The sequence below is a fragment of the Faecalibacterium sp. Marseille-Q4164 genome, from assembly GCF_017377545.1.
Taxonomy (GTDB): domain Bacteria; phylum Bacillota; class Clostridia; order Oscillospirales; family Ruminococcaceae; genus Faecalibacterium; species Faecalibacterium duncaniae.
The window spans coordinates 115344-171203 of sequence record NZ_JAFREJ010000001.1; the positions used below are offsets into that span (position 1 = coordinate 115344).

The 55860-nt window shown below is 55.4% G+C and carries 61 protein-coding genes and 2 pseudogenes (1 of these 63 cut by a window edge); 47 read left to right on the forward strand and 16 right to left on the reverse strand.

Going from position 1 to position 55860, the window contains the following annotated elements; translation table 11 throughout:
* The first annotated feature begins 187 nt into the window (after positions 1-187).
* Positions 188-1264 (forward strand): hypothetical protein, encoded by a 1077-nt coding sequence (locus J3352_RS00570; protein WP_347562991.1) that lies wholly within the window; start codon positions 188-190, stop codon positions 1262-1264.
* Between the two features lie 122 nt (positions 1265-1386).
* Here J3352_RS00570 and J3352_RS00575 read toward each other — a convergent pair whose 3' ends face one another.
* Positions 1387-1866, reverse strand: coding sequence for a helix-turn-helix transcriptional regulator (locus J3352_RS00575; RefSeq protein ID WP_242651645.1), 480 nt, complete (start codon positions 1864-1866; stop codon positions 1387-1389).
* A 189-nt stretch (positions 1867-2055) separates the two neighbouring features.
* Here J3352_RS00575 and J3352_RS00580 point away from each other — a divergent pair, with 189 nt between their 5' ends.
* The 14 genes and pseudogenes from J3352_RS00580 to J3352_RS14455 all read left to right on the forward strand — a co-directional run bounded on the left by J3352_RS00580 (position 2056) and on the right by J3352_RS14455 (position 15421).
* The gene (locus J3352_RS00580) at positions 2056-2412 is read left to right on the forward strand and encodes a sigma-70 family RNA polymerase sigma factor (protein WP_005934110.1); all 357 of its coding nucleotides are present in this window, start codon (positions 2056-2058) and stop codon (positions 2410-2412) included.
* Positions 2413-2513: 101 nt separating this feature from the next.
* Positions 2514-2810, forward strand: a complete 297-nt coding sequence (locus J3352_RS14445; RefSeq protein ID WP_342589585.1) for a hypothetical protein — start codon at positions 2514-2516, stop codon at positions 2808-2810.
* 12 nt (positions 2811-2822) lie between these two features.
* A pseudogene (locus J3352_RS14450) lies at positions 2823-2984 on the forward strand (GNAT family N-acetyltransferase); the annotation flags it as partial.
* A gap of 464 nt (positions 2985-3448) precedes the next feature.
* Positions 3449-6661 (forward strand): PAS domain-containing hybrid sensor histidine kinase/response regulator, encoded by a 3213-nt coding sequence (locus tag J3352_RS00590; RefSeq protein ID WP_005934101.1) that lies wholly within the window; start codon positions 3449-3451, stop codon positions 6659-6661.
* Between the two features lie 461 nt (positions 6662-7122).
* Positions 7123-8223 carry a glycoside hydrolase family 172 protein gene (locus J3352_RS00595; protein WP_005934096.1) on the forward strand — a complete coding sequence of 367 codons (1101 nt, stop codon included), beginning with the start codon at positions 7123-7125 and terminating at the stop codon, positions 8221-8223.
* A 31-nt stretch (positions 8224-8254) separates the two neighbouring features.
* Complete coding sequence (locus tag J3352_RS00600) at positions 8255-8491, forward strand: hypothetical protein (RefSeq protein WP_242699827.1); 237 nt, start codon at positions 8255-8257, stop codon at positions 8489-8491.
* A 150-nt stretch (positions 8492-8641) separates the two neighbouring features.
* The gene (locus J3352_RS00605) at positions 8642-10696 is read left to right on the forward strand and encodes a TIM-barrel domain-containing protein (RefSeq protein WP_005934091.1); all 2055 of its coding nucleotides are present in this window, start codon (positions 8642-8644) and stop codon (positions 10694-10696) included.
* A gap of 170 nt (positions 10697-10866) precedes the next feature.
* Complete coding sequence (locus J3352_RS00610; RefSeq protein ID WP_005934086.1) at positions 10867-12372, forward strand: DNA methylase; 1506 nt, start codon at positions 10867-10869, stop codon at positions 12370-12372.
* A complete protein-coding gene (locus J3352_RS00615; RefSeq protein WP_097772316.1) occupies positions 12353-12850 on the forward strand; it encodes a hypothetical protein in 498 nt (165 codons plus the stop codon). The genes J3352_RS00610 and J3352_RS00615 overlap by 20 nt, the downstream gene beginning before the upstream one ends.
* A 98-nt stretch (positions 12851-12948) precedes the next feature.
* Entirely contained in the window at positions 12949-13158 is a 210-nt protein-coding gene (locus tag J3352_RS00620; RefSeq protein WP_097772315.1) for an HFLK protein, read from the forward strand.
* A gap of 114 nt (positions 13159-13272) precedes the next feature.
* The gene (locus J3352_RS00625; protein WP_097772314.1) at positions 13273-13800 is read left to right on the forward strand and encodes an isochorismatase family protein; all 528 of its coding nucleotides are present in this window, start codon (positions 13273-13275) and stop codon (positions 13798-13800) included.
* Position 13801: 1 nt separating this feature from the next.
* Complete coding sequence (locus J3352_RS00630; RefSeq protein ID WP_097772313.1) at positions 13802-14332, forward strand: O-acetyl-ADP-ribose deacetylase; 531 nt, start codon at positions 13802-13804, stop codon at positions 14330-14332.
* Positions 14333-14335: 3 nt separating this feature from the next.
* Positions 14336-15001 carry a DNA/RNA nuclease SfsA gene (gene sfsA / locus J3352_RS00635; protein WP_097772312.1) on the forward strand — a complete coding sequence of 222 codons (666 nt, stop codon included), beginning with the start codon at positions 14336-14338 and terminating at the stop codon, positions 14999-15001.
* 213 nt (positions 15002-15214) lie between these two features.
* On the forward strand, positions 15215-15421 hold the full coding sequence (locus tag J3352_RS14455; RefSeq protein WP_347562990.1) for an ADP-ribosylglycohydrolase family protein: 207 nt from the start codon (positions 15215-15217) through the stop codon (positions 15419-15421).
* Positions 15422-15562: 141 nt separating this feature from the next.
* Here the strand turns inward: J3352_RS14455 and J3352_RS00645 are convergent, their stop codons facing one another.
* The 5 genes from J3352_RS00645 to J3352_RS00665 form a co-directional block, all read right to left on the reverse strand.
* Positions 15563-17164: a glycoside hydrolase family 36 protein gene (locus tag J3352_RS00645; protein ID WP_097772311.1), complete on the reverse strand. Its 1602-nt coding sequence runs from the start codon at positions 17162-17164 to the stop codon at positions 15563-15565.
* On the reverse strand, positions 17157-18542 hold the full coding sequence (locus J3352_RS00650; protein ID WP_097772310.1) for a glycoside-pentoside-hexuronide (GPH):cation symporter: 1386 nt from the start codon (positions 18540-18542) through the stop codon (positions 17157-17159). Before J3352_RS00650 ends, J3352_RS00645 begins: the two co-directional genes overlap by 8 nt.
* On the reverse strand, positions 18533-20914 hold the full coding sequence (locus tag J3352_RS00655; RefSeq protein ID WP_156066218.1) for a glycoside hydrolase family 2 TIM barrel-domain containing protein: 2382 nt from the start codon (positions 20912-20914) through the stop codon (positions 18533-18535). Before J3352_RS00655 ends, J3352_RS00650 begins: the two co-directional genes overlap by 10 nt.
* Complete coding sequence (locus tag J3352_RS00660; RefSeq protein ID WP_156066216.1) at positions 20911-21474, reverse strand: TetR/AcrR family transcriptional regulator; 564 nt, start codon at positions 21472-21474, stop codon at positions 20911-20913. The genes J3352_RS00655 and J3352_RS00660 overlap by 4 nt, the downstream gene beginning before the upstream one ends.
* Positions 21475-21682: 208 nt before the next feature.
* Positions 21683-22336 carry an NAD(P)H-hydrate epimerase gene (locus J3352_RS00665; protein ID WP_156066214.1) on the reverse strand — a complete coding sequence of 218 codons (654 nt, stop codon included), beginning with the start codon at positions 22334-22336 and terminating at the stop codon, positions 21683-21685.
* Between the two features lie 287 nt (positions 22337-22623).
* Here J3352_RS00665 and J3352_RS00670 point away from each other — a divergent pair, with 287 nt between their 5' ends.
* The 6 genes and pseudogenes from J3352_RS00670 to J3352_RS14210 all read left to right on the forward strand — a co-directional run.
* The gene (locus J3352_RS00670; RefSeq protein ID WP_156066212.1) at positions 22624-23607 is read left to right on the forward strand and encodes a Gfo/Idh/MocA family protein; all 984 of its coding nucleotides are present in this window, start codon (positions 22624-22626) and stop codon (positions 23605-23607) included.
* A 95-nt stretch (positions 23608-23702) separates the two neighbouring features.
* Entirely contained in the window at positions 23703-23912 is a 210-nt protein-coding gene (locus J3352_RS00675) for a hypothetical protein (protein WP_097772305.1), read from the forward strand.
* 278 nt (positions 23913-24190) lie between these two features.
* Positions 24191-24961 carry an EFR1 family ferrodoxin gene (locus tag J3352_RS00680; protein WP_156066210.1) on the forward strand — a complete coding sequence of 257 codons (771 nt, stop codon included), beginning with the start codon at positions 24191-24193 and terminating at the stop codon, positions 24959-24961.
* Between the two features lie 17 nt (positions 24962-24978).
* Positions 24979-25605, forward strand: coding sequence for an alpha/beta fold hydrolase (locus J3352_RS00685; protein ID WP_156066208.1), 627 nt, complete (start codon positions 24979-24981; stop codon positions 25603-25605).
* A gap of 32 nt (positions 25606-25637) precedes the next feature.
* Positions 25638-26027 (forward strand): C-GCAxxG-C-C family protein, encoded by a 390-nt coding sequence (locus J3352_RS00690; protein ID WP_156066206.1) that lies wholly within the window; start codon positions 25638-25640, stop codon positions 26025-26027.
* A gap of 1 nt (position 26028) precedes the next feature.
* Positions 26029-26163: pseudogene (locus J3352_RS14210) on the forward strand (low molecular weight phosphotyrosine protein phosphatase); the annotation flags it as partial.
* A gap of 162 nt (positions 26164-26325) precedes the next feature.
* Here the strand turns inward: J3352_RS14210 and J3352_RS00700 are convergent.
* From J3352_RS00700 to J3352_RS00715, 4 genes are all read right to left on the reverse strand, one after another.
* The gene (locus J3352_RS00700; RefSeq protein ID WP_156066202.1) at positions 26326-27225 is read right to left on the reverse strand and encodes a 4Fe-4S binding protein; all 900 of its coding nucleotides are present in this window, start codon (positions 27223-27225) and stop codon (positions 26326-26328) included.
* Positions 27222-27680 carry an FMN-binding protein gene (locus J3352_RS00705; RefSeq protein ID WP_156066200.1) on the reverse strand — a complete coding sequence of 153 codons (459 nt, stop codon included), beginning with the start codon at positions 27678-27680 and terminating at the stop codon, positions 27222-27224. The genes J3352_RS00700 and J3352_RS00705 overlap by 4 nt, the downstream gene beginning before the upstream one ends.
* A complete protein-coding gene (locus J3352_RS00710) occupies positions 27677-28786 on the reverse strand; it encodes an FMN-binding protein (protein WP_156066198.1) in 1110 nt (369 codons plus the stop codon). The genes J3352_RS00705 and J3352_RS00710 overlap by 4 nt, the downstream gene beginning before the upstream one ends.
* A gap of 97 nt (positions 28787-28883) precedes the next feature.
* On the reverse strand, positions 28884-29720 hold the full coding sequence (locus J3352_RS00715) for a hypothetical protein (protein WP_156066195.1): 837 nt from the start codon (positions 29718-29720) through the stop codon (positions 28884-28886).
* Between the two features lie 290 nt (positions 29721-30010).
* On the opposite strand from J3352_RS00715, the gene J3352_RS00720 reads away from it, so the two are divergent.
* From J3352_RS00720 to J3352_RS00770, 11 genes are all read left to right on the forward strand, one after another.
* Entirely contained in the window at positions 30011-30793 is a 783-nt protein-coding gene (locus J3352_RS00720; protein ID WP_005934033.1) for a ZIP family metal transporter, read from the forward strand.
* Between the two features lie 246 nt (positions 30794-31039).
* Positions 31040-31648 (forward strand): class I SAM-dependent methyltransferase, encoded by a 609-nt coding sequence (locus J3352_RS00725; RefSeq protein ID WP_156066193.1) that lies wholly within the window; start codon positions 31040-31042, stop codon positions 31646-31648.
* A gap of 9 nt (positions 31649-31657) precedes the next feature.
* Positions 31658-32521, forward strand: coding sequence for an MBL fold metallo-hydrolase (locus J3352_RS00730; RefSeq protein ID WP_005934029.1), 864 nt, complete (start codon positions 31658-31660; stop codon positions 32519-32521).
* Positions 32518-33234 (forward strand): L-2-amino-thiazoline-4-carboxylic acid hydrolase, encoded by a 717-nt coding sequence (locus tag J3352_RS00735; protein WP_005934026.1) that lies wholly within the window; start codon positions 32518-32520, stop codon positions 33232-33234. The genes J3352_RS00730 and J3352_RS00735 overlap by 4 nt, the downstream gene beginning before the upstream one ends.
* Positions 33219-33710: a hypothetical protein gene (locus tag J3352_RS00740; protein ID WP_005934022.1), complete on the forward strand. Its 492-nt coding sequence runs from the start codon at positions 33219-33221 to the stop codon at positions 33708-33710. Before J3352_RS00735 ends, J3352_RS00740 begins: the two co-directional genes overlap by 16 nt.
* 14 nt (positions 33711-33724) lie before the next feature.
* Entirely contained in the window at positions 33725-34498 is a 774-nt protein-coding gene (locus J3352_RS00745; RefSeq protein ID WP_005934018.1) for an alpha/beta fold hydrolase, read from the forward strand.
* A gap of 11 nt (positions 34499-34509) precedes the next feature.
* Positions 34510-35352 (forward strand): class I SAM-dependent methyltransferase, encoded by an 843-nt coding sequence (locus J3352_RS00750; protein ID WP_097772299.1) that lies wholly within the window; start codon positions 34510-34512, stop codon positions 35350-35352.
* Positions 35349-36275: a ketopantoate reductase family protein gene (locus J3352_RS00755; protein WP_097772298.1), complete on the forward strand. Its 927-nt coding sequence runs from the start codon at positions 35349-35351 to the stop codon at positions 36273-36275. The genes J3352_RS00750 and J3352_RS00755 overlap by 4 nt, the downstream gene beginning before the upstream one ends.
* On the forward strand, positions 36272-36904 hold the full coding sequence (locus tag J3352_RS00760) for an L-2-amino-thiazoline-4-carboxylic acid hydrolase (protein ID WP_097772297.1): 633 nt from the start codon (positions 36272-36274) through the stop codon (positions 36902-36904). The genes J3352_RS00755 and J3352_RS00760 overlap by 4 nt, the downstream gene beginning before the upstream one ends.
* Positions 36905-36910: 6 nt before the next feature.
* Complete coding sequence (locus tag J3352_RS00765; protein ID WP_097772296.1) at positions 36911-37513, forward strand: L-2-amino-thiazoline-4-carboxylic acid hydrolase; 603 nt, start codon at positions 36911-36913, stop codon at positions 37511-37513.
* Between the two features lie 58 nt (positions 37514-37571).
* Entirely contained in the window at positions 37572-38279 is a 708-nt protein-coding gene (locus J3352_RS00770) for an alpha/beta fold hydrolase (RefSeq protein WP_242699829.1), read from the forward strand.
* Between the two features lie 157 nt (positions 38280-38436).
* Here J3352_RS00770 and J3352_RS00775 read toward each other — a convergent pair whose 3' ends face one another.
* The 3 genes from J3352_RS00775 to J3352_RS00785 all read right to left on the reverse strand — a co-directional run bounded on the left by J3352_RS00775 (position 38437) and on the right by J3352_RS00785 (position 42227).
* Entirely contained in the window at positions 38437-39570 is a 1134-nt protein-coding gene (locus tag J3352_RS00775) for an SLC13 family permease (RefSeq protein WP_005934005.1), read from the reverse strand.
* A gap of 65 nt (positions 39571-39635) precedes the next feature.
* A complete protein-coding gene (locus J3352_RS00780; RefSeq protein WP_035394413.1) occupies positions 39636-40568 on the reverse strand; it encodes an AEC family transporter in 933 nt (310 codons plus the stop codon).
* 267 nt (positions 40569-40835) lie between these two features.
* The gene (locus J3352_RS00785) at positions 40836-42227 is read right to left on the reverse strand and encodes a sodium-dependent transporter (protein ID WP_156066190.1); all 1392 of its coding nucleotides are present in this window, start codon (positions 42225-42227) and stop codon (positions 40836-40838) included.
* 116 nt (positions 42228-42343) lie between these two features.
* Here J3352_RS00785 and J3352_RS00790 point away from each other — a divergent pair, with 116 nt between their 5' ends.
* Both J3352_RS00790 and J3352_RS14370 read left to right on the forward strand, forming a co-directional pair.
* Positions 42344-43240 carry a LysR family transcriptional regulator gene (locus J3352_RS00790; RefSeq protein WP_156066188.1) on the forward strand — a complete coding sequence of 299 codons (897 nt, stop codon included), beginning with the start codon at positions 42344-42346 and terminating at the stop codon, positions 43238-43240.
* A gap of 129 nt (positions 43241-43369) precedes the next feature.
* Positions 43370-43558: a sigma factor-like helix-turn-helix DNA-binding protein gene (locus tag J3352_RS14370; RefSeq protein ID WP_279237274.1), complete on the forward strand. Its 189-nt coding sequence runs from the start codon at positions 43370-43372 to the stop codon at positions 43556-43558.
* A gap of 32 nt (positions 43559-43590) precedes the next feature.
* Here the strand turns inward: J3352_RS14370 and J3352_RS00800 are convergent, their stop codons facing one another.
* A complete protein-coding gene (locus J3352_RS00800; protein WP_156066187.1) occupies positions 43591-44256 on the reverse strand; it encodes a Crp/Fnr family transcriptional regulator in 666 nt (221 codons plus the stop codon).
* A 99-nt stretch (positions 44257-44355) separates the two neighbouring features.
* On the opposite strand from J3352_RS00800, the gene J3352_RS00805 reads away from it, so the two are divergent.
* Entirely contained in the window at positions 44356-45075 is a 720-nt protein-coding gene (locus tag J3352_RS00805) for an ATP-binding protein (protein WP_156061399.1), read from the forward strand.
* A gap of 40 nt (positions 45076-45115) precedes the next feature.
* Here the strand turns inward: J3352_RS00805 and J3352_RS00810 are convergent, their stop codons facing one another.
* Entirely contained in the window at positions 45116-46072 is a 957-nt protein-coding gene (locus J3352_RS00810) for a pyruvate kinase (RefSeq protein ID WP_156066185.1), read from the reverse strand.
* 328 nt (positions 46073-46400) lie between these two features.
* Here J3352_RS00810 and J3352_RS00815 point away from each other — a divergent pair, with 328 nt between their 5' ends.
* The 11 genes from J3352_RS00815 to J3352_RS00865 all read left to right on the forward strand — a co-directional run bounded on the left by J3352_RS00815 (position 46401) and on the right by J3352_RS00865 (position 55113).
* A complete protein-coding gene (locus tag J3352_RS00815) occupies positions 46401-46865 on the forward strand; it encodes an Hsp20/alpha crystallin family protein (protein ID WP_156066183.1) in 465 nt (154 codons plus the stop codon).
* Positions 46866-47035: 170 nt separating this feature from the next.
* Positions 47036-47227, forward strand: coding sequence for a DUF6019 family protein (locus J3352_RS00820; RefSeq protein WP_097772334.1), 192 nt, complete (start codon positions 47036-47038; stop codon positions 47225-47227).
* A gap of 41 nt (positions 47228-47268) precedes the next feature.
* A complete protein-coding gene (locus J3352_RS00825; protein ID WP_238077813.1) occupies positions 47269-47478 on the forward strand; it encodes a pentapeptide repeat-containing protein in 210 nt (69 codons plus the stop codon).
* Between the two features lie 263 nt (positions 47479-47741).
* On the forward strand, positions 47742-48554 hold the full coding sequence (locus J3352_RS00830) for a D-alanyl-D-alanine carboxypeptidase family protein (protein ID WP_156066181.1): 813 nt from the start codon (positions 47742-47744) through the stop codon (positions 48552-48554).
* An 18-nt stretch (positions 48555-48572) separates the two neighbouring features.
* Positions 48573-49856, forward strand: a complete 1284-nt coding sequence (locus tag J3352_RS00835; RefSeq protein ID WP_156066179.1) for a pitrilysin family protein — start codon at positions 48573-48575, stop codon at positions 49854-49856.
* Positions 49849-51168 (forward strand): EF-P 5-aminopentanol modification-associated protein YfmH, encoded by a 1320-nt coding sequence (yfmH, locus tag J3352_RS00840; protein WP_097772286.1) that lies wholly within the window; start codon positions 49849-49851, stop codon positions 51166-51168. Before J3352_RS00835 ends, yfmH begins: the two co-directional genes overlap by 8 nt.
* A complete protein-coding gene (gene lgt, locus J3352_RS00845; RefSeq protein WP_097772285.1) occupies positions 51165-52223 on the forward strand; it encodes a prolipoprotein diacylglyceryl transferase in 1059 nt (352 codons plus the stop codon). Before yfmH ends, lgt begins: the two co-directional genes overlap by 4 nt.
* 131 nt (positions 52224-52354) lie before the next feature.
* Complete coding sequence (rplU, locus tag J3352_RS00850) at positions 52355-52666, forward strand: 50S ribosomal protein L21 (RefSeq protein WP_035394408.1); 312 nt, start codon at positions 52355-52357, stop codon at positions 52664-52666.
* Positions 52667-52680: 14 nt separating this feature from the next.
* A complete protein-coding gene (gene rpmA / locus J3352_RS00855; protein WP_005923362.1) occupies positions 52681-52932 on the forward strand; it encodes a 50S ribosomal protein L27 in 252 nt (83 codons plus the stop codon).
* 181 nt (positions 52933-53113) lie between these two features.
* Positions 53114-54397 carry a GTPase ObgE gene (obgE, locus tag J3352_RS00860; RefSeq protein WP_097772284.1) on the forward strand — a complete coding sequence of 428 codons (1284 nt, stop codon included), beginning with the start codon at positions 53114-53116 and terminating at the stop codon, positions 54395-54397.
* A 311-nt stretch (positions 54398-54708) separates the two neighbouring features.
* Positions 54709-55113: a Mini-ribonuclease 3 gene (locus tag J3352_RS00865; RefSeq protein WP_035394406.1), complete on the forward strand. Its 405-nt coding sequence runs from the start codon at positions 54709-54711 to the stop codon at positions 55111-55113.
* A gap of 70 nt (positions 55114-55183) precedes the next feature.
* On the opposite strand, the gene J3352_RS00870 is transcribed toward J3352_RS00865, so the two are convergent.
* A complete protein-coding gene (locus J3352_RS00870; protein ID WP_005933941.1) occupies positions 55184-55339 on the reverse strand; it encodes a hypothetical protein in 156 nt (51 codons plus the stop codon).
* An 89-nt stretch (positions 55340-55428) separates the two neighbouring features.
* On the opposite strand from J3352_RS00870, the gene J3352_RS00875 reads away from it, so the two are divergent.
* A protein-coding gene (locus tag J3352_RS00875; RefSeq protein ID WP_097772283.1) for an RsmB/NOP family class I SAM-dependent RNA methyltransferase crosses the window boundary here: on the forward strand, positions 55429-55860 show its 5' portion. 1113 nt of this gene lie beyond the right edge of the window; the window shows 432 of its 1545 coding nt (coding positions 1-432); its start codon is at positions 55429-55431; its stop codon lies beyond the right edge, outside the window.

Sequence of the window (55860 nt, forward strand, 5' to 3'; positions counted from 1 at the left end):
ATATGGTATCCTGTGACATTGCGTAACACGCAAAACAGTTCCGCTTTTTGCTGAAAGAGCGTATCGAAACCGTCCTGATGGAGCAGCAGAAAAAGCTTTTTGAAAAGTAAAAGCTCTTGCGTCCCGTGAAAAAAGAAGGTAATATAAATACAGAGCAAGACACAGAACGCAGGGAGGGATGAAAACCATGTTTTACGAGATCATGCACCGGGAAAGCTGTGTGGCACAACTCAGCACGACAGGGGAATGCAGGGTCTGCCTCGAGGATTTCATGCCCTATGATCTGGTTCTGGTGGAATCGGATGATTTTGACGAGCGCATCAATAATGTAACGAACTTTTACTATTGGTGTGCCTCCCGGATGTTGACGTTGGATCGCACCTACGCCAAGGAAATCCTGAACAGTATCGGTGCATCTCAGAGTGTTACGGACAGGGAACGAGCACAGATTGCATTATCCTACCATTGTCTGTCTTTGCTGGATGTGTTCTGGGTGAAAGAAGAAAACGAGAAGATTCGATTCGAGGATATCAACCTTTTTGCACACTCCTTAAGCAATGCGCTTGTGGATATTGCGCTGCGGGGGCACCAAATGACGGTGACAAACGCCCATCTTCTGGCAAATGACCTGTCTACGGGCGGCTTGTACCCCAAGGCGTGGGTGCGAAAAGAGGATGGCTTCTATCTTTACAAGGATGGTGGCAGGGAAGCGGTGGAACGTGAAGTGCTGGCAAGCAAAATCTGCCGGTGCTTTGACTGCCATCAGGTACTGTATGAGCAGGGGATGTTTGAAAATGAGCCGGTTTCTATCAGCAAAATCATGACATCTCAGCGATACAGTCTTGTGACCTATGCAGCCTATGACGTCTACTGCACGAACCATGATTGGAACACGCTGGATAAGATCTTAGAGTTGGATGCTCCCAGCTACTATATGATGAACATTCTGGATTATCTGGTGGGCAATACCGACCGTCATTGGGAAAATTGGGGTCTGCTGGTAGATAACGAAACCAATCAGCCCATCCGTCTGCATGACCTGATGGACTTCAACCGGGCGTTTCAGCAGTACGACACGCCAGAAGGCGCAAACTGTCTGACCGTGGGAAAACGCCATCTGAGCCAAAAAGATGCTGCAGTGGAAGCGGTGCGGAACATCGGACTGAACCAAGTCCGTCAGGTGGAGCACACCGTATTCTCCGAGCATCCGGCATGGAAAGCAACGTTTGAAGAACGACTGTGTGTTTTACGGAACGCCATGTAAGTCAGAGCGAATATCAGAATAATTGAAACAGAATGATTCCATAACGAAAGCCCGTCTGCGCTGCCACATATCGTGGCTTGCAGACGAGCTTTTTCGTTTGGCCGGAGAAAAATTACCATACCTCACATGCGAAGCATAGATGGAAAATCGGAACCAAGGTTTTCCATCAGATGGCAAAAGCACTTCTGACTGATGGTCTTTTGTCCGCTTTCCCAGCAGCGGATGCTTGTCCGGCTGACCTTTGCGTGGCCGGCAAGCTGCTGACGGCTCCAGCCTTTTGCCTCCCGGTATCTGCGGAGGAAGGCTCTTCCGCCCCGGTGCAGAAACAGGGTGTAGTCGTCCAGAATATCCTCCACCGGGATGCCGTAAAGGGCGGCGAGCTTGTCCGCAAGTTCCGGCGTAAAGCTGCGGTGAAATATGCCGCTTTCCAGATCCCGATAGAGCCATTCCTCCATGCCAACCATGGCAGCAACCTCTTTTTGCAGCAGGTCAAGACCATAGCGGCACCAACGCAGACGGTCCCATGGGTTCGGGATGTCGGCGTAAGAGTGGTACATACGGTAGAACGCCTGCGCCTCTACGGTGGTGCGGGGGCCTGCCAAACTTACCTGTAAGATGTATAGAGGGGTTAGACCACAACCCTCACATGACACCCTCTGAAGCAGAAAAAAGGAACCGCTCTCTCGGCTCCCAAAAATCCATTTTGACGTAGATACGTCATTGCGTGAAAGAGGTGGATTCTCTTTTCCATCCCAAAGTGCGCTGGGGAGAGGATAGCAAATGAGCTGCGGATGCATTTTCGCAGGGAGCGCAGAAATGGTGTGGTCGTTTCCCTGCAGGAAACACTGGAAGCGGGAAAGGAGGACAGCGCACTGACCCTTTCCGATGTACTGCAGGACGGTTTCTGCATGGAGGATGCCTGTGAGCGGCAGGACGAGGCCCGGCGGCTGCGCAGGCTGATCGAGGGCCTGCCCGCCCGGGAGCGCAAGCTGATTCTGCTGCGGTACGGGCTGGCGGGTCAGCCGCCCCTGACCCAACTGGAAACGGCACAGCTGCTCCAGATCAGCAGAAGTTATGTCTCAAGGCTCGAGACCCACGCACTGAATCAGCTGCGCAAAGGTTGGCTTCAAGAATCACCGGGAGAATAAAGGGTGCCGCCTGCGGGCGGCGTACATATCCTCTTTTACAATGGGATTGGGTGTGGTATACTGAATTCGTAAAATTGAAAACAGGGAAGGAGCAAAATGAAATGAAGATCCGTAAGGCAGAGGAAAAAGATATTCCCAGACTTCTTGCGCTGCTGGGGCAGGTATTGCAGATCCACGCTGAGATCCGACCGGATGTTTTTATTCCCGGCACCACCAAATACACTGTCTGCGAACTGGCTGAACTTATGAAGCAGGAAGATAAACCCATCTACGTTGCCGTGAACGAAGATGATGTGTGTATGGGATATGCCTTCTGTCAAATGCAGGAACAGCCATTTTCTACGAATATGGTGCCCTTTAAGTCACTGTTTATCGACGATTTGTGCGTCGATCAGTAGGCACGGGGACAGCACATCGGGGAAAGCCTGTTTGAATATGTGAAGCAGCAGGCAAAAGAGCAGGGGTGCTATGAGGTGACGCTGAACGTCTGGGCAGGAAACACCTCGGCAGAGCACTTTTACGAAAAAATGGGCATGAGGACAAAGGAACGGCAGATGGAATATATCCTGTGAACCGGGTGGCTTATCTGGTGGGGCACCACCATAGCCCGGAGCAGATCAACGAATACCGCCGAGGAGCTTTCCCAGTTGGGAGGCATCCTCGGCGGATTTTTTAGTTTATATAGCAGCATTGCGGAGCAATGCGCCTGTTACCCGTATATTTTCCCCACGATCTTTCCGCGTGCTGCGGCGGGAATGTTGATCTGGTTCGAGTATACCGCATCGCAAGGCGACTGTCTATACTGATAGCCGGATTGTGGAAAAGTACAGGGATCAACTTGCGCAAATTTTTACGCAGGTTGGCCTCTCTTTTTTACACAGCCAATGCCAATTAGCGCTTGAAATCGAAATGCTGCGCAAGTATACTATACTAGCTATACTGTACAAGCTTGATCAAAAATCAGTATGCCAGTTGACCATAAAAGACATACCAGAATTGAAATGCGCGGCAGAATCAAAACCCTACGAGGATGAAAATGAAATTCGATAGAAGACTTACAGATGAAATCTATACTTCCGATACGGTAAGGCTGGGAAAAAATGCATTTCAGGCCATGCGGGAGACGGTCTATCATAATGGCGGTGTCGGAACCATTACCGGGTACTATGATGCCGAATTGTCGATCCTGTCGGTCAGTGATCTGTTGCTGCATAATCTGAACCACAGCTATGCATCCCTGATGGAGCAGACAAAGGGTTCGTTGAAGAATCTTTTCTATAAGAAAGATGCCGCATTCCTTGACAATGCACGCTTTCGTCAGCTCCAAGGCGAAGGGGAAGGCCGGATCCTTACAGCAGATGGCTCTCCCGTCTATGTGCGTCTCTACAAAAAAGATGCAGTCGATACGGATGGAACGCCGATCTGGATCATGTCAGTACAGATGAACTGGGCGTATGAGAACCTTGCGCTGGTTAATGAATCCATCCATTCTGCACTATGGTATTTTGAGTGTAATGAAAACGGTGAGATCGTTCATGTGAACTGGAGCCATGCGTTCCGGCAGATCCTTGGATATCACGACATTCTGGATTTTCCGAACAAACTGGATTCGTGGTCAAACCTTCTGCACCCGGAGGACTATGACCGGGTAATGCAGCTGCTTTTGGAAACGATTGCGGACAAAACCAATACTACAAAGTATAATGTAGAGTACCGGCTGAAAATGCAGGATGGCCAGTACCAGTGGTTCCGGGCATCAGCGGAGGTGATACGTCGTCTGGATGGTTCGGCCAATCGAATTGCTGGAATCATCAGCAATATTGACGCGGAAAAAAGAAGCCGGATGCAGGCGCAGCGGGCGGCGGCATTTCACCGTGCATTTACCAGCGCAAACCTCTGCGAATACTATGTAAATCTGGAAAAGAATACCTTTGATACGTTCAAAGTGGAGCCCTCTTTGATGACGGCCTTTGAGCAGAACTACACATGGGATGGACTGGTCAGATTCTTTGTGGATAACTATGTGGTGGAAGAGGACAAAAAGACCGTAACGAATTTCTATAATCGCGCCTACATCACGGAAAAATTAAAGGGGCTGGAGACGGAGCTACGTCAGGAGTGCCGCATCGTTCTGGATGGGGAGGAACGATGGGTCAGCAACGTGGTCATGCGCGGCGAGATCGAAGATTCCGAATATGCGATGATTTTTCTGCGGGACATCACAGAGTCCAAAGCAGAGACGGCACGGCGGATGCAGATGGCCTCAGATAACGCATCGATGGATCTTTTGATCCAGAGCATGGTGCGTCTGCTGGACCGCTTTGTCGTCTGCGATTTGGAGAATGACCGGTATCGGTTCTATAACCTGCAAGGCGACATGATCTATGCGCCGACGGGGGCTTACCATGATTTTGTGGAGCAGGTGGCTGTAAGGTATAAGACGTTGGAGCCATTGGCGGCGATGGACGCATTGTTCTCACCGGAAAATATCCGAAAGAATCTGCAGGGCGAGAACGACATCTACAAATTTGAATACTGCTCCATAGATGAGAACACCTATAAGATCGGTTCCTTCATTCCGCTGGAGTGGGATGGCACAAAGCTGGTCAAAGCACTGTTGGCATCTATGGATGTGTCACAGGAGAAAAAAGCCGAGATCGAATCCCATAAGGCACTGAAGGAAGCGTACCGGGCAGCGGAAAACGCAAGCCGCGCCAAGACAGAATTTCTCTCCAATATGTCCCATGATATCCGTACACCGATGAATGCAATCGTTGGCTTGACCGCCATTGCGGGTGCGAATATCGAGAGTCAGGACAAGGTGGTCGAGTGCCTTGGCAAGATCACAAAATCGAGTCGTCATCTGTTGGGACTGATCAATGAAGTGCTGGATATGGCCAGAATCGAGAGCGGGCGAATGAGCCTTGCGGAGGAGGATTTCAGCCTGCCGGAGCTGGTCGATAACCTGCTCACCCTCACAAAACCGGTAATCGACGAGCACCACCATCAGCTCGAAGTCCACATTGAGCACATCGAGCACGAAGCGGTCTGCGGCGACAGCCTGCGCATCCAGCAGGTCTTTGTGAATTTGATGAGCAACGCCGTCAAGTACACCCCGGATGGAGGAAATATCACCCTTACGATCAAGGAAAAACCGAACGGCTTTTCGGAGCTTGGCTGCTACGAGTTTTCCATCGAGGACAACGGCATCGGTATGACGCCGGAATTCCAGAAGATCATGTTCGAGCCGTTCAGCCGGGCAGACGATCACCGGACGACCAAGGTGCAGGGCACCGGTCTTGGCATGGCCATTGCAAGAAACATCGTCAACCTGATGAATGGTGACATTCAGGTCGAAAGCGCTCCCAACAAGGGAACGAAGATCACGGTCACGGTCTATCTGAAGCTTCAGGAGAACGAGAAGGAACAGGAAAAAGAACTGCTCGATCTGCCGGTACTGGTCGTGGACGATGACAAGACCTGCTGCGAAAGCACCGTTGCAACCCTTCAGGAGATCGGCATAGCGGGCGAATGGGTCCTGACCGGCAAGGAAGCCGTGGAACGCTGCGCGGCGCGGCACAAGACCGGCCGCGACTATTTTGCGGTGATCCTGGACTGGAAGATGCCGGAAATAGACGGTATTGCAGCCGCCAGAAAAATCCGGGAACGGGTAGGAGAAGATGTCACGATCATCATCCTGACTTCCTTTGATTTCAGCGAGATCGAAGAAGAAGCCAGAGCAGCGGGCGTGAATGCGTTTATGGCAAAACCACTGTTCCGTTCCCGTCTTACGGCAACTCTGCGGCAGTTTACATCCGGGAAGAAGGAGAAAAACGCCCGGAACTATCTGGAAGACTTTGCGAAGGAAAACTATGCGGGTAAGCGGATCCTTCTTGTGGAAGATAACGAGCTGAACCGTGAGATCGCAACCGAGATCATAGGAATGACGGGCGTGACCATCGACAGCGCCGAAAACGGAAAAATTGCAGTCGAAAAGGTGATGGAAGCGCCAGAAAAGTGGTACGATCTCATTTTTATGGACATCCAGATGCCCATCATGAATGGTTACGAAGCCACTGCTGCGATCCGTGCGCTTGCCGGCAGCCGGGGCAAAGTGCCCATCATTGCCATGACGGCAAATGCCTTTGCCGAGGACGTGCAACTGGCAAAGAACACCGGCATGAATGAGCATATCGCCAAACCGCTTGATTTGAATAAGCTGAACGATGTGCTGAAACAGTGGCTGTGATCCGTGCATTGCAGTAAGGCGCGTGATACTGTTGACCGGGCAATCAAAAAGCATGAAATGAAGAACGCCGAGGAATCCCTTCCCATGTGGGAGGAACCCTCGGCGTTCTTTAGTTTATTTATATAGCAGCGGTCCTGTTTTATAAGCCAATCTTCACACAGCCGCTGGGCTTCGTCCTTTGTGCAGCAGGTGCGGTTGAAAAGTTTGCTACGGATGGAGCAGTAAGTGTAGTGTACTTTCGGGACACCATTATGCATTCATGAGTGTGGTGCTAAAGATTTATGGCAGTAGCACATTGCTTTTATACAAATAAAAGTGTACAATAATAACAACTTTGCAAGCAATCCCCTTCAAGGAATCAACTGGAACATGGGTGGAGACTGTACCTGTTAAGCGGAATTGTTTGAATGAATTCAATTCAACATAAAAGACAGTTGCTCATTTGTGAGTAGGAGGAATATATGATGTTTGATTGTGGTTTACAGAATATTTTCCGGCTGAAAAACGGACAGTCCCGTTCCATCAACTGGGAAAACCGGAACGGAGAAAAAGGAAAAGGCGGCATGGCATCCAGCGATCTTGGTCCGTCCAGAAAAGGTTCCCCGTGTATCCCGAAAATAGAAGCAGGAGAGACCGTAACACTTGGTGAGATCCAGGGAGAAGGCATGATTCAGCACATCTGGATCACCGTTACAGACCGTACCAGTGAACGTAACCGTTATGTTCTGCGGGATCTTGTTCTGCGCATGTACTGGGACGATGAAGAATTCCCATCCGTTGAATGCCCGCTTGGCGATTTCTTCTGCTGCGGCTTCGGTGTTTCCTACCAGGTAAACTCAGTCCCGATTGCTGTCAATCCGACCCGTGGTTTCAACAGCTATTTCCCGATGCCGTTCCGTAAAAACGCACGTATTACCATTGAAAATCAGTGTGATGAGCCGATTCCGGCCTTCTTTTATCAGATCGACTATTGCCTGACAACGGTTCCGGAGGATGCTGCCTATTTCCATGCCCAGTGGCGTCGTCAGCGCATAACGGAAAAGGCAAAAGACTACGTTGTCCTCGACAACATCAAAGGGAAAGGCCAGTACGTTGGAACTTATCTTGCGCTTACCAGCCTCGAACGCTACTGGTACGGAGAAGGTGAGATGAAATTCTACATCGATGGAGACAAGGATTATCCAACCATTTGCGGAACTGGAACAGAAGATTACTTCGGCGGTGCCTGGAGCTTTGCAACACAGCAAAATGGCCAAACCGTTGAAAATCAGTACTGTACTCCGTATCTTGGCTATCCTTACTACTCTAGCCACGATACCTTCCTTCATAATGATTACCACAATGATGATCAGATGCCACAACGCAGCTTCTACCGCTGGCACCTTCTTGATCCTATCCTTTTTGAGAAGGACCTTAAGGTAACTCTGCAGCAGATTGGTGTCAGCCACGGAGGTCTTTTTGAACGTCAGGATGATGTCGCTACCACAGCTTACTGGTACCAGACGCATCCTCATGTACCATTCGCGCCACTCATGTCCAGAAAAGAGCGCTGGCCAAGATGATTTTTGACGCTTTTCCTATTTTATATGTTTTATGACTTTGCATATCCATGCAGACGTGACCCTGCCGCCTGACAGGGAGCAGGGAAGCGAGACAGCAGAGCAGCAGCTGCACATTCTGCTGTACCAGACCGATGTGCCGGAGGCGGAACTGAACGCCGCCCTGTCTGACTATTGCAAAGAGGACCTCTGCAACACCGAAAACGGACGAATGATCGTGGGGCTGTATCTGGGCAAACAGGAACATCACGTTTCAAGGATCTTGTATTGAAATAGCTGCACAACCGCAGCTATTGGGTTGAAAATAAGGCTGAAGCCCCAATTGCTCCAGCCAATGTCAGAGTTTCTTAATTGTCCATCAAAAATATGTTGGTACGTTTTACACTGTGACGATTCAAAAACAGAGGAGAGATATTTTACTATGATCTACAAAAAGCAATACGGTCAACCGTTTGATACCGAAAGTGTAGTGGGTTCTTTTTTGCCCATGATGGAAACGATACCCTATCTGACCAAGGAGCCGGATGGTTTCTCCTATGCCATGGAACCGCAGGATATTCTGTATGGTCTTGGCGAAAACGTCCGTGGTATCAACAAGCGCGGGTGGGTGTACGAAAGCAAGTGCTCCGATGACGGCAACCATACCGAGGGCAAATCCTCGCTGTACGGTGCTTATAATTTTATGATCGTGTCCGGCAAGGATACATTTGGCTTTTTTATCGACTACCCGGGCAAGGTCACCTTTGACTGCGGCTACACCGACCTGGATACCTTACGCATCACGGTGGCCGAGGAAAATTACGATCTCTACATCATTGAGGGCGAGAGCCTGACCGATATTGTGCACCAGTTCCGCCAGTTGGTGGGGCGCAGTTATATTCCGCCCAAATGGGCTTTTGGCAACGCCCAGAGCCGCTGGAGCTACATGAACGAGGACGAGGTCCGCGAGGTGGTGGCAAATTACCGTGCCAATCATATGCCGCTGGACGCTGTGGTTTTGGATATCGATTACATGGAGCGTTACAAGGACTTTACGGTGGATGCGCAGCGCTTCCCGCGTTTTGCAGACTTTGCCGCTGAGATGAAAGCGCAGGGCATCCATCTTGTCCCCATCATCGATGCAGCAGTCAAGGTCGAAGAGGGATATGATGTGTACGAGGAGGGCGTGAAAAACGGCTACTTCTGCACGAATCAGGATGGCACCCCCTTTGTAGCCGGTGTGTGGCCGGGACGGGTACACTTCCCCGATATGCTCAACCCGGAAGCCCGTGCTTGGTTTGGCAGTCAATATAAAGTTCTGCTGGATCAGGGGATCGAGGGCTTCTGGAATGATATGAACGAGCCTGCTATCTTCTACGCAGAAGAAAGACTGAAAAAGACTTTTGCTCAAATTGAGAAATACAGCAAGCAAAACCTGGATATTTCCAGCTTTGGTGCTTTTACCGGCATGGTGGCAGGGCTTTCCAACAACGAAAACGATTATAAGCTGTTCTACCACAACACCAAACAGGGGCGTATGCGGCACGACAAGGTACATAATCTTTTTGGTTATAACATGACCCGTGCGGCAGGCGAGGCTTTTGAGCGGCTGGAGCCGGACAAGCGCATTTTGATATACTCCCGTTCTGCCTGCATCGGGATGCACCGGTATGGCGGCATCTGGACCGGCGACAACCATTCTTGGTGGAGCCACATTCTGCTTGCGCTGCACATGATGCCCTCCCTGAATATGTGCGGCTTCCTGTACGAAGGCCCCGACATTGGCGGCTTTGGCAGCAATACCACGGAGGATCTGGTGCTGCGCTGGTACGGCTTGGGCATCTTCTCTCCGCTGCTGCGGAACCACTCTGCCAACGGCACCCGCCGGCAGGAACCCTACCGCTTTAAGAACAAGGCTGCCTTTGCCGGGATTTTACAGCTGCGCTACCTGCTGCTGCCCTACATTTACAGCGAGTACATGAAGGCTGCTCTGCACAACGGCATGTACTGTATGCCGTTGGCGTTCGCATTCCCGGGGGACGACTTTGCCCGCCGGGTGGAGGATGAGGTGATGATCGGTGAAAGCTTGTTGATTGCCCCGGTATATGAGCAAAATGCCCGCGGTCGGTATGTTTATCTGCCGGAGGAGATGCTGCAGGTGCGGGTAAAGTGCAGCGAAAGCAACCGCATCGAAACCAGCGTGTTGCCAGCAGGCCATCATTACATTCCGGTGGAGCTGGATGAAGTGGTGTTCTTTATGCGCAAGGGACACCTTCTGCCCCTTGCCAAGGACGGCAAAAAAATCCAGAGCGTTGCCGATGTGGATTTTGCAGACCTGCGCCTGCTTGCCTATGCTCCCGATGGTGCATCCTATGAATACTATACCGATGACGGCGAGACAAAGGATTATGATAAGCCGGAACATTTTGTGCATATCACGCTGGATGCAGATGGAAATACAAAGAGTGATCGTGCTACGGTCAAAGTAGAAGGATAATCGTCAGTCATTACGCAGTTCCTACAGAGTGGCAGCGTTTCAGCTTGAAATGCTGCCACTCTTTTTTGTTGTCTATATCACAGATAAAATAGCGTTCCATCTTGAAAACAGTGCAACTATTTATTATAATAAAATAAATAGTTGTGACTTTTGCAAAGGAGGGCTGAAGTATGGCAGCGCAGCGCACCTATCTGGCAATCGACCTGAAAAGTTTCTATGCCTCGGTGGAGTGCGTAGACCGCCATCTGGACCCCCTGACCACCAATCTGGTGGTGGCAGATGCTTCCCGCACCGAAAAGACCATCTGCCTTGCGGTATCGCCCTCCCTGAAAGCTTACAAGATCCCCGGCAGAGCACGGCTGTTTGAAGCCGTTCAGCGGGTGAAAGAGGTCAACGCTCAGCGGCTGCAAACTGCCATCCGGCAGAAAAAGGCGGTGCGTGGGGAAGATGGCAAATATCACTTTGCCAGCACCTCTTTTGATGCCAATGCCCTGAACGCAGACCCTGCACTGGGGTTGAGTTACATTGTTGCGCCGCCCCGGATGCAGCGGTATCTGGACGTTTCCACCCAAATCTACAAGACCTACCTCAAATATGTGTCCCCGGCGGATATCTACCCCTACTCCATCGACGAGGTTTTCATTGATGTGACGGGCTATCTGCCCTATTACCACATGAGCGCCCACGAGCTTGCCATGACCATGGTGCGGGAGGTGCTGTACAACACTGGAATCACCGCAACGGCAGGCATCGGCACCAACCTCTACCTTGCAAAGCTGGCCATGGACATTGTGGCAAAACACATCCCGGCGGACAAAGATGGTGTCCGCATTGCGGAGCTGGACGAGCAGTCCTACCGGTATCTGCTGTGGAATCATCGCCCTCTGACGGATTTCTGGATGACAGGCCCAGGCACCGTGAAAAAGCTGGAAGCCCACGGCATTTATACGATGGGGGACTTGGCACGGTTTTCTATCTACGGAGAAGATCGTCTGTATGAAATTTTTGGCGTGGATGCAGAAATTCTCATCGACCACGCATGGGGCTATGAGCCCTGCGGTATGGCTGAGATCAAAAGCTACAAGCCCAGCACCAACAGTATCAGCGAGGGGCAGGTGCTGACCTGCCCCTACCCCAACGATAAGGCAAAGCTCATCGTCCGAGAGATGGCAGAGATTCTGATGTTCCGGCTCACCGAAAAGAAGCTGGTGACGGAATCCATCACCTTGGAGATAGGCTACGACCGGGAGAACGTGGACAAGGGCGGCTACCGTGGTCTGACCCAGACCGACCGCTACGGCAGAGTTATCCCCAAGGCAGCCCACGGCACCGTTCGGTTTGATGCCCCTACCAATCTGGGCAGCACCCTCATCAACGAAAGCGCAAAGCTGTTTGAGCGCATCACCGACCCGGCGCTGACGGTGCGGCGCATTACCATCAACGCCAACAAGGTCACGCCGGACGAGGGCTTCTATCAGGTGGACTTTTTCACCGACACGAAGAAGCTGGAAAAGGAGAAAAAACTCCAGCAAGCCATGCTGGGCATCAAGAACAAGTACGGCAAAAACGCCGTGCTGAAAGCCAGCAGCTACGAAGAAGGTGCCACCATGCGCCAGCGCAACGCACAGATCGGCGGGCACAGTGCAGGAGGTTCAGATGGAAAACTACAAAAATAGCAAGGCCGGGCAGGAGACCGCCCAAAAGTACGGGGACATCATAGAGATGGAACGCCCCCAGAACGAAGAATCCCTCCGCAAGCACCTTCGCATGACCCTTCAGAACCGTGCCAAAATTTTCTCGCCCTTCTCTCCGCTACGAGGCTATGACGAGCAGCTTGCCGCAGAAAAGCAGCGCACGGAGCGTGTGACCAAGCGCATTCTGACCGAGGAGGAAATGTCCGCCCTGTCCGATCGGCTGATGCAGGTCACCAAGGGCATGACCATCACAGTGCAGTACTTCAAAGAGGATACCGCCCACCCGGAGGTTCCGGCGGTGGGCAACTACATCACGCTGACCGGAAAAGCAGACCGCATCGACCCGGTGTTCCGCACCTTGCAGGTGGGCGACACCGTGGTGCCCTTTGAAGATCTGGTGGAGGTCAGCGGGGAAGGCATCATGGATATTGATACATATCTGGGAATCCGGGAAGAATGACATTGCAAAGAAATTCTGAAAGAGAGCTTTATGGGATATCATCTTTGGTAAAATGACCTCAGAAGAAGCAAAACACACTTCAGACGGAGGAAAATACAATGGCAAACGGTGATTACGGCTATTTCGGCAAAGGCGACACGGGCTATGCCCAGTACATGACGGCTTTCAACCGCAACTTCGGCGGTTCGTCTGGCGGCGGTGGTGGTGGCCACAACAATGGCGGCGGCGGGGGAGATGGCAGCGGTTGCGGTTGCCTGATCGCTATTGCAGTGGTCGCGGTGCTGATCCTGATCGTCTTGGGTGGCTGAATCAATCCCTGCAGGTGAAACACAGGTTTTCCCTGTGGGGATTTTTTGAATCCGCTTGTAGAAAGAAACGGTCTATGGTAGAATGAAACCAAAGAAAAACAGGAGGGCTTACACATGGTTTTACTGGTTGTGGATACACAGAAAGGTATCGTGGATGAACGCCTGTATGCGTTTGAAAAGTTTGTCAGCAACATCAGGGAATTGATCCGGACTGCCCGCGAACAGGGAATCGAGGTCGTCTATGTCCAGCATGATGATGGGCCCGGCACCGGTTTCTCCATCGGGGACGATGAATTTGAGGTCTATTCCGGGTTTGCTCCGCTGCCGACTGAAAGACGGTTCGTCAAGACTGTATGCAACGCTTTCAAGAAAGAGAGCGGATTGCTGGAATATCTGACCGCAAAGGGCGAAAAAGATGTGATGGTCTGCGGCATCATGACCGACTTCTGCATCAATGCAACGATAGAAGCAGGCTTTGAGCACGATTTTCATATGATCGTCCCTGCCTATGCAAATTCCACGCAGGACAACGAATACATGACAGGAGAGCAGAGCTATCGCTATTACAATGAATTCCTCTGGTCAGATTGTTATGCCGATTGCGTGCCTATGGATAAGGCACTGGAACTGCTCAAAAAGTGAGGTGTCTGCAACGATTCCCCCAAAAATCAAGAATCAGATTCAAGTAGTGCAGGGAGACATTACCAAGCTGGACTGTGACTGCATCGTGAATGCGGCCAACCGCAGTCTGTTGGGCGGCGGTGGCGTGGATGGAGCCATTCACCGGGCAGCAGGGCCGGAGCTGCTTGCCGAGTGCCGCACCCTGCACGGCTGCCGCACCGGCGAAGCGAAAATCACCAAGGGATACCGGCTGAAGGCAAAGTACATCATCCATACGGTGGGTCCCATCTACTCCGGCACCCCGGAGGACACTGTGCAGTTGGCAGACTGCTACCGCAATTCGCTGGAGCTGGCAAAGACCTACAACATCCACAGCATTGCCTTCCCGGCAATCTCTGCCGGGGCTTATGGCTATCCGCTGGATGCTGCCACCCAAATTGCGGTGGATACAGTGGCTGATTGGCTGCAAAGCCACGCCGACTATGATATGAGGGTCATCTTCTGCTGCTTTGATGCCCGGACGGCGCAGGCGTATCAGACAAAAATGGAGTAAACATTGAAATACAGAGAGATTGCGGACGGCATTTTTCTTGACCGCCCCAACCGTTTTATTGCCCATGTAGATGTGAACGGCACGGTGGAAACCGTCCATGTCAAAAACACCGGACGGTGCAAGGAACTGCTGCTGCCCGGTGCGGCGGTGCATCTGGAAGTGTCGGACAACCCGAAGCGCAAGACAAAATACGACCTTGTGGCGGTACACAAGCAGGAACTTGGCTGGGTCAACATGGACAGTCAGGCACCCAACAAGGTGGTAGGAGAATGGCTTTCAAAGCAGGAGTTTGACCTTGTCAGGCCGGAGTTTGCTTATGGCAGATCCCGTATCGACTTTTACATGGAAAAGGGCGAACAGAAATACCTGCTGGAAGTCAAAGGCTGCACACTGGAAGTGGGCGGCATCGGTTATTTCCCGGATGCACCCACCGAACGGGGCGTGAAGCACTTGCATGAGTTAGCGCAGGCGCAGCGGGCAGGGTATCGGTGCACAGTAGCCTTTGTGATCCAGATGGAAGGCATCACCGAGGTGATGCCGAATGTTGGCACGCAGCCGGAGTTTGGCACAGCGCTGGCCGAAGCGAAAGCCGCAGGTGTGAGGGTGCTGTTTCTGCTTTGCCATGTCGGGCGGGACAGTCTGGAAATCGTGGAGCAGCGGGAAATGTGAAAAAACACATGAGGGAGAAACCAGCATGCCTTTTTTGATGATCCGCAACGACATCACCAAGGTAACAGCGGATGCCATCGTCAACCCAGCGAACCGGCAGTATGTGGAGCAGACCTTCGGCTACGATTTGAGCCGCACCTGCGATGAAATTTGCCCGTACTATTGCCATGTGGAGACCTGTCAACAGACCGTGCCGGAGGCCATCGTCGCCTTTTGGAAAGCACCGGCTTTGAAGATGCGCTCCGCAATGCAGTCTCTCTGGGCGGCGACAGCGACACCCTTGCCTGCATCACCGGCGGCATTGCCGAAGCCTTTTACGGGATGCCACAGGAACTGCGGGCAGAGACCTTGAAACGTCTGCCGGAGGATCTGCGGGCGGCGTACGAGCTGTTCCGGCAGAACCTTGAGCGCAGGATGTGACCCTATCGGTGCTGCACAGACCCAAGCTGTATTTAAAAAACTGAGGATCGTACCGGAAGAACAGCAAAACACCCGCCTGCGTATTGTGTGCAAAGCACAGTACATGGGCGGGTGTGGTTTTGTTATGGTTTGTTCGCACTGTCAGAACAGGTCGAAACATAATTTTTGTGGAGTTCCGTCCAGCAGATACCGGATATAGAGACGGTCGTTTTCCGCTTCTGCCTGCACCTGCGTGGCGTGCTCAAAGAGGGTGCGCAGACGGCGGTACTCTGCCCGCTGCGCCTCTGTATAGCGGGACGGCATATCCGAGGTGAGGAACACATTGCCCAGCAGGGCATTGACCGTGGCAAGGGTGCGTTTTTGCTTTGCCGTCAGCTTGCAGTTTTCTTCCCGGAGAAAGAACACATCCGGGTCGCTGCCATAGGCACGGCCATTGAGCTGCCGCCGGAATAGCGTGTTGTTGATGGCCTGCTTTGTGGACACCCGCTCCCGGTGGAACAGGCGCATATACCACACATCGTCCCAGTCCAGCCCTACGTCACAGCTGACACGGCAGTAATCCACCAGCCCGAAAGCCGGCATCACCGGTACGCCGCAGCCGAGAATCTGCTTTTGACCGCACCATGTGCGCAGCAGCTCCATAGCACGGGACATCCGGGCTGCCCGGCTCTCGCGGGCGTTGCCAAAGGGGGCAGCGCCGTACAGAAAATCCAGCTTGACAAGGTCGAAGCCCCAGTCGTTCAGCACCAGGTCAAACACCCGGCGCAGATAGTCCAGCACGGCCGGGTTGTCGAGATCCAGCGCATAAAAGCTGCTCCAGTTGCAGCCGCAGCACCACGGTTTGCCGTCCACTTTCAGCAGCCAGTCCGGGTGCTGCCGGAAAAGGGCAGAGTCCTTTTCGCACACAAAGGGCGCAAGCCATAGCCCAGCCTGAAATCCGGCGGCGTGAATTTCCTCCACCATGCCTTTCAGCCCGTGGGGGAATTTCTGTGCATCTGTTTCCAGCCAGTCGCCCACCTTCGGCTCCCAGCCATCGTCGATCTGGAACAGGTCTCCCAGACAAAGCAGGCTGCGGCATCCGGTCAGGTCCTCCCGAATGGTATCCTCGGTGATGTCCTGATAGCGGTTGTACCAACTGGAATAGCCTGCCAGCTTCTTTTCAGTCCGGGGCTTGATGCCCATAGCCTGAAACCAGCCGTCGAACACCTCGGTCTCGCCGCCCTCGGCAAAAAACAGGTCAAGGAGTGGGAAACTGCCGCCGGGATGTTCCACCCCGGCGCAGTCACGCTCCAGCGTCAGCAGGGCTTTGCCGCTGTCGTAGCGGAGGATGGTGTAGCCCGGGGTCTCGTCCAGCGATGCTACCAGCCGGAACTGCGCTCCCCTGCGGAAATAGCAGTAGGAAAAGCCGTGGCTTTGACCTTTTTGATGCCCATAAGGCGCAAAATGATAATCGCCGTAGCGGTCAAAGGCATATTTTTTGCGCAGAAAGCCGGGAATGTGGTCGGTGCCGCGCAGCTTGCCGTTCCGGTTCAGCTCCGGGCTGTAGGTCCATGTCTGGTAGCCGTTCATGAACAGACGCTCGTCTGCTTCCATCGTCCACGGCATCTCGGCACGTACCGCCTTCAGCGTCCCGGCGGGCAAGTCGGCGGAAAGATGCACCGCACCGCAGCCCGGGTGTACCGGGGCATCGCCCTGCCGCACACCGCCGGAAGTTTCCGCGTACCAGTGCAGTGTCTCAGTCATGGTGCGCTTCCTCCCCGTGGAGCTGTGCGCTGATCTCGGCAGCGCGGGCATCGGTCAGAACAAACTTGCGGCGGAACAGCACCAGCGCACCAGCCAGCACCAGCATGGGCAGAACGGTCATCATCAGGCGCAGACCCAGCAGGGTTCCGGCGCTTTGTACTGCCACCGGGCCGGTCTCCTCCGTGTTGCCCACAAGACCGATGAGGTCTAGCCCGATGCCGGTCAGGAATACCGCCACACCGGAGGCAGCCTTGACCACAAAGGTCTGCATGGAAAAGATAACGCTCTCCTCCCGGCGGCCGGTCTTGAGCTGACCGTAATCTACGCTGTTGGAAAGGAACAGGGTGGTCAGCACGGTCAGCATTCCGTTGCAGGCGAACACCACCACGCCCGGAATGCACAGCAGGGCAAGGCTATGGGAAAGGCCGGTCAGGCAGAACACCAGCAGCGTGCCGTAGCCGCACAGTGCCAGCACAAGGCTGAGCTGGAACACCTGCGTGCTGCTGAGCTTTTTGCGCAGCAGCGGGTAAAGCACCATCATGCCAAGGATCTGTGCCGCACCGCCCACGGTGGAAAACAGGGTGTAGGTGGCTTTCCAGCCTGCACCGCCAAGGTCGTACTTGAAGAAATAGATGATGAAGTTGGAGGTAAGGTACAGCGCCGAGTTGATCAGCACGATGCTGCCTACCACTACCATAGCCTGATCGTTGCGGAACAGGGCGGAGAACATCTCCTTTACAGTGGCGGTCTTCATCTCACTGGGGGTAGTTTCTTTCATGGAAATGCAGCACACCAGCTCTGTCACTGTAAAAATTACTGCTACGATCAATGCCACCCAGCGGAAGCCAGCGCGCTCGCTGTCGCCGCCAAGGGCTCCCACCAGCAGCATGGTGAACATAGCGATGAGGGCAGAGCCAACGCCTGCACAGGTGCGCCCCACCATGGAGAGGTTCTCCCGGTCTTTTGGGGTGCGGGTCACGGCCGGGATCATGGACCAGTAGGGAATATCCATCATGGTATAGGTGACGCCCCACAGGATGTACACCACGCAGAAATAGAGCATCAACGCCGCTTCGTCCAGCACCGGGGCGGCAAACAGGGCGTAAAGCACCAGCGCATTGAGCAGCGTGCCGGAAAAGATCCACGGACGGAAACGTCCCCAGCGGGTGCGGGTCTTTGCCACCAGAACCCCCATAAAGGGGTCGTTGAAGGCATCAAAGAACCGGGCCGCCATGAGCACGACGCCCACAAAGCTGGCCGAAAGCCCCAGCACATCCTGATAATAATACATGACGTAAGAAGCCGACAGGGCATATACCATATCCTTGCCCACGGCACCAATACCAAATGCGGTTTTCTGTTTCAGGGTCAGTTCCATACAGCGTCCTCCTTTTCAATGGTAAACCGCAGCACAACGGGCTGGGTCTGCGGTGCAGAAACGGTCAGCAGGGCTTCTCCGGCAGTGCCCACGGTGCGCAGATAGGTTCCGGTCATGCCGCCCTCGGCAACGGCGGTCTGTGGACCCACAAGGGCGGCGCTGCCCTCCACCGCAAACTGCACCGGGAACTGTGCGTAGGGGGCTGGGGTGCCGTTCTCGTCCAGAATGCGCACCCGGACAGCCGCCATATCGTAAGTATCTTTTTCCCGGAGAGCCGTCCGGCTGACCTTGACTTCCAAGTGCAGCTTTGCACTGGGGCAAAGGGTCACGCTGCGCACCACGTTGCCGTCCTGCACGGCATCGAACCGCCATCGGGTAGCCTCGCCGCCCCAGTTGCCTACATATTTGCCGTAAAGCGCCACGCCATCTTCAAAGCTCATTTTGTAGTGCAGCATACACCAGCCGAATTTGACCTTGTAGGCCAGCGGCAGCCCTGCCAAGCCATATTTCCCGGCGGCCAGCAGGCAGTCCCGCACAGCGGCCGCTTTGGACGGCGAAAAATGCTCCTGCGTTTCCAGCAGCTCGCCAATGGTATCGTCCATCACAAAGGGAGGGTGGGGCAGCGCCGTCCACTCGCTTTGGCGCAGGGTGGTGACGAACACATCGTTTTTGTAAAGCCTTACCTGTTGGGCATTGCTGAAAACATAGGCCGTGCCCAGCTGCCCGGCGGGGTTATCGCCGATGTCCATGGAGGAGCTGACCGCCAGCACCGGGTCAGTATCGCCCTGACTGGCATAGACCGCTGCCGCCAATTTGGGGTTGCGGAAGCTGTCCAGCACCCCGTGGTAGCAGATGCGGTCCCCGGAGCCAAAGTCCTTGTGGGTCTGGTAGTCGAACATACACCAGCCAAAGCACCCGGCGTGCTCTCCGCTGGCATAGGCGGCGTTCTGAACCCGAACGTGCCGCAAGGCGTGCTCCTGCCGATGAGGGCCATCGTCAAAGGGCTTGGTGGGGTACATGTGACCGTTGCACTCCGAGATGAGCAGCGCCTTGCCCATATCCGGGGTCACGTCCTTTTTGGGCTTTGCGCCGGGCGTTACGCCGTTGTGGGAAAAATCGTTGTAGGCGTAGACGTCCTCCAGCAGATGGCTTTTTTCCAGATACCGCACACCGGAGGTGGCGCGGCTGGGGTCCAGCTGATGGGCAATCTCGTTGGTGCGGGTGTAGAAGGCATCGTCGTCCACGCTCTCGTTGATGCGCACGCCCCACAGGATGATGCTGGGATGATTGCGGTTCTGCAAGATCATCTCTTGTAACATTGCACAGGCAGCGTCTTTCCATGCAGCATCTCCGATGTGCTGCCAGCCCGGCAGCTCGGTGAACACCAACAGACCCCGCTGGTCGCACTCGTCCAGAAAATATGGGCTTTGTGGGTAGTGGCTGGTGCGCACGGCGGTGCAGTGCAGCTCCTCCTGCAAAACGCGGGCATCCTCCCGCTGCAGGCTTTCCGGTGCGGCGTAGCCGATATAAGGGTAGCTTTGGTGTCGGTTCAGACCCCGCAGAAAGGTCTTTTTGCCGTTGAGGTAGAAGCCGTCTGCCCGGAACTCTGCGGTGCGGAAGCCAAACGTCACCTGTTTGCGATCGATGGGTTGTCCGGCTGCGTTCAAAAGCTCTGCCACGGCATGATGCAAAACCGGGTGCTCGGTATCCCACGGCTGTGCGTGCGGGACGGAAAACTGCATCTTCCCGGTTTCTGCCGCCTGTGCGGTCTGCTGGGCCAGCAAGGTGCCGTCTGCGGTCTCCAGCCGGATGCGGACCGCCACGGCTGCGGGTGTGAGCTCTGCCGTCCACTGCACCACAGCCTCTTGCAGGGTGGGCGTGTAGACGAACAGATCGGTCAGGCGGCTCTCTGCCGTAGCTTCCAGCCAGACCTCCCGGTACAGCCCGCCGTAGGTCAGGTAGTCGATGACAAAGCCAAAGGGCGGGATGGCCGGGTCCTCCCGGGTGTCCAGCTGCACGGTCAGCAGGTTTTCACCCTCCCGGTCCACAAGGTCTGTGATCTCCACCGTAAAGCCGGTATAGCCGCCCCGGTGCTGCCCGGCAACCCTGCCGTTGACCCGCACCACCGCCTGATGGGCGGCTCCGTCAAAGCGGAGGAACAGCCGGGGCGCAGCCTGTACCGGCGGCACCCGGAACCGCTTCCGGTAGCCGCAGACCATCTCGTAATCAGCGGGGGTGGCATAGTGCAGCGGCACCTCCCGGCAGGTATGGGGCAAGCGGACGGCTTGTTGTTTTGGTACAGGCAGCCCCTTGCCAAAGGCTTCCGTCCAGTGGTGGGTAAACTCCCAATCATCGCAAAAACTGTGTTTCATCGCAGCAGCACTCCTTCCAGTAAAATCGAGATCATTTCCTCCAGTACAGCCACATACTGCACCCCGCTTTCTGCCAGACTGCGGTCTGCCAGAAAGCTCTCGATGGATGCGGTGATCATCTGCCGCAGCACCGGCAGGGACACCGGACGCATGACCCCCTTTGCCACAGCCTGTTCCAGCAGCGCCATGGTGGGTTCCCACCCGTTTTCCAATTGACTGCGCACCCGCGCCGCCACCACCGGGTATTTCTCGTCCAGCTCCTTCATCTGCCGCAGGTCCAGCGCAGCATATTCCGTCGGCATGGCAATGATGACCGCCCGCAGCTTTTCCTGCAAAGTACCGCTGCCTGCCAGAATTTCCTGCTTGCAGTGGTGGATCTCCGCAAAGGCGTGGTCTACCATGTCCAGCAGAAGGGCCTCTTTGGAGGGGTAAACGGTGTAGATGGTCTTTTTGCTGATGTGCAGCGGCTCTGCCACCTGCTGCATGGTGAAATGCAGCCCCTGTTGACGGAATAACTGCATCGCCTGTGTGCGCACCAGCGCATCGAGCTTTTCCTGCATGAGCGTCCTCCTTGTGGAAACTGTGCTTGCTTTTCTGGTTTCCATTCTAGTGCGGAAACCGAGCCAAATCAAGCGGTTTCCGCATTTTCTGCGTTCTGCCAAGAAAGTGCAGACATTTTGCAGCAGAATGACAAAAAGAACCCCGGCGTGCCTTGAAAGCTGCCGGGGTCTTTTGCGTGCAGGTGCTTTTCCGCAGCGGCAAGCCTCGTCAAAACTCCGGGTGCCATTCGTCCCGGATGCCAATGTCGGCACAGACGATTTTTCCGCACAGCGGCGCAGAAGATTCTGCGATATGCAAAGGCTTATAGCTGTCGAAGGTTACGGTCAAATCCGCATGGGCAGCACCCTCGGCAACCTCCCCGGTATCCGTGTTGATGCCGCTGGGCAGGTCTACGGCAAGCACAAAGGCACCGCTCTTGTGCAGACGGCGTATCAGCCCGCAGGCAGCAAGACCGGAAGGCCGCAGTTCACCATGGAACCCGGTGCCGTAGAGGGCATCCACAGCAGCATCAAAGTGCTGGGTTTCCAGTACAGAGCAGTCGGTGCAGATGTGCACTGGCAGGGAGTGCAGACGCTCAAAATTGAGGATGGCATCAGCAGTTTTCGGCTCGCCCTCGGCCAGAAGAACGGTCACGCTCCAGCCGTCTTTTGCTGCGGCACGGGCAATCACGAACCCATCGCCGCCGTTGTTGCCCTTTCCGCAGACCACCAGCAGCCTGCCGGGATGCGGGAACTGCTTTTGCAGTTCAGCGTAAGCCGCCAGTCCGGCATTTTCCATCATTTGCAGGTAGGGCAGACCGTGGGCATCCCCGGCTCGTTCAATTTCCTTCATCTGCGCAGCCGTCACAATGCGATGTTTCATGTTGGCACCTTCTTTCTATCTCTATTATAATGAATGAGAATGTTTGGAACAAGATGAAAGATACCGGTGCATAGAATCTGTCCCCGGAGAGTTGGAACAAGCCCTCCGGGGGCATTTTTGCTTTTCACTCTCTTTTCCGTAGGAGAAAACCATGGTATACTGAATCCAAAGTATAGCAGTTTGCGCTTTTGATGCTCAAGCAACATCCGCAAACTGCATATCGCAAATATGCCGTTTTGATCGGCACTATTTTTGAAAATTGCGATAATAAACAGGGAGGTACCGTTATGAAGTGGGGAATTTTAGCCACCGGCACCATTGCCAAAAAGTTTGCGTCTACGGTGGAACAGATGGGCGCAGAGGGGGAGCAGCTTGTTGCCGTGGGGTCACGGCACATGGAAAGCGCACAGGCGTTTGCACAGCAGTACGGCATCCCCCGCTGCTATGACTCCTACGAAGCCCTTGCCGCAGACCCGGAGGTGGAGGCCATCTATATCGCCACCCCCAACACCCTGCACTACGAAAACTGCAAGCTCTGTCTGGAGCAGGGCAAGCACGTTTTGTGCGAAAAGCCCTTTACCATCCGCCCGGAACAGGCGCAGGAGCTGTACCGTCTGGCGGAGGAAAAGAACCGCTTTCTCATGGAGGCGTTCTGGATCTGGCTGCTGCCGCTGTACGACCGTCTGCGCGAGATCCTTACTGCGGGCACCATCGGGGAACTGAAGCAGATCACCTGTCAGTACGGCTTTGTGGCCTCCGGTGCCCGGAAGGACCGCAAGTTTGATTCCGGTCTGGGCGGCGGTGCGCTGCTGGATATCGGCATCTACAATCTGGGCTTTCTGCGCATCCTTACCGGACAGGACCCGGAGAAGGTGGAAGCCAAAGAGGTGCACATCAACGAGTACGGCACCGACGATTACGGCCGCCTTGCACTGACCTACCCCGGCGGCTGCAAGGCAGAGTCTGTCCAGACCATCGGGCAGGAGCTGGAGCGCAACGCCCGCATCGTTGGCACCAAGGGCAGCATCTTTCTGCCGGATTTCCAGCACGCCGAGACCATGACGCTGGAAGTGGATGGCAAAGAGCCGGAGGTCATCCGCTGCCCGGTGGACATCAACGGCTTTGAGTACGAGATCCGGGAAGCAAGCCGCTGCGTCAAGCTGGGGCGTACCGGCAGCGACCGCTATACCCCGCAGGACAGCCTTGCCCTGACCCGCCTGATGTACGACACCCGCATGAGCTGGGGCATGAAGTTTGCGGGGGAGGTGTAAGCACACACCTTGCCGCAAAGGGCTTTTTGCGTGCGGAGACTATGGCATACGGAGAGCGGCAACTCGGAATTGATATAAAAAAGGAGGACACATAGATGAAAACAGTGGTTCTTTATAATATTATTTCTTTTATCATCCTCGTTGCTTTGATTTTTGTCTTAAGGATTGTTAGTAAGAGTAATTTAAGACAAAATCAACAACTTGTTATTAAAGTCATTGCAACTATTTTAATTGTTTGTGTGATAGCGTTCGTGCTTTTTATTGATGCAATAGCATTTGGCATTATAGGACCAGTTCAAGATTAACAATTCCAGTTTGACAAGGAAGTGCTTTGCATGAAAAAGCGTATATCAAGGATTCTCGGTTTAATAATGCTGATTATAGCGATTGCATTTATAGTGTTTGCATTGAACCATCCAGAAATGAGCTTTCCTTGGAACAATACTATTACTTGGTTACTGTATGGTTTATATATTCTTGTGACAGTCATGCTACTTATTGCGCCTAAGGCGAAGAAGTGAAAAAATCCAGCTTGCCGGGCAGACAGGCAACTGAAAACCACACAAAAAACGAAGGAGCAGCCATGGTACTTTATTTTACGGGAACCGGCAACAGCCGGTATCTGGCGCGGCGCATTGCCGAAGGGTTGGAGATGCCGCTTTACGACCTGAACGCCTGCATCAAGGCAGGGAATGCTGCCCCGGTGCAGACTGGCCGGGATGTGGTGCTGGTCACGCCTACCTACGCATGGCGTATTCCCCGGGTGGTGTCGGAGTGGCTGGGCAAGACCGCGTTGACCGGGGCAGAGCGCATCTGGTTTGTGATGGACTGCGGCAGCGAAATTGGCAATGCGGCAGGCTATAACCGGCAGCTTGCGGCGCAAAAGCAGCTGCAGTACATGGGTACAGCTCAGATCATCATGCCGGAAAACTACATTGCCATGTTCAATGCGCCCCAAAAAGAGCAGGCAAAGAGCATCGTGGAGCAGGCAGAGCCTGAACTTCAGAAGGTGCTGACCCGGCTCAAGGCCGGGCAGGAATTTCCCCCGCCGAGAGACAACCTCTACGATCGCCTTATGAGCGGCCCGGTAAACCCGGTGTTCTATCGCTTCTTTGTAAAAGCCGATGCCTTCCGGACAACGGAAGCCTGTATCGGCTGCGGTAAGTGCGTGGAGCTGTGCCCGCTGAGCAACATCTATCTGGAAAACGGAAAGCCGGTCTGGGGCAAAAACTGCACCCACTGCATGGCGTGCATCTGCTACTGCCCCAAAGAAGCCATTGAGTACGGCAAAAAGAGCAGGGGAAAGCCACGGTATCACTTTGAAGCGCTGGAAAGGAAGCAGCAGGACGTGTGAAGGAGAGCGGAAATTAGATGAAGTTTTTATACTTGCATGGGTTGGGACAAAAACCAGACAGTTGGGACAGAGTAATAAAAGAAACGAAGGTTTCGGACAGCAGCGTCTGCTTGAGTTTGGCAGAGATGCTGAAAGGAAAAGCGGCCACCTATAAGGAGCTGTATACTGCATTCTCAGAAGAGTGTGATAAGGAACATGATGAAATCGTCTTGTGCGGGCTTTCCTTGGGTGCTGTTCTGGCACTTAATTATGCGATAGACCATCCGAATAAAGTAAAGGCACTGGTGCTAATTGCAGCACAATATAAAATGCCTGAAAAGCTATTGAAGTTCCAGAATATGCTGTTTCGCTTTATGCCGAATACAATGTTCAAGCAATTTGGGTTCAAGAAAGCAGATGTGATCAGCTTGTGTGGTACGATGACGGAATTGGATTTCAGGGATTCATTATGTAAGGTGTCCTGTCCGGCATTGATCGTTTGTGGGGAAAAGGACAACGCAAACAAAAAAGCCTCAAAGGAACTTGCCAGTTATTTGAGCGATTCCCAATTCCATGAACTTTTGAAAGCAGGTCATGAAGCAAACATAGAATCTCCGGAGGAATTGGCAACAGTGTTACAGGAATTTTATGATAATGTCGAATAAACTACGATTCATCAAAGAAAGAGGACTTTAAAATGAACATCGAAGAACGGGCGGCACAGGCTGCCGCATGGAAAGCTACTGGACAGTGCAACTGTGCACAGGCGGTGCTGAAGGCATTTGAGGACAAGCTGCCGGTGGATGCCGATACCCTGATGAAGCTGGGCGTAGGCTATGCCGCCGGCATGGGCTGCATGGAGAGCACCTGCGGCGCACTGATCGGCGCTGTGATGGTGGCGGGCATCGTCACCGACGGCAAGGGCACACCCCGCATTTCCAAGGAACTGCTGCAAAACTTTCAGGAAAAGTGCGGTGCTACCATCTGCAAGGATCTGAAGGGGATAGAGAACGGCGCACCGCTGTGCCCCTGCCCGGAGTGCGTCCGCAACGCTGTTCTGGCACTGGGCGAGGTGCTGGGAGTGTAAGATGAAGAAGATCTTGTTTGTTTGCCACGGCAATATCTGCCGCAGCCCTATGGCGGAATTTGTGATGAAGGACTTAGTGGAAAAGGCGGGGATTTCCGCACAGTTTGAAATTGCCTCGGCGGCCACAAGCACCGAGGCATCAGCCTGCGCAGCATGACAGACCTGTTGGAGCAGAAGTCTTCCCTGTAAAAATGGTACGCCGGAGCGTTCGCAGATGCTCCGGCGTATCGAAATGATAGATCTCCCAGCCAAAAGGAGGCTGCTGCACAAATACTGCGCAGCAGCATCCTTTTTTAGTTCAGATGAATCGGCAAAAGCCCAGCCAGCAGCCCAGCAGGAAGAAGAGCAGCGCCTTACCCAGCACCGGCAGCCATAGACGCTTGCATAAGGTGGTATCCCACCGGTGGATGTTCTGCTTGGGGCAGGTGCCAACGCAGGCTTCACAGGCGATGCATTCCCCACTGCGCAGGCTGGTTTCCTCCAGCTTCAGGCACACCGGGCACTGCTGTTTACAGGCATTGCAGCCCGGGATGCAGCCGTCGCTCTGCCGGTGCAGCCGCGCAAATGGCAGCACCGGCAGCAGGGCAAACACCGCTCCCATGGGGCAGAGGAACTGACAGAAGAACCGGGGCTGCACCGCCATACCCAGCAAAATGAGCACAAGCAGCCCGATGCCCACGCCGAAGCCCTCCGGCGGCAGACGCAGGGCCGTCAGGCGGGAAAACACCTCCCACGGGCTTGTGCCGGTCAGCATCTTTTCCTGCCGGGTCACATACAGCGCCACCAGCCCCGCCAGCAGCAGATATTTGACCTTCTGCCCCAAAAGCACCGCCCGCTCCGGCAGACGGAGCTGCTTTTTGCGGTGGAACAGCTTTTTCTGAATAAGCCCGGAAAGCGCCCAGACGGCATCGCCCAAGCTGCCGAAGGCGCAGGCGTACCCACAGAAAAAACGGTCGAAAAGCAGGGTGAAGCCGCACAGCCCCAGCAGGGAAAGTGTGAAGCTGTCCACAGAGAGCACCTCGCCTGCACCGATGTGCAGAAAGATCTGTTTTACCCCGGAAAACCCGGCCACGAATGCGCCCGGCATGGACACAAAGAAGAACAACTGCACCCCGGTGCGCAGCCATGTACGGCGCTTTTTGTCCCGCTGACGCTGCTGCGCCGCTGTTAAAGGCTTTGCCTGTGTTTTTTCCATCATCCTGCCGCCTTTCCCAGTGCGTTCTCTACCGCACCGATAAGTCCTTCTGCCGTGAGGGTAGCGCCGGAAACGGTATCCACCTCAGCAGACTGCATTGCCAGCATCTCGTCCAGCAAAGGCAGCGCTTGCTTATAGTAGGGCTTATCCTCGCCGGAAGCATCCAGCACCGCAATATCGGTCATTTTTCCGTTCTGGATAGTCACCGACACCCGAATGACATCGCCAAAACCATAGGCGCTGCCCTCATAGATGCCGTCCCGGTAGCCGCTCTGCTCTGCCTGTGCTGCGCTCTGCGCCTGCAAAACGGAAGCATTGTAGGCTTCAACTTCGGCAATTTCCTGCTTGCGCTGGCTTACCGCTGCCGCCCGGATCAGCGCCACCTGCTGGTATTGCCACAGTACCCCCAAAATTAGCAGCAGGTTCACCGCCCGGAGGAGAAAATTTTTGTATTTCATTCTGCTGCTCCTTCCGTTTCAGATTCAATCCCGGTCTCTTCCGGCGGCAGTGCCGGCTCGGATGTCGGCAGCACTTCCTCAGAAGATGTCGGTTCCGGTTCAGAGGATGCCGGTGCATCTGCCGGGAAAAGCTGCTGCCATGCTTCCTTGAGCCACACGGGAACGGCGCTCTTTTCCTCCGGCTGCACCACCTCCACGGTGGGCGCGGTGACCGGCGTTTCCCCGGGCTCTGCTGCTTCAGACGGTGCGGTTTCCTCTGCCGTCTCTTCCGATGCAGTCTGCTCCGGAGCGGTTTTCTCTGCCGGGGCAACAGCGGCCTTTGCCAGTGCCAGCTTGACTGCGTTCAGAATTCCGGTGGAGGAGTAGGTGGCACCGGAAACAATATCCACGTTGGGGCTTTGTCCCTCCAGAATGGCGGGGATGACCTGTTTTGCCCGGGAGAGATATTCCTCCTCGTCCTCGGCGCTCAGGATCGTGATATCGGTAATTTTATCCTCTGCCACCGTGACCTGCACTGTGATCTGCCCCTCAAAGCCCATGGCTTCGGCAGTGTAGATGCCGTCCAAGTAGATGGAGGGAGCCGTAAATTCCTCCACCACCAGCGGCGCGGCGGGCTTTGGCTGGGGCGGCAGGGGATTGTTGACCACCTCGCCGGTCAGGGCGTTCTGCACTGCGCCCAGAATGCCCTGGCTGGTGTAGGTGGCCTCGGAAACGGCATCCACCTCCCAGCTCTGAGTCTCCACCACGGTGGTCAAAAGCCGCTTGGCACGCCGCAGAAACTGCTTGGTCTCGTGGGATGCGTCCAAGATCTCCACCTCCGTGATGCTGCCGTTTTCCATGGTGACCTGTACTCGGACGGCACCGCCGTAGCCCCGGGAAGAGCCGACGTAAACGCCGTCGGCATAGGGCAGCTTGGGCAGGGTTTCTTCCTCCGCTTCGGAGGAAGCGGCTTCCACAGGCTGCTCCACCACGGTTGTCAGCTTTTCCGGTACGGCGGCCAGCACCGGAACGGTGCGGGGCAGAGCAAAAAGTACAGCTGCCGCTGTCGCCACCGTCGGGAGCAGCTGCACCAGCGGCAGCAGTGTATGGCATCTTTTTTTGTTCATTCCAACTCCTCCTGACACGGAAAAGCAAGGCCGCCTGATGCCAAGCGACCTTGCCGTTTTGTACTGTATTTACTAAATCAGGCAGCTTTCCGCAACCTCACAGCGCCACATTGACCGGCAGGACATACACGCCGTCGGCGGCGTAGAAGGTGATCTGAGTAATCGTCTTGCCGATGATGGATGCAAAGTAAGGATCATCGGCATTGAAGCCCAGCTTGGTACCATGCCAGATGTTGGTCACATGATGCAGGCCGTACTCACTGCCATCGGCGGTGGTCAGCACTACGCCGTAGACCTTGTTGGCCTTGTAGTCCAGATCAAAACCGGAGATCTTCATTTCGTAGGTGGTGTGGTGACCGTTGGTATTCAGCTCCACAGTGGTGCCCTCTACGGTGGTCTCGGTGGCGTTGACCTTGCCAAACTCCCACTTGCCGCTCAGCAGGTTATACCATGCGGTGATGTAGTAGGCAGGGGTCTCGCTGAGCTTGTAGTAAGCGTAGCTCTCGTTCTCAAACAAGGCATCTGCGCCGGTGTAGGTGGTGGTGGATTCCTTGCCCTTCAAGGTAACGGTAATGTCGTAGCTGTCGGTATCGGTGACCTGCTTTGCGTTCTCCAGCGCCCACGGGGTCAGCACCTTGACCGGGAAGGAAACGCCGGTGATGTCGGTGCCATCTGCGTTGACGTGGTAGGAACCGGCGGCAAGCTTGCCCGCACGGGTCTTGTTCTTGGTGGCGCTGGTCACAGCGTCGATCTCAGATGCGTTGTCCACACCGGCAGCCTTGTAGAAGTCAGCGTAGGGGATGTTCATCTGGACATAGCTGGAGGTCAGGCAGTTTTCCTGTTCTACCTCTTCCGCAGCGAAGGCCGGGACTGCCACAGCGCATACCAGCATAGCGGCCGCAAGTGCACCTGCAAATACTTTTTTCAATCTCATGGTAACACACCTCTATCTCAGTTTTGAAAAAACAGTTAGCTTCACCTAACAATTGATGCAAAAAAATGCAGAGGCAAAGCGCCTCAGATGGTTAGGCAAAACAAATTCGCGAAATAAAAATAGCACTCCCACTGGGCGTTGTCAAGAAAAAACAGGGATGTTTATGGAGGATAATTTTTTGGCAAAAGGTGCCGACAGCACCCTCTATACCGCAAAGCCATTGACCTTTTTGCCGGAGCGCAGTATACTGCTTGTGCGGTTAGTTGCATTTAACCACAAGGAGGTACTACATGATACAAGACGCATTCTGGGGGATTTTGATCCCCTTTCTGGGCACAAGCCTTGGGGCGGGCTGTGTGTTCTTTTTGAAAAACTCTCTGCGTGACGGCATCCAGCGCGCCCTCACCGGCTTTGCCGCCGGAGTGATGGTGGCGGCATCGGTATGGAGCTTGCTGATCCCGGCTATGGAGCAGGCCGCGGATCTGGGCAGGCTGTCATTTTTCCCGGCGGCGGTGGGTTTCTGGCTGGGCATCCTGTTTTTGCTGCTGCTGGACCATTTCATCCCGCATCTGCACCAGAACAGCTTGCAGGCTGAAGGGCCAAAAAGCCAGCTCCAGCGCACCACCATGATGGTTCTGGCGGTGACGCTGCACAACATCCCGGAGGGCATGGCAGTGGGCGTGGTCTACGCCGGGTATCTTGCTGGGACTACTCAGATCACTGCCGCCGGGGCGCTGGCACTTTCCCTTGGCATTGCCATCCAGAACTTCCCGGAAGGTGCCATCATTTCCATGCCCCTGCGGGCGGAAGGAATGAAAAAAGGCCGGGCGTTCTGGGGCGGCGTACTGTCCGGCATCGTAGAGCCCATCGGGGCAGTGCTGACGATTCTGGCGGCAGGCATCGTGGTGCCCGCGTTGCCCTATCTGCTCAGCTTTGCCGCCGGAGCCATGCTGTATGTGGTGGTGGAGGAACTGATCCCGGAAATGTCCCAGGGGCAGCACTCTAACGTTGGCACGGTATTTTTCGCGGTGGGCTTCAGCGTGATGATGGTGCTGGACGTAGCACTGGGGTGACGGCTGGAGTCCTCGAAAGCGAAATCTTTTTCGGAATCTCCGAAAATGCTTAAACTTCTTGACAGAGGAGACGGCAGGGCGTATTATTTTGGCAGAAGGACCGCTGAGAAGCGGCTTTTTATAGAACAGAAAGTTAGCTTTACCTAACTTGCAGCACGAGGAATTGCTGGCCTGCCACCCGGAGCAGTGGGCGCATCTGGTAAAAAGCATTGCATTGTGAGCGGAAAATAGAAAGAGAGTGGCGTTATGTCCTTTTTTGAAAACACCCGAAAGCCCGTAGGCCTTGGCGGGAAGATCATGGTTGCTATGATGAACTTTGGACACAGCGCAATGGCAGAATGGGGGCTGCGCTTTTTACAGCCTGCCCCGGATGCCATGGTGCTGGACTGCGGCTGCGGCGGTGGAGCGAACATTAAAATGCTGTTGAAACTGTGCCCCAACGGCAAGGTGCAGGGCATCGACTATTCGGCAGTCAGTGTAGAAAAAGCGCGAAAAGTCAATGCCAGAGCCATTGCGGCAGGACGGTGTACCGTGCAACAGGCAAGTGTGGCAGAGCTGCCGTTTGAAGCGGAGCAGTTTGATGTGGTGACCGCCTTTGAGACGGTCTATTTCTGGCCGGAGCTTGCGCAGAATTTCCGAGAGGTCTATCGGGTGCTGAAGCCAGGCGGAATCTTTTTCATCTGTAACGAAGCAAACGGCGAAACGACAAAAGACGACAAATGGACGCGGATCATCGATGGTATGACCATCTATACGGATACTGCACTGAAAGGGTATCTGGAAAAAGCAGGATTTTGTCAGATTCAGAGCCACAAAAATAAAAAGGGCTGGCTTTGCATCACAGCACAGAAATGAGGTGTGATTATGTCGAAAAAAGCAACGGAATTTCAAAGAAAAGCAATGAGCTGGATGTACCGGGGCAAGGAAATCTTCAAGCCTTTGAACACCGGCTGGATCGACAAGAATGTTGCCTGCGTGCGCGAATGGGTGGCGAACATCTTCTTCTACCGCAAAGGCGATACGACCATTATGGTCGATGCGGGATATAACTACGACCGCCTTGCCGAAAAAATGGGCTGGCTTGGGATTGATCCGAAGTCGATACACCATATTCTTATCACCCATCAGGACACCGACCATGTGGGTGCGGTGGAAGCAGACAGTCCGGGGCTGTTCCGGAATGCGAATCTGTACATCGGCGAGATCGAGAACCGGTATCTGATCGGAGAAGCACGCCGCAAGGTTATTTATCATCTCTATAAGCTGCCGCAAGTGACCATCTACAACGAAAAGCAGCTGCTTCACGATGGAGAGGCCTTTGATATTGACGGCGTCAGGATCGAGTGTTTTCTGGTTCCCGGTCATACATGGGGACATGTGGTCTACCTCATTGACGATAAGTACCTTTTTACTGGCGACACGCTGTGGTTTGGCGCGGACGGCGGCTACAGCTTCATTTCCTCGCTGGCGGAGGACAATAAGCTGGCTGTGCAGTCACTGGCGGAGCTGGAGCGGAAACTGCGCGCACGTGGGCTGCATCCATATTTCATCACCGGTCACACGGGATGGACGGACAATTTTGCCTTTGCGTTTGCCCACAAGGACAAGTGCTGTTCACCATTCAAAAAACGAGTACACGACCCATCGGCACCCTATGATGCCTACGACGAATCGGACGACACCGAAGAAAATGCAAAGAGCGGTTTTCTGAAAGGCGTGGGAAGATGAAGGACAGCGAATTACAAATTGACCGTAACTGCCATGTGCTATATTCCAAACCCTGCAAAAAGGAAATTCTGGCGAAAATCACTCTGCACTATCCGGAGGTGGAGCGCGAGGTGGTCTGGGAGCAGGTGCAGCTGAGATACGCAGAGCTTCTTTCCAAGTGGCGCACCGACCTCGGCGGTAAAAAGAATTTTCACAACGGCGTAGGCGGCACCTACGACTGCATCGCCATCATGTGCTTTTACGATGTGTGCCGGGATGTGGTCACATTCCGCGAAATGGAAGAGATAGAAGGAAATCTGATTCTGCCGTCCTTCCGCAAACTGAAATTCGTGAACTGTAACATGCCGTTCTGGAAGAAACTGATGCACATAGCGTTCCTTCGGGCAAAAGCGGGCTGTGACAAGTGGCACGATTATGAAATGACGGTGGCTCCTTACGAAAAGAACAAGCCGATCTATTATGAATTTACCGCCTGTCCCGCAGCGGAATTTGCTATCAGAAACGGCCTTGCAGACATCATGCCCGCCCTGTGCAATGTGGATTTTGCATCCATGGAGCTGCTCCACGCAAGGCTGGTGCGGACGACCACCTGCGTGGACGGCTGCCGATGCGACTATACCATCTGCGGCGACAAGGATCCGTACTTAAAGGAGCATCCAGAATACCGGGACGAAAACGGATACAGGAGGAACAGGGAATGCTCTTACAGGTGATTCTGGAAGGTCTTGGGTTGGGAGTTCTGCTGGTTCTGATCTGCGCTGCGGGCATCTGCAAAGGGGCTGTTGGGATGGTGCATCTTTACAGCCCGGCGGTGCAGCAGAGGTGCGTAAAACTGGGGCTTACAAGCCCGGAACGCATCCGACGCAACAGCCTGCTGTTCAAAGCAGTCTGCATTCCCGGCTATATCGGCTATGTGCTGGTCTGTGTCTATGGGATAAACGGTGCAAAGGGCTTTGTTCAGAGTTTCTGGCAGTTACTCGTTATCTTGTCCGTTATGAATCTCATGGACCGCCTGTTGGTTGACGGCTATTGGGTGGGGCACACGAACGCATGGACGATTTCAGGAACAGAGGACCTGAAGCCCTACATTACTGCAAAAGACAAACAGAAAAAATGGCTTTTCGGTACGGTAGGTATGGCAGTCATAGCGGCGGCGCTGGCGGTCCTTATGACGGCTTTTATTCACTGAGGAAAGGAGAGACAATGAAGTTTAAGACATTGGGAAATCGGAATGCTCCCGCTGTTTTGTTTTTTCACGCAATGGGCGTGACGGGGGAGAGCAGCGAACCGGTTGCAAACTATTTACAGGATCGGTATTTCTGCATTTTACCTACCTCCACCGTGTACTGCAAAGGGCAGAAATATGTCAGCAAGGCGGACGAGGTTCGTCAGGTGGAAGAATACCTGAAATCGCAGGGGGTGGAACGCCTTGAACTGGTTGTGGCTTCTTCGATCGGTGCTGACCTTGCCATGGCGTTTTTGACAGGCACGAAGCTGCCCATCGGACATGTTTTCTTTGACGGCGGGCAGTTTGCACAAATCGGAAAAGGTACGCGCCGCATGATGACACCGTTTCTGTATCTGGCCATCAAGAGCCTGTACTGGTCAAAGAGCGGCACATTGAAAAAGATCCTGTGGTGTGACGATGATTCCATAAAGCCGTATTTTATAGCCGCAGGGAAAAATCTGACCTACACAAATTTGCGGCGACAGATTCTGGACAGCCTGGAGGATAAACCCTTTCCAGCACTTTCCGAAGAACTGCAAAAGCATCTCTATTTCGAGTTTGGCAGCATAGAAGATCATTTCAAATACCGTCAAGCGGTGATAGAAGCCTATCCCTGCGGCAATTACCCCATATTTGAAGGATACGATCACATGCAATATCAGATTCGTGATCCGAAGGGCTTTGCTGAAATGCTGGCATTTATCGCTGAGCAGGACGGTATGCCGAAGCTGCCGTTTATCAGAAAGTGAGAGGACCCGATATGAAATACAAAATCGAGAAAAACACCGTGCAGGAGACGCTGATCCTCCCGCTGTATTCCCGGAAGCTGTGCACCGAACTGTACCCAAACCTTTATCGGGACGAAACAGCGGTGCATCTGATCGACCAGATCGACTACGACTTTTCAGAGGCAGAGAAAAACTCCCGCAGCCTGATGCAGCGGTTCGGTGCGCTGGAGGTCGCCATGCGGCAGAATGACCTTGCCTTTGAGGTGCAGGCATACCTGAAAACGCACCCCTGCGCGGCAGTGGTCAATCTGGGCTGCGGGCTGGATAACACCGGCAGAGCCTGCGACAACGGCAGATGCAAGATCTACAATCTGGACTTTCCGGATGTGATTGCCTTGCGGCAGCAGCTGCTGCCCGCCGGGGAGCGGGAGCAAAACATCCCCTGCGACCTGAAAGACCCCGCATGGTTTGACAAGATCGATGCCTCCGGCGGGGCGGTGTTTTTTGCCTCCGGGGTGTTCTATTACTTCCTGACCCAGCAGGTCAAGGCGCTGGTGCAGGGGATGGCGGACGCTTTCCCCGGCGGAGTGCTGGTCTTTGATGCTGCCAACCGCACGGCGGTAAAGATGATTGCCAAAACATGGCTCAGAACGGCAAAAATCAAGGATGTGGGAGCATATTTCGCGGTTTCGGATGCCCCCAAGGAGATTGGCGAGTGGGACAGCCGTCTGCAGGTCACAAGCCGCGGCTATATGCTGGGTTACAACGATTTGAAAGATCCTTCCGTCAGCGGCTTTTTCCGATTCCTCGCAAAGGTTGGAGACAACGGGATGAAAATGCAGATCGTGAAGATCAGATTTGGAGGCAAGAAATGAAGATTCTGGTATATGGTGCAGGCGTTCTGGGGTGCAATCTGGCAAGAAATCTGCTGCGCGCCGGAAAGGATGTCACTCTGCTTGCGCGGGGAAACTGGGCTGCGGAGATCAAGCAGAACGGCCTGCGGATCAAGGATAAGTTTTCACCCTGCACCTCGGTCAGCTGCATTCCGGTGGTGACTGAACTTGCACCGGATGCAATGTACGATGTGATCTTTGTGGTCCTGCGCTATACACAGCTGGATTCCGTTCTGGACACGCTGCGGGCGAACCGGACGAAGAACATCGTTTTTGTGGGGAACAATGTGCAGGCGAGGGCACTGGCGGCGGTACTGCCGGAAAAGAACGTCCTGTTTGCCTTTGCACTTTCTGCCGGGCATCGGGAGGTTGACCGGGTGGTCTCCATCGACCTGAAAAAGATCACCATCGGACAGCTGACGGGTGCAAAGTCCAATAAACAGTTGATCGGGCGCATCTTCCACGGCACAAAATATAAGGTTGTTTACGAGCCGAACATGGAGGACTATCTGCTCTGCCATGCCGCGTTTGTGATGCCTGCGGCCTTCGCCTGCTATAAGACAGACGGCGACCTGAAAAAGCTCAGGGGAGATACCGCGTACCTGAACCGTGTGCTGGATGCCAACATCGAGGGATACCGCGCCATCCGAGATGCCGGGCACACCATTCTGCCCAAGGAAGATGCAGACTTTGAAGGGGAGAAATACCGCAAGACCTGCCTGCGCTTTTTCAAGCTGATGTACGCTACCTCGCTGGGCAAACTCTGCGCCTCCGACCATGCCATGAACGCCATCGACGAAATGAGCGCACTGAACCGGGATCTTAAGAAATTTTTCGATGAACATGGCGCAGCCTACCCGGTGTGGCAGGCACTGGAAGCGGAAGCCGGGAGGTATCTGCAATGAAGTATGCCGGGATGCCCTTTGGGATGTGGATGCTGTTTGCCGGTTCCTTTCAAAAGCATCTGACCGCTGTGCTGGGCTATGATGCAGCCACCGCAAGAGCCATCACGAAAAAGGCAAAGCCGCAATACCGGCAGATCATTGCTGGTTTGCCGGAGTTTGAAAAAGCCGACCGTTTCAAAATGAATCTTATCAACTGCGCCATGGTCGGCGCGTTCATTCTCTCCATGCCGCAACGCCCGGAGGTGGACAGGCTGACGGATTACTACGCAAGATCCATGATGACAAAGCCCATGCAGTGGTTCTGCCGCAAAAGCGGAAAAAGCAAGTTCACCCCAAAGGATATTGCCGCTATGAAAGCCACTGCCGCCCTGAAAGCCGCCGACCGCAACCCCTATTCGTGGAACATGGAGTTTTACGAATACCCGGATGGCAGCGGCTACGAGGGACGCTTTACCAGGTGCGGCATCTGTGTGCTGATGAAGGAACTGGGGCTGTATGACCTGACCCCTGCTTTGTGCCGTCTGGACTACACCATGAGCGAAGCGGGCGGTGTGACAAATTTTGTGCGTCAGTACACCCTTGCCTCCGGCGGGCCCTACTGCGACTGCGGGTACAAAAAGAAGGGGTGACGGACGATGAAGGCGAAGGAAACCTATCTTTCCCGTGATTTCCGGGAGACTGTGGCACTGCGCTTTCCCGCGCGGGCAAAGGAACTGAATACCGCTTTTGATATGCGCCTGAATGCGCTGCTGGCTGAAAACGCGGGTGCAAGCAAGGAAAAGCAATACCACCTCAAGCGGCAAATCTTACCGGGCATTGCGGCCTACGAGACCTTGCAGCGGGTCATGTCGAAAGAGGAGGCACTGCAAACCGTTCACGGCTATGTGGAGCACTTGGCGAGAACGAGCCACAAACAGCTTGCCGCCCTGCTGCACATACCGGGGCTTTACCGCCTTGTTCCCGGCGTTTTTGTCAAATCCACCCGGAGCGTTTTTGGCCCGGCGGCGGGCTTTGTCCCAAAAGAACTGCAGACCGGCAACGGTGTCTGGCGTGTGGATATGATGAAGTGCCCCTATCACGACACCTGCGCAGAATACGGCTGCCCGGAGCTGTGCCGCTGCTTTTGCGACAGTGATGACATCAGCTACGCCTGGTTGCATCCGAAGCTGATCTGGGAGAGAAGCATGACGCTGGGGCGTGGAAATGACCGTTGCGATTTCTGCATGAAGGTCAGATAATAGTGGGTGGCATATTGAAATGGAAATCAAACGATTCGGCAATATAGAGGGAAAGACCATGATGCTGCTGCACGGAAATCTTATGTGCTGGCGGCAGTTTGAGGATTTGATCCCGCTGCTGGAAAGGAAATTCTGCGTGTATGCCGTCAGCTTCGATGGCTTTGACGGAACAGGCAAAACAACCTACACGACCGCCCAGAATCAGGCGGACAAGTTGGCCGGTTATATTGAGAAAGAGCTTAACGGACGGCTGGATCTGCTTTTTGCAGAGTCGCTGGGCTGTGGACCGGCTGTTTTTCTGAAGGCTTCCCCAACCGTTCAGATCGATCGGATGATCCTCAGCGGGCCGGAGTATCTGGATTTCGGAGTGCTGAATCGACTGATTTTGAAGGTCATGCCGCAAAAGCAATATCGAACGGCACACGAAAAGTACATGCCTGCATGGGCGCTGCGCTTTATGGGGCAGACGGAGCAGGGAATGCAGACTATGCTCCGCCGTATCCCGGATCATATCAGATTGGAATCCGTCCGGGCCACTTGGGAGGCAGGACTTTATCTCTATCGAACGGACTTTTTGGTACAGCCCGATGCAAAGGTCGCCTGTTGGTACGGAGAAAAAGAAGGGCACATGAAAAAGGCTATCCAGCGGCTGCGGACGGCATATCCGAGCCTGATCGTCCGCTGTTTCCCCGGTTTCGGCCATGGCGAGATCATCAATCATCCGGCACTGCTTGTGTCGGAGCTGGAACGCTTTTGGCTATTATGATTACGAACAGGAAGCGAAGAAAATGAAGAAAGAAGAAACAAAGCGGTTTATCCGCTGGTGCATACGATAAAACCAAAGGGAGTTCTGCCCGGACCTTCGTCCGTGACGGAACTCCCTTTTTTAGCTTTATAGAAAAACCATAAGTCATCTGCCCCGGTCAACGGAGCAAGAACCACACGCCCAGCAGGATCGCAAGGAAGATCAGGTTGGATAGGGTGAACAGCCCAAAATACTGCTTCTTCCCCTGTGGCAGCTCCCGTGCAATCTGCCGGTAGGAAATAAGACTGGCCATGGATGCGATCAAAGTGCCAAGACCTCCCAGATTGGTGCCGATGATGAGGGCTTGTGTCTCTGCCGTGAACCCGGACAGCAGCAGGGCGGCGGGAACATTACTGGTGACCTGCGAAGCAAGAACCGCCACCAGCACTTCCCGGCCGGTCAGAAACTCCTGCAGCCAGCCGGAAAAGGCCGGAATGCGCCCCAGATTGCCAATGAAGATGAAAAAAGCCACAAAGGTCAAAAGCAGGGAATAGTCCACTGCCCGTAAGGTGTGCGGGTCTGCAAAAAGAACGCAGACGAGTACAGCGGCAAAGGCGATGCCATAGGGCAGCACCCGGATCACGGACAGCAGGCAAACGGCAAACAGAACCAGATACAGCAGGATGATCTTCTGATCCCCCTGAGATGCAGAAGAAGAAACAAGCTCGTCCACGGAGAGGGTGGCAGAGGCTTTCCGGCAGACCAGCGCTGCCCAAGTCGGCAGCAGGAGCAGAGAGACCAGTGTGTAGGGCAGCATAAGAAGCACAAATCCCCCGATGCTCATGCCGCTTTTTCCGTAAAGATAGAGGTTCTGCGGGTTGCCGATGGGGGTCAGCATACTGCCAAGGTTTGCCGCAATGGTCTGCATACAGACCACCGGGACCAGAAGGGAGCGGCGGACATCCGCTTCCAAACGGCTCAGGACCACGAACGTAAAGGGAACGAAGGTCAGCAGGGAAACATCGTTGGTGATGAACATGCTTCCGAAAAAGCACAGCCCGACCAGTACCAGTGTCAGCTGAAAGGTGCTGTGGGTGCGGGACAGCAATGCCCGTCCCAGGCCATCAAAAAAGCCCTGCCGCCGCAGCCCGGCCATGACCGTCATCAGGGAAAACAGGATCGCCAGCGTGCGCAGGTCGATGTAGCCGAGATACTGCACATCCGGTGGAACAAAGAAGGCGGAGACAACGGCCAGCACAGCGGCTGCGGTGAGGACCGTTTCCTGCTGAATGAATTGTTTGAGTAGTTTCATAGAGACACATCCTTGTAGTTGTAAAGGCTGCCCTGCTACGGTGCCGGACGGCCTTTTTTTGTATTTCAGAGCAACAGCTCAAACAACCCGATCATCAGCGGCATGGTCAGGATGGAAAGCAGCGTGCTCAGGACATAGATCGCGCTGGAATGAGAAGCATCCCGGTCATAGAGCTGTGCCATGGAGGTGACCGTTGCACAGGCGGGGGTAATGGCAGAAAGGTAGACCGTCATCAGGATGGACTTGCCGTCCGGGATCCAAAGGGATGCGTGAACTGCCCAAAGTAGCAGGACGATGACCAGCGGAACACCCAGCAGACGCAGAAATACCGGCAGATAGTTGCGCGGGGTGCAGAAAACCTTTTTGAGGGGGACTTCCGCAATGGCCATGCCTGCCAGCAGCATTCCCATGGGGCCGATCATATTGCCGACACTGCTCAGTGTGCTGGTGATTGGGGCGGGCAGCGAGATGTGCAGCAGGTACAGCAGAGCACCGGCTGCAATGGCAATCAGATTGACATTGGTAAGGAGCTTGCGCCATTCCAGCCGGGCAGACCCCTGCAGGCAGGCACTGGCATGGGTCCAGAGCAGCACCAGCTGTACAATGACAAAGGCGCAGGAGTAGACAACATATTCCTCCCCCAGCAGGGCCTGCACGATGGGAATGACCAGCGCGGCGGCATTGCTGTAAATGACATTGACCTGCTCCACTGCGTCCAGCTTGAGAACTTTGCGGAACAGCGCATTCAGAAGCAGAAATACAACGTGCATTCCAACGGCGATGCCCATGGAATAAAGCAGCCCGGTGCGGATCTCCGGTGTATCCTTGATCTGAAAGGCGTTCAGAACGACACAAGGCATGACCAGATAGACAAAGACCACAGACAGCACCTTACTGTCCGATGCCTTCAACAAGCCGGTTTTCACAACGGCATATCCCATCAGCAGAATCAGAAATAGCTGCGCGATCTGCTGCATCAATAAAAGGCTGATTTGCATTTGGATCTCCTCTTTTGCAATTCGTTTTTGCAGCACCATCCTACTCCATTGGCGGGACATCGTCAAGAGAAAACAGAAAAAATGCGATCTGAATAAGAAAAAACGGATGGCTCCGCAGAACCATCCGCTAAAACTGGTATCATCAGTCTTTCCGATACTTATATGCACCCTCAATGGCGTGGATCAGATGATAACGGAACCGAGCATGTCGGGGTAAATCCCTTTCTGCTCGTCCGGTTTCCCAAAAGCCCACGGGGGCTTTTCAGCTTAAGCAAGGATCCCGGTGGACTGCAAAAACAGCACCAGCATCATCACCGGAGCCACGTATCGGATCATCACCCGGTAGAGTTTCTTGCGGCGGAAGGTCTCGCCGCTGCGCTGCATCTCGTCAATGACATAATCCGGTGTCATGACCCAGCCAATCAGGATGGTGGACAGCAGGGCAATGAAAGGCATCATAACACTGTTGCTGACATAGTCCATGATATCCAACAGCTGACCCACCGATCCGTTGGGGAGCTGTACTTCAAAATAGAAGATGCTGTAACCCAGCGCAATGATGGCGGAAGCGGCCAGATAGATGACCGCCAGCACAAGCACCGTCTTTTTGCGGCCCGAGTGGAAGATCTCCATGCAGTTGGCGGTGATGGATTCCAGCACCGAGATGCAGGAGGTCAGGGTGGCAAAAATGGCAGTGACAAAGAACAGGATGCCCACGAACACGCCCGCCTTGCCCATGGCGTTGAATACCTTGGGCAGCGAGACGAACATCAGGCTGGGGCCTGCGCTCATGCCCTCGGTGCCAGAGAAAACATACACGGCGGGGATGATCATGGCACCGGCCAGCAGGGCTACGCCGGTATCGAAGATCTCAATCTGATTCACCGCTTTGTTCAGGTCTACTTCCGGTTTGACGTAGGAACCGTAGGTGATCATAATGCCCATGGACACGCTGAGGGAGAAGAACAGCTGGCTCATGGCATCCAGCAAAATCTGCAAAAAGCGGCTGACGGTCAGCCCTTCCATGTGCGGGGTCAGGTAGTAACGCAGACCCTCCAGACCGGTGCGCATCTGGCCGGAGGCGTCCTCGTGGCGCAGGGTGAGGGCGTAACCCGCAATCACCACCACCAGTACCAGCAGAATGGGCATCATGTAGCGGGACACCCGCTCAATGCCTCCCTCCACGCCGTTGTACACGATGAAAGCAGTCACGCCCATGAACAGCAGAGCGAACACCACAGGGGAGACCGGCGAGGTGATGAAGCTGGTAAAATAACCGTCCTCAGCAGCGGCAGCAGACTGTCCGGTCAGGTAGACTGCCGCATATTTCGTGATCCACCCGCCGATGACGGCATAGTAGGTCATAATCAGAACTGGCACCAGAAAGGTCAGGATGCCGAGGAATTTCCACTTGGGGCGCATGCTCTCGTAGGCGCGGATGGCACTCTGCTTGGTGCGGCGGCCAATGGCGATATCCGAGGTGAGCAGCGTGAAACCGAAGGTCAGCACCAGCACCAGATACACCAGCAAAAACAAACCGCCGCCATCTTTTGCGGCAAGGTACGGGAACCGCCACAGGTTGCCGACACCCACCGCACTTCCGGCGGCAGCAAGGACAAATCCGATTTGTCCGGAGAAACTGCTTGCTTTCTTTTCCATGATTCTGAAACTCCTATCCGTATTTCCTATTGTAATATAGGATAACATGGAGTATCATATCAGTAAACCGAATAAAATTACTATGACCTATAAATTTTACTTATGGAGCGCTTGAGATGCGGGAACAGAAAGACCGATACGAGATATTCTTGAAAGTGTGCGAAACGGGCAGTTTTTCCAAAGCAGCGGAGGCACTGAACTATACCCAATCCGGCATCAGCCAGATGATGGCGGGGTTGGAAGAAGAACTGGGCGTGAAGCTGTTCGCCCGCATCAACCGAGGCGTGACCCTGACCGACAACGGGACACGTCTTTTGCCCTACGTCCGGGAACTGGCCAACCAGAAGAACCGGCTGCGGCAGGCGGCGTTCAATATCAACCACAAGGTGGAGGGCAAGCTGCGGGTGGGCAGCTTTTCCAGCATCACAACGCTCTGGATGCCGGAAGTGGTGCACTATTTCAAGGAGAACTACCCGAAGGTGAGTATAGAGATCCTGGACGGCAACTATGATGAGATCCGGGAATGGATCATCCATGGGCAGGTGGATTGCGGTTTCCTCTCATCCATTGTGGCAGACGACCTGAAATTCTACCCGCTCTGGGACGACCCGTTGTGTGCCGTGTTCCCGGAGGGGCATCCACTGGCTGCACGACCCAGCGTAACGCTGTCGCAGCTGTTTCAGTATCCGCTCATCATTGAAACGCCCGGCTGTGATAATGACATCCAGCACCTGATGCTCAAATGCCCGGTGAAGCCGAATATTTCTTACAGCTTCCGGGACGATACCCTCATCATGGCGTTCGTGCGCAGCGGGCTGGGCGTGACCATCTCACAGGAGCTGGTGATGCAGGCATTTGGCTGCCCCGGTGTGGTGTCCCGCCCGCTGGAGCCTGCCTGCTGCCGGACATTGGGGCTGGCGTTTTCCAAAACTGCCAGCTCGGTGGTGAGCCGGACGCTGCTGGAATATCTGAGATCCACTCGGCAGCGAAAGGATACACCGCAGATAAAATAAGAACAAATAGAGGAGAACGGTATAAAAGCCGCTCTCCGTTTTGCTGAATGGAGACGTGCAGTTGGAGCAGGATGGTGGTTCCTTGTTTTTCTGATAAGAGCACAGGATTCATGCTATCATAGCAGTCATATTGAAAGACATCCCGCCCGGGAGCGCAAGCTGATCCTGCTGCGGTACGGGCTGGCGGGTCAGCCGCCCCTGACCCAGCTGGAAACGGCACAGCTGCTCCAGATCAGCAGAAGTTATGTCTCAAGGCTCGAGACCCACGCATTGGAACAGCTGCGCAAAGGCTGGCTTCAAGAATCACCGGGAGAATAAAGGGTGCCGCCTGCGGGCGGCGCATGGAGCGGTCAACGGGTCAACAGCTCAAAATGGTTCCGCTTGGTGACCAGCAGCCCTTCCCTTTGCAGCTTGGAAAGCTCCACCGACATGGCGGCACGCTCCACGCAGAGAAAATCCGCCAGCTGTTGACGGTCAAAGGGAATGTCAAAGGAAAGGGAGGACTGCCGGATGGATTCGGCAGACAGGTAGGACAGCAGCTTTTCCCGGGTGGTTCGCTTGCTGACATGGGTGATCTTATCGTTAAAAAGCAGTATTTTGTTTGCCAGAACGCTGACCAGATTGCGGATGAGTTTCTGGTGATGGTCGCAGGCGGTGGGGCAGGAGGTGAGCAGCCGCTTGACGTTCAACAGCAGAATTTCGCAATCCTCCTCTGCTACCACGCTGATGTTCAGGATGGCACCGGGGGTGGCGGCGTAAGGCTCCCCGAAAAAGTCTCCGGTATTGCACTTGGACAGGATATTGCGGTGTCCCCAAAGATCCTCCTGTATCACAAGGGTGGAGCCGGACAACATAAGCCCCATGACCTCCGTGGAATCTCCGGCACGGAAAATGTAGGAGCCCCGGGGCCGGGTGATCTTCGCTGCACTGACACAGTGCAGGATGGACAGGATCTCATCGTCGGTAAGCCCGGTAAAAAAGGGGCAGTTCCGCAGAACAGGCAGATATTTTTGCATAAAAGCCCTCCTTGTTGGAATTCAAACATACAAGTTGTCTTTAGTATACTATAATAAAGATGCAAATGCAAAAAACACCCACAACAGGAGAGTATCGATATGATTCGGAAGATCATCCATATTGACGAAGAAAAATGCAACGGCTGCGGTTTGTGCGCAACCGCCTGCCACGAGGGAGCCATTGATATTATCAACGGCAAAGCAAAGCTGGTGCGGGAGAATTTCTGCGATGGCTTTGGCGACTGCCTGCCGGGCTGTCCCACCGGAGCCATTACCTTTGAAGAGCGGGAAGCCCCTGCCTACGACGAGGCGGCGGTGCAGGAAAACAAAAAGAAGAAGGAATTGCAGGAGAAGATGAAGCACCTCCACGAGGGCGGCTGCCCCGGCTCCCGGATGCGGATGCTGGAACAGCCGGAGGCCGCCGAAAGCGCAGCTTCTGCCCCCGTGCAGCCGGTCTCCCGCCTCCGCAACTGGCCGGTGCAGATCAAGCTGGCACCCATCCATGCGCCCTACTTTGAGGGCGCAAAGCTACTGATTGCAGCGGACTGCACGGCATACGCCTACGCCAATTTCCATCAGGAGTTTATGCGCGGCAAAGTGACTCTCATCGGCTGCCCGAAGCTGGACGCTGTGGATTACAGCGAAAAGCTCACCGAGATCCTGCGCAGCAACGACATCCAGAGCGTGACCATCCTCCGCATGGAGGTGCCCTGCTGCGGCGGCTTGGAGATGGCAGCGAAAAAGGCACTTCAAGCCAGCGGAAAGTTCATTCCGTGGCAGGTGGTCACCATTTCCATTGACGGAAAAATTCTGGACTAAATGCGGCAACACAGATCGACCGAGTGTCTTTGACTTTGGGTTATTCCAAGGCGGTGCGGGCAGTGCGCACAAGATACTCCATGGCCTCCACCGGGTACTGCCCGGCGGCGGTCTCCCCGGTGAGCATCACGCTGGAAGCGCCGTCTGCCACGGCGTTATAGATGTCGCTGACCTCGGCGCGGGTGGGGACCGCCCGGCTGCACATACTGTCCAGCATCTGGGTCACCACCATAAAGGGCACCCCGGCAGACCGGCAGACTGCCGAAAGCTGTTTCTGGCACCGGGGCAGCTCCCACAGGGGCATGGCGTTGCCAAGGTCCCCGCGGGCAATGACCACTTCATCCACAAGGGGCAGGAACTCCGGCAGGGCCTGTACCCCCGCAAGGCTCTCGATCTTGGCAAAAATGCGGATCTGCCCGGCCCCGGCCTGTTCCAGCGCCCGGCGCAGGGTGCGGATGTCCTCAGCCCCCCGCACGAAGGGCAGCATCACCCCGGTAACGCCGCAGGCTCCCGCCAGCTGCAGGTTTTGCAGGTCCTCCTCCGTCAACGTGGGGGAGGCCACCGTCAGCCCCGGTGCCGCAAGGCTTTTGCGGCTTTGCAGGGTGCCGCCCCGTATCACAGTACACTGCAGGGCAGCGCCATCGGCTTCGGCCACCTGCACAAGGAGCCTGCCGTCGTCCAGCAGGAGGTTCTGGCCCGGCCGGGCTGCATGCACCAGCGCCGCCGGGCAGGGGACACCTCCTTGCCCCAGCCGGAGGCTCTGGCCCGGTTCCAGCACAAGGGGCTGGGGCAGCGTGCCAATGCGCAGCTCCGGCCCCTGCAGGTCGATGAGCAGCTGGGGGATGCCCACGGCGTGGATGATATCCAGCCAGTCTTTGTGGGCCGAAAGGGGCCCGTGGGAAAGGTTCATGCGGATGCCCGTCATGCCAGCTTCCACCATGCGCTGCAAGGTCTCCAGCTGGGCACAGGCGGGGCCGATGGTACCATAAAATTCCAAAAAAATCACCCGGTTTCGTTTTTTCTTATTGTAACACGGAACGGGACCGTTGAAAAGTGCCAAATCAGGCGGCAACGAAAAAAGGCGTGGCAGCCCGCCCCAAAGGGGAAAGCGGAGAGAGCCAGAACCAAGAAATTGTTGCAAAAGTGTTATTTTTTCATGAATATTAGCGCTCCACTATTGACACTGCTAACGCATGGTGCTATAACAGTGGCGTGCTCAGGAGGAAGGGCAAAAGGAGAGCCGCAAGGCTCCCCGGAAAGCCTTTCCGAGTGGACGCTTCAGATTTTTTGCCCCGACCCGAACGCCGGGATTGGAGGAATGATTTATGCTTATGCCGACTGTTTTCCATGAAAACCTGTTCGATGATTTCTTCGATCCGTTCTGGAATGACGCTGCACTGGAACGTATGATGAACCGTGAGGCTCGTGATACCTTTGGTAAGCGCGGTGCAAACATGATGAAGACCGATGTCAAACAGACGGACAACGGCTACGAAGTAGCGGTTGATCTGCCGGGCTGCAAGAAGGAAGACGTTCAGATGGATCTGAACGACGGCTACCTGACCATTCAGGCAGTGCGCAGCCACAGCAATGACGAAAAGGATCAGAAGGGTCGCTATGTGCGGCGCGAGACCTTCTCCGGCACCTGTGCACGCAGTTTCTACGTGGGCGATGTGAAGAAGGAAGACATCCATGCAAAGTTCGAGGATGGTGTCCTGCACATCGAGCTGCCTGCTCCTCAGCAGACGAAGGCTTTGCCTGAGAACCCGAATCTGATTGAAATCGAGTAAAATGCCGGTCGTGTGCGCCAAGTCACACACGCACATAAAGTGGCCCCGGAGAGCTGCAACAAGCTCTCCGGGGCCATTTTTGTTTCCTGGTATCTTTTCCGCAGAGAGAAATCATGGTATACTGAGAACGACAACTCGGAATTTATGAAATCGGAGGCATTGATATTATTATGTGGAATGAACTAGGAATCAGCGGTGGAACCGCAATCGTTATTTTAATTGCGCTGTATTTTGTTATCAAGTGGGCAGTGAAAAATGGTATTAAAGAAGCATACAGTGCTATCACCGGAAAGAAAACTGATGAAGACATCAAAAACGAAAAAGAACTGAAAGAGCTTGGATTGGATTCAGAAAATCAATAACTTCTGATTTATCAAAGAAGAAAACTGAGATCGTGGGTTCCATGTTTGCCAAGTGCGAGATGCAGATGGTGAATTTCATGGGCACAGAGCTGCACGAAACGGAATTTTACCAGTGTGATCTGCGGAAAGCCGACTTCCGGGATGCCACAGGCTATAAGGTGGATATTCTGGGCAGCCGCCTGAAAGATGCAAAATTTTCGCTGCCGGAGGCCGTGAATCTGCTGGCAGATCTGAAGATCAAGCTGTCCTGAACGAGTCCTCTGCCACGGTAGCCGGTCACCCTCTCCATTGACGGGAAAATTCTGAATGGAGGAAAGCGCTTTAACGCGGGATTTTTATAACCCCCAAAGGGAGTTCTGTTCGGACGTTCGTCCGTAACGGAACTCCCTTTTTTGAAAGACACAATTTTTTAACATCCCTTTCCGTTTACACCCCGGCGAAAGAAGTGTATAATAAAATAATGTAATTGTGCGGCTGTGCATTGCGAAATGATGTGAGAAGGGAACCGATATCGATGAACCAAAACAAGCAAGCGCCCCGGCGGCGGATGACCCGGCGGGAGTGGAGAATCCGGCGCTGCCTGCGTCTGGCACGGAACTGGGCCGTGTTTCTGGCGGCCTGCGGCGCGGCTGTTGTCCTGATGACCAGCGGCATTTTATGGCTGCTGCCCAAGGCCCACGCCCTGATCGCGGGGCCGGAGGCCTTTGTGGCCAGAAATTACGATGGCACCGAATACCAGCTGAACCTTGCTGATGCCCGGCTGGTGCTGGTGAACGGGAATCTGCCGCTGGACGCAGAGCCTGCCCCGGCCCTTGCGGTGGCGGATGATGCCACGGGCCAGCAGCTGGAAGCGGAAGCCGCAGAGCAGTACCGCGCCATGGCGGCAGCTGCGGCGGCAGACGGTATCACGCTGGAACTGGTGACGGGCTATCAGGATGTTTCCGCACGGGAAGCGGCCTTTGATGCCCGGAAGCAGGTGTATCTGGAAAAGGGGCTTTCCGAAGAGGAGGCAGCGGCCTATGCCGCCTGCGTCTGCCCTCCGGCCAATGCCAGCGAGCAGGCCACCGGCTATGCGGCGGACATTCTCAGCCCGGACTGCACCGAAAAGACCACCCGCTTTGCCGATACCCGCGCCTACGAGTGGCTGACCGCCTACGCTGCGGAGTATGGCTTTGTCCTCCGCTGGCCGGAGGAGCGGCAGGCCGCCACCGGCATGGTATACGAGCCCTGGCACTGGCGCTATGTGGGGGTGGAAAATGCCCTCGCCATCCGCGCGTCCGGACTCTCGCTGGAGGAGTTCCTTGCGCTGGAGCGCACAAAGCTGTAACAAAAAGGAGAACGACTGTTGAGACGAACCGAGATCGCGCCCGGGGTCCATCTTTCCTGGGACCCGGCGCAGAAATTCAACCGCTGCCGGATCAGCATCCACTTTGCGTTTCCGGCACGGCGGGAGACGGCAACCGCCCACGCTCTGCTGCCTCTGTTGATGGAGCGGGGCTATGCGGATTGCCCGGATATGACCCAGATGACCAAAAAGCTTGCCCGGCTGTACGGCGCGGACCTGACTGTGGATGCCCGCCCGCTGGGCGCAAACCACAACCTCTGCGTCAGTGTGACCGGCATCAAGGATCGCTTTGCACTGGAGGGCGAGGCCCTGACCCGGGAGTATGCCGCGCTGGCACTGGGCACGGCGTTCCATCCCTATTTTGTAGGCGGTGTGTTTGACCCGGAGGCGGTCACCATCGAAAAACAGATGCTGAAAAAGGCGCTGGAGGATGAGATCAACGAAAAGCGCATCTACTGCCAGCGGCAGGCCAACCGGGAGTTCTTTGGGAGCAGCCCCGCCGGTATCCGGCAGGAGGGTTATCTGGACGAGGTGGACGGCCTGACCCCGGAAACGCTGACCGAGGCTTATCGTGAGATGCTCCGCACCGCCAGCATCGAGCTGCTGGTGCTGGGCTGCGGGGAAGCGGAGACCGAGCAGGTGAAGCAGGCCCTGCTGGAAGAGCTTTCCTACATCGGGCGGGCCCCGCTGCCATTGTGCGAGAACCTTGCCATGCCCCGGCAGGATGCCGTGCGCAGGGTGGAATGCTTTGACACGGTGCAGGCCAAGCTCTGCATGCTGTTCACGCTGGGCGTGCCCATGCGCCCCGACCAGATGGCGGCGGTGCGGCTTGCCATGGCGCTGTATGGCGGCAGTGTGACCAGCCGCCTGTTCCTGAACGTGCGGGAACGGGATCATTTGTGCTATTACTGCTCGTCCAGCTTCCAGAGCTTTACCGGAAGCATGGCTGTGAACAGCGGCGTGGAGCACGCCGACGCGGCCCGGGCCGAAAAAGCGATCCTGAAGGAGCTGGATGACCTGCGCAGCGGCCCCATCACGGCTGAGGAGCTTGAGGACTGCCGCCGCTCCCTGCTGAGCGGGATGGCGGGCATTGAGGATACGCTGGGCGGCATTGAGACCTGGTATTACATGGAGGTGCTGCGGGGCGGCCCGGTGCAGACCCCGGACGATGCCCGCGCGGCCCTGCAGGCTGTGACCGAGGAGGATGTCCGCACCGTCCTGCGGCAGCTGACCCTTTCGGTCAGCTATCTTCTGACCCGAGAGGAGGAGAGCGCCCATGCCTGAACAGAACACGAACCGTGCCCTGACCGAGGCCGCCGCCGATGAGTGGAAGGTGCTGCCCTCGGGCCTGACGGTGCTGGTGCGGCCCATGCCGGGTTATTCCGGCACTCATGTCATCTATGCCACCCGCTTTGGCTCCATTGACCGGGATTTCCGGGTGGACGGCAGGGAAGTGCACCTGCCCGCCGGTGTGGCGCATTTTCTGGAACACAAGATGTTTGAGGATGAGGACGGCGATGCCTTTGCAAAGTTCGCCAAGACCGGTGCCAACGCAAATGCCTTTACCAGCTTTGACCGCACCTGCTACCTGTTTACCGCCACCGAGCAGCTGGACGAAAGCCTGGATGTGCTGCTGGGCATGGTGGGCCGTCCCTACTTTACTAAGCAGACCATCGCCAAGGAGCAGGGCATCATCGGGCAGGAGATCAAAATGTATGATGACAGCGCCGACTGGCGGCTCATCACCGGCCTGTGCGAGTGCCTGTATCACAGCCACCCCATCCGCAGCGACATTGCGGGCACGGTGGAAAGCATTGCAGAGATCACGCCGGAGATGCTGTACGACTGCTGCAAGGCGTTCTATGCCCCCAACAACATGGTGCTGGCCGCCGCAGGCAGCACCAGCATGGAACAGATCCTGGCGGCCTGTGCGCGCCACGGCCTGATGGAAGCGCGCCCGGTGGAGCGGGTGCAGCGGCTCTGGACAGAGGAACCCATGACGCTGGCCGCTGCCGAAAAGACCATTACAATGCCGGTGTCCAAGCCCTGCTTCGGCATCGGCTTCAAGGAGCAGCCGCTGCAGCATGACGACCTGCGCAGCGAGATCCTGTATGACCTCATCCTCTGCTGCATCTCTGGCGGCATGTCGAGGCTCTACCGGAAGCTCTATGATGAGGGCCTGACCAACCCCGGCTTTGGCGGGGAGGTGCTCCGGGTGGACGGTTGCTGCTGCATCCTGTTCACCGGCGAGAGCGATGTGCCCGACACTGTGAAGCAGCTGCTGCTGGAGGAGATCCGGCGCATCCGCGCTGAGGGCGTGGACCGGGAGATCTTTACCCTGTGCAAGAATGAAAAATACGGCCAGCTGATCGAAAATCTGGAGAACGTGGAGGACTCGGCCAGCCAGATGGCAGACTTTGCCCTCAGCGGCCAGACCGTGGCCCAGCAGATCGCCACGCTGGCGGCGCTGACGGCAGAGGATGCCGACGCAGCGCTGCAGAAGATCCTGAGCGAGGAGCGGATGGCTGTGATGTACATCCAGCCCGACGGCACGGCCGGGGAAGAACCGGACGATGAGGAGGAGATGGAAGAATGACGAATCTGGTGCAGTTTCCGGGGCTGGGGCTGAGCTTTGAGCTTGACCGCGTGGCCTTTTCCATCGGAGGCATGAACATTTACTGGTACGGTGTCTGCATTGCCGTGGGCATGTGCCTGGCGCTGGTGTTCGCCTTCCGGCACAGTGTGGAGTTCGGCGTGGATGCCGATGCCATGGTGGATGTCATCCTCATCGGTGTGGTCATGGGCATCCTGTGTGCCCGGCTCTACTATGTGGCCCTTTCGCCCTATCAGTACCACAGCCTGAAAGATGTGCTGGCCATCCGGGATGGCGGTCTTGCCATTTACGGCGGCATCATCGGAGCCTTTCTGTTCGGAGGTCTGGCCTGTAAGTGGCGGAAAGTTCCCGTGCTGCCCATGTTCGATCTGGCGGCCATGGGCTTCCTCATCGGGCAGGGCTGCGGCCGCTGGGGCAACTTTTTCAATCAGGAGGCCTTTGGCTGCAACACCACCCTGCCCTGGGGCATGTACAGCCAGGCGACCCACGATTACCTGACGAGCAGCGTGGTCACGGTGCCCAAAGGCGTGACCATCGACCCGAACCTGCCGGTGCATCCCACCTTCTTATATGAGAGCATCTGGTGCTTTGTGGGCCTGTTTCTGCTGGTGCGCTACCTCAAAAAGCGCAGGTTCGCAGGGGATATCGCCCTGCGGTACCTCATCTGGTACGGTGCGGGCCGCTTCTGGATCGAAGCCCTCCGCACCGACAGCCTGCTGCTGGTGCCCAGCATCGGCCTGCGGGTGTCCCAGCTGGTGGCAGGCGTTGCCGTTGTGGGCGGCGTGATCGCCGAGATCCTCCTGACAAGGAAGTTCAGGGACAAGCCCCTGATGGTAGAGCTGCCCCTGAACAGCGAGAACCGGGCACGGATGAAAAAGCTGGACGGCCCCACCACTTTTGCGGGGACGGACGCTGCTCTGCCGGCCTCTGCATCCCGCGCAGAGTTCGTTGAGAAAACGGCAGCGTGGAATGAAACCGTAAAGGAAGGGCTGGAGCGGCGCGAACACCCGGAAAAGAACGAAAAAAATCCGGAGTAAAGTGCAAAAAGCCCTTGCAAAGCGGACTTTTTTCTGCTATAATATTCTAGCCGCATGGTGTGGGCACCGGAAACGGCCCCGTGAGGGCCTGCCTTTACGACCAGCGAGTACAACGAAAAGGAATGAAACAAATGTACGCAATCATTGTTACCGGCGGTAAGCAGTACCGCGTGGAGCAGGGCGACATCGTCTACATCGAAAAGCTGGATGTTGAGGCCGACTCCGAAGTGAAGTTTGATCAGGTTCTCGCTATTGGCGAGGAGGGTTCTGTCAAGGTTGGCGCTCCCGTTGTTGAGGGCGCTTCCGTTTCTGCCAAGGTCATCAAGAATGGCAAGGGCAAGAAGCTGAACATCATCACCTATCGCGCAAAGAAGCACAGTGCTCGCCGCATGGGCCATCGTCAGCCCTACACCAAGGTTGAGATCACTGCGATCAACGGCTAAGGAGGTAAATTACAATGGCACATAAAAAGGGCGTAGGCAGCACCAAGAACGGCCGCGATTCCGCAGCACAGCGTCTGGGCACCAAGCGTGCAGACGGTCAGTTCGTTCTGGCCGGCAACATCCTGGTTCGTCAGCGTGGCACCCACATCATGCCGGGTGAGAACGTTGGCAAGGGCAGCGATGACACCCTGTTTGCTCTGGTTGACGGCACTGTCCGTTTTGAGCGCGTGGGCAAGAGCGGCAAGAAGTGCAGCGTGAAGCAGTAACTTCTGCCTGAAAAACTGCAACCCGAAGAGCCGGACCCTCGTGGCCCGGCTCTTTTTAGGTAACGAAAAAGCCTTTTCTGTTTGGAAATCAAACCTCTCAGTCCGCGCTTTGGCGCGGCCAGCTCCCCTAGTAGGGAAGCTGAACAGAGGGAAAAGGCTTTTTAAGAATAGGAGGGGCTGTATGGCAGCACAAACCAATTTTATCGATATCGCCACCATCTGGCTCCATGCGGGCAAGGGCGGCGATGGCGCAGTGAGCTTCCATCGTGAGAAGTTCGTGGCCGCTGGCGGCCCGGACGGCGGTGATGGCGGCCGCGGCGGTGACATCATCTTTGTGGCGGACGATCATCTTTCCACCCTGATGGACTTCCGCTACAAGCGCAAGTACACTGCCCCCGAGGGCGGCAAGGGCGGCGCAAGCCTCTGCCACGGCAAGAATGCCGAAAACCTCATCATCAAGGTGCCGCTGGGCACCGTGATCAAGGACGCGGAGAGCGGGCTGGTCATCGCGGACCTGTCCGACCACACCCCCGTCACCATCGCAAAGGGCGGCCGCGGCGGCTACGGCAACGCGCATTTTGCAACGCCTACCCGCCAGATCCCCAAGTTTGCCAAGCCCGGTATGCCCGGTGAGGACATCCAGGTGACGCTGGAGCTGAAGCTGATCGCTGATGTGGGCCTGATCGGCTTCCCCAATGTGGGTAAGTCTACCCTCATCTCTACCATCAGCGCGGCCAAGCCCAAGATCGCGAACTATCACTTCACCACGCTGGTGCCCACCCTGGGTGTCGTGTCGGTGGGTGAGGGTGCCAGCTTTGTCTGTGCCGACATCCCCGGCCTGATCGAGGGTGCCAGCGAGGGTGTCGGTCTGGGCCACGATTTCCTGCGCCATGTGGAGCGCTGCCGCCTGCTGCTGCATGTGGTGGATGTCTCCGGCAGCGAGTGCCGTGAGCCGGTGGAGGACTTTGAAAAGATCAACGAGGAGCTGGCAAAGTTCAGCCCCGAGCTGGCACAGCGCCCCCAGATCGTGGTGGGCAACAAGTGCGACCTGGCCACCGAGGAGCAGATCGAGAGCTTCCGCAGCTATGTGGAGGGCAAGGGCCTGACCTTTGTGCCCATCTCTGCCGCCACCATGCAGGGCGTGCGGGAGCTGCCGGGCCTGGTCTACAACCGCCTGAAGGATATCCCGCCGGTGCCCGTGTTCACCCCCGAGTACAAGAAGCCCGAGCCCAAGGCCAACGACCGTGCTTATACCATCCAGCGGATGGAAGCCCATGTGTGGAGCATCGACGCGCCCTGGCTGGAGTATATCCTGGCCGGCAGCAATGTGGATGACTACGAGAGCCTGCAGTATTTCCAGCGTCAACTGGACGAGAGCGGCATCCTGACCGAACTGGTGGAAAAGGGCGTGCAGGAGAACGACACCATCCTCATTGGTGAATATCAGTTCGATTATATCTTCTAAAGGAAAGGTTTCAGCTCTGTCCAACCTCTCCGTCATCATCGCTTCGCTCGATGCCACCTCCCCTAGTAGGGGAGGCCTTGGCATATCGTCGCATTTTCGAGTGTTGGCGCTTCGCTACTTTTGGCCCTGCTGCCGTCGTTTTTTGCCTTGCGGCAGATGATGGTTTTGGAGCCATAGGCGATGATAGCGAAAAATGAATCTTCTGCCAAAGGCTCCCCTACTAGGGGAGCTGTCACGGCGTTAGCCCGTGACTGAGAGGTTGAATGAAGAATCACCTGATCGGGAGGACAGAGACGAAGGGTATTACTACGATGAACGAATCGGAAACCATCGACCCCCGTGAGCTGAATCCGCTGGCGCTGGCCTTTGTGGGGGACAGCGTGCTGGAACTGCTGGTGCGCACCCGTCTGGCACGGCACCACCGGATGTCCGCAGGCAAGCTCAATGTGGAAAAGGTCAAGTATGTCTCTGCCCGGGCACAGTTCCGGGAGGAGCAGCTGTTGGAGCCGCTCTTCACAGAGGAGGAGCTGGCCGTGTTCAAGCGGGGCCGCAACGCCAGCAAGGCCAGTGTGGCCAAGCACGCTTCCCCCGAGGAATACCGCGCTTCCACCGGCTTTGAGTGCCTGCTGGGCTGGCTCTACCTCACCGGGCAGATGGCCCGTGTGGAAGAGCTGTTCGATGCCCTGTGGCAGCAGTTTGACCCGAACCAGAAATAAAACGCGAAAGCCCGCTGCTTTCCGCACTGGAAAACAGTGCAGGGAAGGCAGCGGGCTTTCTTATGCGGTGTTACTTCTTGTTCTTGGCACCCTCGTCGTCAGCACCCTTGGTATACTGGTTGGGGTGCTTGTGCTCGTTGGTGGTCTGATTGGTGGTGCGGTTCTGGCTCTGGTTCTTGCAGTTGTTCGTGCGGTTTTCGGTGCGATTCTCGCTGTGGTCCTTCATGGTTCGTTACTCCTTTCGTGAGGGGGCTTTCCCTCACAGCCTTAGTTTTGCCGCGAACGGCGGCTTTATTCATGGGAGGATAAGCTTTCATGCCTACGGAATATTTTGAGCGCCGGGAGCGCGCTCTGCTGGGCGACCGGTTCGATGCTCTCTATGCCGCCCCGCAGGAGACTGCTGCCCGGGGCGTGACGGTCTCGGCCCTGCGTGCTGCGCCGGAGCAGTTTGCCGCGCAGGCAGATTTTCCGGTGGAGCCCTCGCCCTTCTGCAAGGCGGGCTTTGTGGTGCAGGACCCCGCCTTCAAGCCCGGGCGGCACCCCTACCACCATGCGGGCGTGTTCTACTCGCAGGAGCCTTCCGCTTCCAGTGCCGCGCCCCTGCTGGGGGTCCGGCCCGGGATGCGGGTGCTGGATACCTGCGCGGCCCCCGGCGGCAAGAGCAGCCAGCTGGCGGCAGCGCTGGGCGGGCAGGGGCTGCTGGTGAGCAACGAGTTCGTTGCCGCCCGCGCCGAGGTGCTCCGGAGC

Coding starts and splice junctions, on each gene's coding strand:
- J3352_RS00730 (WP_005934029.1), top strand. CDS start 31,658: ATGTCGAAAAAAGCAACGGAATTTCAAAGAAAAGCAATGAGCTGGATG.
- J3352_RS00740 (WP_005934022.1), top strand. CDS start 33,219: ATGCTCTTACAGGTGATTCTGGAAGGTCTTGGGTTGGGAGTTCTGCTG.
- J3352_RS00865 (WP_035394406.1), top strand. CDS start 54,709: ATGAACGAATCGGAAACCATCGACCCCCGTGAGCTGAATCCGCTGGCG.
- J3352_RS00710 (WP_156066198.1), bottom strand. CDS start 28,786: ATGAACAAAAAAAGATGCCATACACTGCTGCCGCTGGTGCAGCTGCTC.
- J3352_RS00815 (WP_156066183.1), top strand. CDS start 46,401: ATGCTTATGCCGACTGTTTTCCATGAAAACCTGTTCGATGATTTCTTC.
- J3352_RS00830 (WP_156066181.1), top strand. CDS start 47,742: ATGAACCAAAACAAGCAAGCGCCCCGGCGGCGGATGACCCGGCGGGAG.
- J3352_RS00645 (WP_097772311.1), bottom strand. CDS start 17,164: ATGACTGAGACACTGCACTGGTACGCGGAAACTTCCGGCGGTGTGCGG.
- J3352_RS00590 (WP_005934101.1), top strand. CDS start 3,449: ATGAAATTCGATAGAAGACTTACAGATGAAATCTATACTTCCGATACG.
- J3352_RS14445 (WP_342589585.1), top strand. CDS start 2,514: ATGAAGATCCGTAAGGCAGAGGAAAAAGATATTCCCAGACTTCTTGCG.
- J3352_RS00725 (WP_156066193.1), top strand. CDS start 31,040: ATGTCCTTTTTTGAAAACACCCGAAAGCCCGTAGGCCTTGGCGGGAAG.
- J3352_RS00675 (WP_097772305.1), top strand. CDS start 23,703: ATGAAAACAGTGGTTCTTTATAATATTATTTCTTTTATCATCCTCGTT.
- J3352_RS00655 (WP_156066218.1), bottom strand. CDS start 20,914: ATGAAACACAGTTTTTGCGATGATTGGGAGTTTACCCACCACTGGACG.
- J3352_RS00690 (WP_156066206.1), top strand. CDS start 25,638: ATGAACATCGAAGAACGGGCGGCACAGGCTGCCGCATGGAAAGCTACT.
- J3352_RS00870 (WP_005933941.1), bottom strand. CDS start 55,339: ATGAAGGACCACAGCGAGAATCGCACCGAAAACCGCACGAACAACTGC.
- J3352_RS00800 (WP_156066187.1), bottom strand. CDS start 44,256: ATGCAAAAATATCTGCCTGTTCTGCGGAACTGCCCCTTTTTTACCGGG.
- J3352_RS00595 (WP_005934096.1), top strand. CDS start 7,123: ATGATGTTTGATTGTGGTTTACAGAATATTTTCCGGCTGAAAAACGGA.
- J3352_RS00790 (WP_156066188.1), top strand. CDS start 42,344: ATGCGGGAACAGAAAGACCGATACGAGATATTCTTGAAAGTGTGCGAA.
- J3352_RS00775 (WP_005934005.1), bottom strand. CDS start 39,570: ATGAAACTACTCAAACAATTCATTCAGCAGGAAACGGTCCTCACCGCA.
- J3352_RS00720 (WP_005934033.1), top strand. CDS start 30,011: ATGATACAAGACGCATTCTGGGGGATTTTGATCCCCTTTCTGGGCACA.
- J3352_RS00615 (WP_097772316.1), top strand. CDS start 12,353: ATGGAAAACTACAAAAATAGCAAGGCCGGGCAGGAGACCGCCCAAAAG.
- J3352_RS00715 (WP_156066195.1), bottom strand. CDS start 29,720: ATGAGATTGAAAAAAGTATTTGCAGGTGCACTTGCGGCCGCTATGCTG.
- J3352_RS00750 (WP_097772299.1), top strand. CDS start 34,510: ATGAAATACAAAATCGAGAAAAACACCGTGCAGGAGACGCTGATCCTC.
- lgt (WP_097772285.1), top strand. CDS start 51,165: ATGACGAATCTGGTGCAGTTTCCGGGGCTGGGGCTGAGCTTTGAGCTT.
- J3352_RS00820 (WP_097772334.1), top strand. CDS start 47,036: ATGTGGAATGAACTAGGAATCAGCGGTGGAACCGCAATCGTTATTTTA.
- J3352_RS00685 (WP_156066208.1), top strand. CDS start 24,979: ATGAAGTTTTTATACTTGCATGGGTTGGGACAAAAACCAGACAGTTGG.
- J3352_RS00825 (WP_238077813.1), top strand. CDS start 47,269: ATGTTTGCCAAGTGCGAGATGCAGATGGTGAATTTCATGGGCACAGAG.
- rpmA (WP_005923362.1), top strand. CDS start 52,681: ATGGCACATAAAAAGGGCGTAGGCAGCACCAAGAACGGCCGCGATTCC.
- J3352_RS00760 (WP_097772297.1), top strand. CDS start 36,272: ATGAAGTATGCCGGGATGCCCTTTGGGATGTGGATGCTGTTTGCCGGT.
- J3352_RS00610 (WP_005934086.1), top strand. CDS start 10,867: ATGGCAGCGCAGCGCACCTATCTGGCAATCGACCTGAAAAGTTTCTAT.
- J3352_RS00765 (WP_097772296.1), top strand. CDS start 36,911: ATGAAGGCGAAGGAAACCTATCTTTCCCGTGATTTCCGGGAGACTGTG.
- J3352_RS00755 (WP_097772298.1), top strand. CDS start 35,349: ATGAAGATTCTGGTATATGGTGCAGGCGTTCTGGGGTGCAATCTGGCA.
- J3352_RS00770 (WP_242699829.1), top strand. CDS start 37,572: ATGATGCTGCTGCACGGAAATCTTATGTGCTGGCGGCAGTTTGAGGAT.
- J3352_RS00670 (WP_156066212.1), top strand. CDS start 22,624: ATGAAGTGGGGAATTTTAGCCACCGGCACCATTGCCAAAAAGTTTGCG.
- J3352_RS00625 (WP_097772314.1), top strand. CDS start 13,273: ATGGTTTTACTGGTTGTGGATACACAGAAAGGTATCGTGGATGAACGC.
- J3352_RS00665 (WP_156066214.1), bottom strand. CDS start 22,336: ATGAAACATCGCATTGTGACGGCTGCGCAGATGAAGGAAATTGAACGA.
- J3352_RS00780 (WP_035394413.1), bottom strand. CDS start 40,568: ATGCAAATCAGCCTTTTATTGATGCAGCAGATCGCGCAGCTATTTCTG.
- J3352_RS00605 (WP_005934091.1), top strand. CDS start 8,642: ATGATCTACAAAAAGCAATACGGTCAACCGTTTGATACCGAAAGTGTA.
- J3352_RS00620 (WP_097772315.1), top strand. CDS start 12,949: ATGGCAAACGGTGATTACGGCTATTTCGGCAAAGGCGACACGGGCTAT.
- J3352_RS00705 (WP_156066200.1), bottom strand. CDS start 27,680: ATGAAATACAAAAATTTTCTCCTCCGGGCGGTGAACCTGCTGCTAATT.
- J3352_RS00650 (WP_097772310.1), bottom strand. CDS start 18,542: ATGGAACTGACCCTGAAACAGAAAACCGCATTTGGTATTGGTGCCGTG.
- rplU (WP_035394408.1), top strand. CDS start 52,355: ATGTACGCAATCATTGTTACCGGCGGTAAGCAGTACCGCGTGGAGCAG.
- J3352_RS00580 (WP_005934110.1), top strand. CDS start 2,056: ATGCATTTTCGCAGGGAGCGCAGAAATGGTGTGGTCGTTTCCCTGCAG.
- J3352_RS00735 (WP_005934026.1), top strand. CDS start 32,518: ATGAAGGACAGCGAATTACAAATTGACCGTAACTGCCATGTGCTATAT.
- J3352_RS00570 (WP_347562991.1), top strand. CDS start 188: ATGTTTTACGAGATCATGCACCGGGAAAGCTGTGTGGCACAACTCAGC.
- J3352_RS00660 (WP_156066216.1), bottom strand. CDS start 21,474: ATGCAGGAAAAGCTCGATGCGCTGGTGCGCACACAGGCGATGCAGTTA.
- yfmH (WP_097772286.1), top strand. CDS start 49,849: ATGCCTGAACAGAACACGAACCGTGCCCTGACCGAGGCCGCCGCCGAT.
- J3352_RS00700 (WP_156066202.1), bottom strand. CDS start 27,225: ATGATGGAAAAAACACAGGCAAAGCCTTTAACAGCGGCGCAGCAGCGT.
- J3352_RS00785 (WP_156066190.1), bottom strand. CDS start 42,227: ATGGAAAAGAAAGCAAGCAGTTTCTCCGGACAAATCGGATTTGTCCTT.
- obgE (WP_097772284.1), top strand. CDS start 53,114: ATGGCAGCACAAACCAATTTTATCGATATCGCCACCATCTGGCTCCAT.
- J3352_RS00680 (WP_156066210.1), top strand. CDS start 24,191: ATGGTACTTTATTTTACGGGAACCGGCAACAGCCGGTATCTGGCGCGG.
- J3352_RS00805 (WP_156061399.1), top strand. CDS start 44,356: ATGATTCGGAAGATCATCCATATTGACGAAGAAAAATGCAACGGCTGC.
- J3352_RS00600 (WP_242699827.1), top strand. CDS start 8,255: ATGACTTTGCATATCCATGCAGACGTGACCCTGCCGCCTGACAGGGAG.
- J3352_RS00745 (WP_005934018.1), top strand. CDS start 33,725: ATGAAGTTTAAGACATTGGGAAATCGGAATGCTCCCGCTGTTTTGTTT.